This window comes from Streptomyces sp. NPDC001750, assembly GCF_042892615.1.
In the GTDB taxonomy this organism is placed as follows: Bacteria; Actinomycetota; Actinomycetes; order Streptomycetales; family Streptomycetaceae; genus Streptomyces.
Genome location: NZ_JBIAUE010000023.1, coordinates 57,672 through 114,817 on the forward strand (window position 1 = coordinate 57,672; position 57,146 = coordinate 114,817).

Sequence of the window (57,146 nt, forward strand, 5' to 3'; positions counted from 1 at the left end):
GCGATGTGCCGCAACCCGTCGCTGAGGCGTTCGTCGACGCGGCGGCGCGGGCCGGGGAGACGGTGGGGCTGACTCTGCTGCCCGAGGTCGGCCACTTCCCGCTGATCGACCCGGCGAGCGACGCGTGCGCGGTGGTGGCGGAGGAACTCGCGCAACTGGCCTGGTGATCCGAGGCGGATACGTTTCCGTGGCGGAGACGTTTCCGCGGTGGAAACGTTCCTGCGACGGAGAAGCACTAGTGCCGTGACCGGCAAGGTTTGCCCGGAAGGAGCGTCGTCCGGTGCTTCGTGGGGTCTCGGCCAACGCCGAAGGGGGTCCCCCCTGGCCCTTGAGGCCTTGGGGGAGTGCGTGCCGGACGGTGCGACGGGGCAAACGTTGCCGGTCACGGCACTAGGCACCACCTTCCGCCACGCGCCACCGGCCGGTCCCGGACGACCAAGACGGTTCCGTACGACCGGCCGGTCCGTACGACCGGCTGGTCCAGCGCCACCAGCCGGTGCCGTGCTGTCGGCCGGTGCCGCACCCGCTCGCGCGCGCATCGCCCGGGAACGGGTTCCGTAGTCGATTCTCTCGGCGATGAACGGGCTCCATGACACCGCTCCGTAGTACTTGCGATGGACGGCGCAGGATCCGCATCACTGCTGACGTCCCGGGCCGTACCGGCGCCTACCGTGGAAGCGTGACCGAGACCAAAACCAGAAGCCCCGAGTTCAGGCTGGCCGCCAGGGCGTTGGGCGGACTGCGACAGGATCTCTTCAGCGACGCCTTCGCCTATCGTCCGCTGGAACGGATGCGGACGGACGGGCTGCTGACCGGCAGGCTGCCGGGCCGGATGCGTGCGCGGGCCGCCTGGACGCCTCACGCCCTGGTCGGTGTGACCGCGTTCTTCGTGGCAGTCATGGGCCTGGCCTCGGGGGATTCCTCGGGTCTGCGTTTCCTGGTCGGGGGCGTCGTGACCGTGCTCCTTCCCGCGGCCACGGTGCTGATGACGCTGGTCCGGCCGGTCGGTGCGTTCTGGGCGTCGCTGGCACTCGCCCCGTTCGCGGCGATCTTCGGCAGCGACGGCTGGCCGTGGACGCCGAGCACGCTCCTCTCGCACCTGGTGGTGCTGGTGGTGGTCGCGGCCCGGACCCGGCCCCGTACCGCCGCCTGGATGTGGGGGATCACCGCGCTGTACGGCGCCCTGTTGGAAAGCCTCGGAGGCTGGCACTCCACGGGGACCAACGGGCCCCTCGCCTTCGCCTCCGCGTTCGCACTGCTGCTGGTCGCCGTGGTGCAGATCCGTCGCGACGCGGAGCGCGAGGTCACGGTGCAGCGCACGGTGACCGCCGTCGAACGCGACCGGCGCACCCTGCTGGAGGAGCGCACCACCATCGCCCGGGAACTGCACGACGTGGTCGCCCACCACATGTCGGTCGTCGCGATCCAGGCCGAGGCCGCTCCGTACCGGGTGGAGAACCCGCCGCCCGAGCTGGAGCAGGCGTTCGTCACGATCCGCGAGAACGCGGTCTCCGCCCTCACCGAGCTGCGTCGGGTCCTCGGCGTCGTACGGGCCGACGACCAGCAGGTGCCGGACGCTCCCCAGCCCACCCTCGCCCAGCTCGACGGGCTCCTCGCCAATGTGCGCGAGGCGGGGCTGGAGACCGAGAAGACGGTCACCGGCGCGATACGTGAACTGCCGCAGGGCGTCGAACTCTCGGCGTACCGGATCATTCAGGAGGCACTCAGCAACACGCTGCGGCACGCACCGGGCGCGACCGCCAAGGTGGAGATCGGTTACGTGCTCGGCGGGCTGGGGCTGCGTGTCGTGAACGGGCCGCCGACCGCCCCGGTGAAGCCCTCGCCGGGCGCCGGCCACGGGATCACGGGGATGCGGGAGCGGGTCACGATGCTGAATGGCACGATGACGGCCGGGGAAACAGAGGAGGGCGGCTACGAGATCGCCGCGTTCATCCCCGTGGCACTCGACCCCGAACCGAGCACGGCGCGCGACATGAACGAGACCACCCTGGTGATGCCGGTGAAGCAGGGGACGGCGGCTACCGAAGCGACCCGCGAGACGCGGGCGAAGCGAACGGCGGAGGGGAACGAGGTGGACCGGGTGAAGGCTGTGAGCGCTGTGGACGCGGCACACCGGGACGAAGAGGGCAAGCAGGGTGAGCGGGCCGAACGGGCGGAACAGGCGGGCCGGGTGGGACAGGCATGACCTCGGCCTTCGCTTCCGCCTCTCCTTCCGGCTCCGGCTCGCTCCCCGGCGACCCGCCCATCAGGGTGCTGATCGTGGACGACCAGATGATGGTCCGCGAGGGATTCTCGGTCCTGCTCAACGCCATGCCGGGAATCGAGGTCGTCGGCGAGGCGGTCGACGGTCGCCAGGCCATCGCGAAGGTCGCGGCGCTGCGCCCCGACGTGGTGCTGATGGACATCCGGATGCCGGAACTCAACGGCATCGAGGCCACCCGCGAGATCGTCGCCGCCGACGCGGACGCCAAGGTGTTGGTGCTGACCACGTTCGACCTGGACGAGTACGTCTACCAGGCACTGCGAGCCGGGGCGTCCGGCTTCCTCCTCAAGGACGCCTCCGCCCGACAACTGGCCGACGGCGTACGGGTGGTGGCCGCCGGTGAGGCCCTGCTCGCCCCGACCGTCACCAAGCGGCTGATCAACGAGTTCGCCAAGCTCGCCGAGGCCCCGCGTCCGCCCGCGCTCGCCCGGGTCGGGGACCTCACGGAACGCGAGACGGAGGTGCTCGTCCTCATCGCCCAGGGCAGGTCGAACGCGGAGATCGCCTCGCACCTGGTCGTCGCCGAGTCCACCATCAAGACCCATGTCAGCCGCATCCTGGTGAAGCTGGGGCTGCGCGACCGTACACAGGCCGCCGTCTTCGCGTACGAGGCCAGGCTGGTCACGCCGTCCTGAGCCGGCCCCCGGCCACGGCCGGGGGCCGAGAGGCCCGGCCGGGCACGGGACTGGTCGGCGGCGGCCTGGCCGGATAGCGTCCCTGTATGAGCCCGTCTTCCCGTTCCGCGGCCGATGTTCCCTTCAGATCGTCCGAGCCCTCCGGCTCCCACGCGTCCTTCGACCCGTGGTCACCGGCGTTCGTCGCCGATCCGTACCCGGCCTATACCGCGCTGCGGGCGGCCGGACGGGTGCACTACTTCGAGCCAAGCGACCAGTGGCTCGTCCCACACCACGCCGATGTGTCCGCGCTGCTGCGCGATCGCCGCCTGGGCCGGACGTACCTGCACCGCTTCACCCACGAGGAGTTCGGCCGGACCCCGCCGCCTGCCGAGCACGAGCCCTTCCATACCCTCAACGGGCAGGGCCTCCTCGACCTGGAGGCGCCCGACCACACCCGGATCCGGCGCCTGGTCTCCAAGGCGTTCACCCCGCGCACGGTCGAGCGGCTCGTCCCGACGGTACGGCGGCTCGCCGCCGAGCTGGTCGACTCGTTCGTCGAGGCGGGCGGCGGCGATCTGCTCACGGCGGTCGCCGAACCGCTGCCCGTGGCGGTCATAGCCGAGATGCTCGGCATCCCGGAGTCCGACCGCGGCCCGTTGCGCCCCTGGTCGGCGGCGATCTGCGGGATGTTCGAGCTGAACCCGTCCGAGGAGACCGCCCGTGCCGCCGTGCGCGCCTCGCTCGACTTCTCCGCGTACCTGCGCGAGCTGATCGCGGAGCGGCGCAAGAACCCGGGTACGGATCTGATCTCCGCGCTCATCGCCGCCCACGACGAGGGGGAGCGGCTGAGCGAACAGGAGATGATCTCCACCTGCGTACTGCTTCTCAACGCCGGACACGAGGCGACCGTCAACACCACGGTGAACGGCTGGTGGACGCTGCTGCGCCACCCCGAACAGCTTGCAGCCCTGCGTGCCGACCACGGGCTGCTGCCGACGGCGATCGAGGAGCTGATGCGGTACGACACTCCGCTCCAGATGTTCGAGCGCTGGGTACTCGACGACATCGAGATCGACGGCACGGTCGTCCCGCGCGGCTCCGAGGTGGCCCTGCTCTTCGGCTCCGCCAACCGTGATCCCGCCCGCTTCGAGGCTCCGGACGCCCTGGACCTGAGCCGACGCGAGAATCCGCATGTCACCTTCGGCGCGGGCATCCACTTCTGTCTGGGCGCCCCGCTTGCCCGGGTCGAACTCGCCGCTTCCTTCGGCGAGTTGCTGCGCCGCGCCCCGGGCCTCCGGCTGGTGGCCGAGCCGGAATGGAACCCGGGTTACGTGATCAGGGGACTGAAGGAACTCCGCGTCGAGCTGTGACCGGAGCGAAGGGCGACAGGGTACACGCGCCGGTCCCGGGAACCCGGTCCCGGCTCCCTGGCCCCTGTGCCCTGGTCCCGGCTCCCGGCTCCCGGCTCCCGGCCCCTGTGCCCTGGTCCCGGCTCCCTGGCCCCTGTGCCCAGGTCTCGGCTCCCTGGCCCCTGTGCCCGGCCCGGTTTCCCGGATCCTGTCTCACGGCACGGATACGCGGGCCTGAATTCCTCGGTCCGGATTCGCCGGTCCGGATTCCGTGGCCCGGTTTCCCGGCCTCGCCAGTCGGATCGACACCCGGCCCTGAGATCAACGGCCCTGAGGCCGGCGGTCTGGGTTGGTGGAGATCGGACACGGCGGCTCCGGCTCTGTCAGCTTCTGGTCAGCATCCGGGTCCGCAGAGCGGTGGGCCGGCCAGCACGTCGAAGGCCAGCCCGAAGGCCGCGAGTCCCGCGAGGAGCGCCGCCGCCCCGAGGGCCGACCGCCACTCTCCCCGCAGGAGGGCGAAGAGAGCGATCCCGGCCGTGATGCCGCCGAGCACCATGACGGGGAGCCCGAGCCAGAGCACGTTCCATTCCGACTCCCCCTCGAAGCCGCCGAAGATGCCGTGTCGGCCGTACGGGGCCCAGGCAAGCAGGCCGACCACTCCACCGACGGTGGCTGCGAGGCAGCCGACGATTCCGCGCACGGCTTCGCCCCGGTTCTCCATGACCGGAGTGACGCGGGCGGGCCGTAGGACGGTTGCACCCGGGCCCCACCCACATCACCGTGCCACTGCGTCACCGCTTCTCTCTTTGCTCCTCGTCTCTTCGCCTCCACACCTCACTGCCTCTTCATCCTTGCCGCGCCATCAGGTCAGGACGTCGCGTCGTCGCAGCGCCACCGCCCCGGCGCCCACCAGCGCCACCGCTATCGCCGTTAGCGCGAGCACGGGGCCCCACTCCATCCCGGTGCCTCCCGGCAGCTTCGGCAGGTGAGTGAACGGCGACAGGTCCATCATCGGGCGGGGCAGATCCAGCGCGGGCCCGATCCACCCGAGCGCCAGGCATGTTCCGGCCACGCCCCAGGAGGCCACCGCGGCCTTCGGGAGCGCCCCGTACAGCAGGACCGTGACGCCGCCCAGCAGCCAGATCGCGGGCAACTGGACCAGTGACGCCCCCAGCACGGCCGGGAGGCCGTGGCCGTACCCGGCGGCCAGGCCGACTCCGCCCACCACCATGATCAGGGCCGCCCCGCCGAACGCGACCACCAGATGCCCCGCCGCCCATCGCAGTCGGCCCACCCCGCACGCCAGCACCGGTTCGGCGCGCCCGGCCGTCTCCTCGCCGTGCAGCCGCAGCACCGACGCCACGATGTACAGCGCGGCGACCATGCCGAGCATGGAGACCATCGCCGCGAGGAAGGCGTCGGTCAGACCGGACTGACCGCCCATCCGCTCGAAGATCTCCCGCGTCTTCGGGTTGTCGCCGACCAGGTCCGCCGCCCCGTCGGTCAGCCCACCGAAAACGACCCCGACCGCGGCGAACGACAGCGTCCAGCCGATCAGCGCTCCCCGCTGGAGCCGCAGCGCGAGCCCGGAGGCGGACGATATCCGCCCCCGCGCCGGCCCGGGCCGGGTCGCCAGGAAGCTCATGCCGACGTCGCGCCGCCCAGCCAGGGCGTAGGCCAGAACGGCCTGGACCGTGATCGCGGCCGCCATGACGAGCAGCACCCACCAGCGTGTCCCTGCGTATGCCCGCACGTTCTCTGCCCAGCCGAGGGGGGAGAGCCAGGTCAGGACCGACGAACCGTCGCCCGTCGCCGCATCGCCCGCCGCCTTCAGGACGAACGCGGCACCGATCACCGCTGCCGTGAGCCCCTTGGCGAGCCGCGCGCTCTCGGTGAACTGAGCTGCCATCGCCGCCGTGCAGGCGAACAGCGCGCCCGTCCCGGCGACCGCCGCGGCGAGCGCCACCGCGCCGGACCCGCCCGCCCCGGAGCCGGCCATGCCGACCGCGACGACCAGCGCCAGCGCGGCGTTGGCGATCAACGCGGTGAGCAGCGCGGCTGTCAGTGGGGCGCGGCGCCCCACCATCGCGGAGGACAGCATTTCCTGACGCCCGGTCTCCTCTTCCTCACGGGTGTGCCGCACGACGACGATCAGGCTCATCACGGCGGCCAGCGCCCCGCCGAAGCAGACCATCCGCCAGCTGACGAGACCGCCGACGGAGTCGGCGAAGACCGGTCCGTACAGAGCCCTGAGGGAACTGTTGCCGTTCATCGATGCGGCAAGCTCGGCCCGATCGGCGGCGGTGTCGTACAGCGAGGCGAAGGAGTTGGCGACGAGGGAGAAGGAGCCGCCGAGCACGAGCACCCAGATCGGCAGCATGATCCGGTCGCGCCGCAACGCGAGCCGCAGCAGCGCCCCGGTGCCCGCGAACTGCCGGGCCACTGAGCCGGTCCGGGGCCCGGCACCGGTCGGCGCGGTCATGGTCACGGCAGTCACCGCACCGTCACCCCCACGCCCTCGCCGCCCTCCGGCCCACCCGCGCCGTCCGGCCCACGCGCACCGTCCGCGACGGTCGGTCCATCTGCGCCGTTCTTCGCCCGGCTCTCCGCCCCGCCGTCCGTTCCGCCCGCCGTATTCGTCGTGTCTGCTGTTTTCGTCGCAGCTGCCGTGTCCGCCAGGTCGGCCGCGCCCGCCGTGTCCGTCGTGTAGTGGCGGAGGAAGAGCTCGTCCAGCGTGGGCGGCGTGCTCGTCAGGGTCCGGATGCCCGATGCGGAGAGCCTCCTGAGCACCGCGTCCAGCTTGTCCGTGTCGACCTGGAGCGTCACGCGAAGGCCCTGCACCCGGAGGTCATGGACGCCGGGAAGGCGTGCGAGCCCGTCGGGTGGGCCGGTCAGCTCGGCGGTGATGTTCGTACGGGTGAGATGTCGCATGCCGGCCAGCGAACCGGTCTCGACCGTCCGGCCCTGACGGATGATGCTGACCCGGTCGCAGAGCGTCTCCACTTCGCTGAGGATGTGGCTGGACAGCAGGATCGTGCGCCCGCGCGCGCGTTCCTCGGCGACACAGTCCTGAAAGACCTCCTCCATCAGCGGATCGAGGCCACTGGTCGGCTCGTCGAGGATCAACAGATCCACGTCGGAGGCGAAGGCGGCGACGAGGGCGACCTTCTGCCGGTTGCCCTTGGAATACGTGCGCCCCTTCTTCGTCGGGTCGAGTTCGAAGCGCTCGACCAGCTCGGCGCGTCTGGTCCGGTCGAGGCCGCCGCGCAGCCGCCCGTAGAGATCGATCACCTCGCCGCCCGACAGATTGCGCCACAGCGTGACGTCGCCCGGGACGTACGCCACCCTCCGGTGGAGCTCGACCGCGTCGCCCCATGGATCGCGGCCGAGCAGCCGAGCGGTGCCGGAGTCGGCTCGCAACAGTCCGAGCAGTACCCGGATGGTGGTGGACTTCCCGGAGCCGTTGGGCCCGAGGAAGCCGTGAACCTCACCGGCCTCGACCGCGAGGTCGAGGCCGTCCAGCGCGCGCGTCCGGCCGAACGACTTGCACAGCCCGGCCACCCTGATTGCCTGCTTCATGTTCTGAACGTACGCTATTTTCACAAATTTGTGAAGTTAAGGAAGCGTATAAAGTTGGAGTCACGGCGAGGCCGGAGAAGCGGTGGGGGCCGAGGAAACAGGGGAGACGATCGGGCGATGACCAGCGAAACCGAACAGGGCGCGCGGACCGAGCGGGACGCGGATGCCGTCTCGCGGTTCGTGGAGCGGTTCGCGTCAGACATGACGGAGGCGGGGATGCAGCGGATGGCGTCCCGCGTCTTCGCCGCGCTCCTCGCGGACGACGACGGGTCGATGACGTCCGCCGAGCTCGCCCTGGCACTGCAGATCAGCCCCGCTGCGGTGTCCGGCGCGATCAACTACCTCACGCAGGTCAGCATGGTCGGCCGCGAGCGCGAGCCGGGCTCGCGGCGGGATCGCTACCGCCTCCACGACGAGCTCTGGTACACCACCTTCGCCAACCGTGACCGGGTGCTCACCCGCTGGGAGAACACCCTGAAGGAAGGTGCCCGCACCCTGGGGGAGCACACCCCTGCCGGGGCCAGGCTCGCCGAGACGGCGGCGTTCTTCGAGTTCGTGCAGGCGGAGGTGGCCGGGATGATGGACCGCTGGCGCCAGCACCGCAAGACGCTCGACCTGCCGACCGCCGACGAGAGCCGGGGCTCTGGCCACCGGGGCGCCTGACGGCCGGGCGCCCGACGACCGGGAGCTTCGGCCTTCGCTCCCGGCGCCCGGGCGCCGGGAGCACTGCCTCCCCGGGGGCTATCCCCCGGCCGACGCCCCTGCCTCGGCCGGCAGCATCAGTCCCCAGGCCCCTGCCCGCACCGTCCACGTACGCGTCCGGACCGGGCCGCCGACCTGGGTGTCCGCGCGGTAGCGGAAGTCCGCGCCCGAGACCGTGACCGCCTTCGCCTCCGCCGTGACCGGGTCCGCCTCCGAAGGACGTATCACCACCTCGGCGAGGCCGTCGTCGCCGCCGCACGAGGTCACCGTCACGGACTCGACCGGGCGGTCCAGGTCGTTCAGCAGTACGCCGTCCGCCTCGACCCGCAGCCGGTGCGTGCGGGGCGGGTCCGGGGGCTTCGACGGGGTCGGGCGCACGAGGGCGCGGACCAGTGAGCGGCAGGTGTCCCACACGGCCGTGGCCCCGGTGGGGGCGGTCGCCGCGTCCGGCGGCGCCCCACGGCCCGTGGCATGGCCCGGGGCCCGGTCCGGGGTGCGATCCAGCAGGTGGGCCTGGTGGGCCTGGTGGGTCTGATGGGCCTGATGAGCGGGGTGGGTCGGGTGGGTCGGGTGGGCCGGGATGTGCAGAGCACCCAGCACCAGGCCGTCGCTGTCGTCGATCAGCAGGTCGAGCCTGCGCACGGCCCCGTCCAGGGCGGTGCGCGCCGCCGCCACCGCACCCCGCGGCACGCCGAGCGAGTGTGCGAGTTCCAGCGCGTCGGCGGAGCCGACGGGGATCAGCGCGAGCGACTTGTCGGCCGGGTCCCGTTCCCGGTGCAACAGGGCCACCGCCCGCCGCAGCGCGAGGTCGTCGCCGACCACCACCGGGCGTCGAACACCCCTGCGGGACAAGGCCCGTGCGAATTCCTCGGGCCCTTCGGGCAGGCAGATCTTGGCATGCGAACCGGCGCTGAGCACGTCCTTCGCGATGCGAACGGACTCGCCGTCGGTCCGGCGGGCCACCGGATCGATGACCACCAGCAGCTGGTGCGCACCGTCGCCGGGGGGCTGGGCAGCCGACACCTCGGTCCTTCCTCGGGTAGCATCTTGGTGCAAGAGCCCCTTTCGCTATTGCGCCAGGGGCTTCGTCTATTCCGGGGCACCCGGTTCGACGGTTCAGGCCGTGCCGTACATCGTCGTACGGCGTGTACGACGTTCATGTACGCCCCCTGACCTTGGACATGCCCCGCCCGGAAGGGGTGTACGCCTGTGCCCGCACTTGTGCTGCTCGGTGCTCAGTGGGGTGACGAGGGCAAGGGAAAGGCCACCGACCTGCTCGGTGGGTCCGTTGACTACGTGGTGCGTTATCAGGGCGGCAACAACGCCGGCCACACGGTGGTCGTCGGTGACCAGAAATACGCACTCCATCTCCTCCCCTCCGGAATCCTTTCGCCGGGGTGCACCCCGGTCATCGGGAACGGTGTCGTCGTCGATCCGGCGGTCCTGCTTTCCGAGCTGAGTGGGCTGAACGAGCGCGGCGTGGACACGTCCAAGCTCCTGATCAGCGGCAATGCCCATTTGATCACCCCGTACAACGTCACGATCGACAAGGTGACGGAACGGTTCCTCGGCAAGCGCCGGATCGGCACGACCGGACGCGGTATCGGCCCGACGTACGCCGACAAGATCAACCGGGTGGGCATCCGCGTCCAGGACCTCTACGACGAGTCGATCCTGGAGCAGAAGGTCGAGGCGGCCCTGGAGCAGAAGAACCAGCTCCTCGCCAAGGTCTTCAACCGGCGCGCCATCGAGTCCGGCAAGATCGTCGAGGAGATGCTCCAGTACGCGGAGCAGATCAAGCCGTACATCGCGGACACGACGCTGGTCCTGAACAACGCCATCGACGAGGGCAAGGTCGTCCTGTTCGAGGGCGGTCAGGGCACGCTGCTCGATGTCGACCACGGCACGTACCCCTTCGTCACCTCGTCGAACCCGACGGCGGGCGGTGCCTGCACCGGTGCGGGCGTGGGCCCGACGAAGATCAGCCGGGTCATCGGCATCCTCAAGGCGTACACCACGCGCGTCGGCGCGGGCCCGTTCCCGACGGAGCTGTTCGACGAGGACGGCGAGGCGCTGCGCCGGATCGGCGGCGAGCGCGGCGTCACCACCGGCCGCGACCGTCGCTGCGGCTGGTTCGACGCCGTGATCGCGCGGTACGCGACCCGGGTCAACGGCCTCACCGACTTCTTCCTCACCAAGCTGGACGTGCTGACCGGCTGGGAGCAGATCCCGGTGTGTGTCGCGTACGAGATCGACGGCAAGCGCGTCGAGGAGCTTCCGTACAGCCAGACCGACTTCCACCACGCGAAGCCGGTCTACGAGATGCTGCCGGGCTGGTCGGAGGACATCACGAAGGCCAAGACCTTCTCCGACCTGCCGAAGAACGCGCAGGCGTACGTGAAGGCGCTGGAGGACATGTCCGGCGCACCGATCTCCGCGATCGGCGTCGGCCCCGGCCGCACCGAGACGATCGAGATCAACCCCTTCCTGTAGCCCCCGGCGCGGGAAGCCCTGCCACAGGGATTTCCGAGGGAAGCCACGGGCGCGGCGAGGGCCGGAACGGTTCGTTCCGGCCCTCGCGCGCGCCTTCGGGCCCGTTCCGGGGCCGAGGTCGTTCCGGACCGTCCGGGGCCGGGGCCGGGGTCGTTCCGGACCGTCCGGGGCCTGTCTTCGGGCCCGGCCGGCCCGGCGCGTCGGTGCTGTCAGCGGCCGTTCAGTCCTCGCCGCAGATGAGCAGCCCCTTCGGGGTCGCGCACGGCAGGTGTCCGTGGGTGCGGATCACGTCCTGGCCGTTGCCCCGGCCCATGTAGTTCAGGAAGCTGGACGCCAGGGAGTCGGCGGGCGGTTGGCCGTAGGTGTAGGCGTACTCGATCTCCCGGAACGGGTACGTGCCCGTACCGCCTGTTCTCGCGGAGCTGCGGGAGCCGTCCGGTTTGGGGCCGTCGGAGAGGACGACCAGCGCCGGCGAGCCGGAGGCTTTGCTCTTCGCGCCGCGATCGGCCAGTTCCCGTACGCCCGCGGCGGTGCGGGTCCGGTGTGCGGTGTCTCCGATCGGTCGCTTCCGGTCCGGGGCGTCCGGTGCGGACAGGTGCGCCAGCCGGTTCATGCGTACCTGTGTGCGGCGCCGGAATCACCGTACGAGCGCCGGACGGTGGGTGAGAGGGATGGGACGGGCTCGTCGACCGACGTTCGTCCGCTGTTTCCTGGCTGGACCGTGCCCTGATGCGTAGAGGTCGTCGTCTTGATGCGTACGGGTCGATGTCCTGATGCGTACGAGGCGACCGGGGCCGCGGACTGCTTGTGCCGTGGCGGATCCGGCCCTCGCGCATCGGGCCTTTTGGTCTAGACCTTGACAGGTTCAGGGCGGCAGGACTTGAGTGGCGGGGACGTGCAGACGGTTCGCCGACGCGTTCGGCGCGCCCCGCCGAAGGAGTGTGAAGCGCTGAACCGCATCAAGAGCCTTCTGGCCGTACTGGGCGTCGCCGCCGCGACGGCGGTGCTCCTCCCCACGACCGCATCGGCATCTGCGAACGCACCCGCACCCGTTGCCGAGTTCGTGCCCGCACCCACGTCGGGATCCGCGGCCGCATCCGTTGCCGAGGCTGCCTGCGCGCCGGTGTGGAGTTCTGCGACCTCGTACGCGGTGGGTGGCGTCGTTTCGCACCACGGGCGCAACTGGACGGCCAAGTGGTGGACCCGGAACGAGAATCCGGGCTCCACCACTGTCTGGGCCGATCAGGGTGCCTGCACGGGCGGGGTCTCCGACTTCGTCGTCAGCGAGGAGCAGTTCGACCGGATCTTCCCGGACCGGAATCCCTTCTACACGTACCAGGGTCTGATCGACGCCCTGCACGCCTACCCGCGCTTCGCGAACACCGGAACGCCCGTCACACGTGCCCGGGAGGCCGCGGCGTTCCTGACCCACGCCGACTTCGAGTCGGTCGGGCTGCGGTACGTGAAGGAGATCAACGAGGCCAACTACTGGCGCAAGTGCGACTACAGCCTGCCTTACGGCTGCCCGGCCGGTCGGACCGCGTACTACGGCCGCGGCCCGATCATGTTCAGCTGGAACTTCAACTACAAGACCGCGGGCGACGCACTCGGCGTCGACCTGCTCCACAACCCCTGGCTGGTCGAGCAGGATCCGGCCGTCGCCTGGCTGACCGCTCTGTGGTACTGGAACACCCAGAACGGCCCAGGCACCATGACCTCGCACGACGCCATGGTCGGCGGTGCGGGCTTCGGTGAGACGATCCGCTCGTTGAACGGAGCCCTGGAGTGCGGCGGTGGCAACCCCGAATCGGTGGCGGCGCGGGTCGCCGCGTACGAGCGGATCACCGGGATCCTCGGTACGGCGCCGGGCTCCGGACTGTCCTGCTGATGACGGCCGCGTTCTGCGCGTGAGGCGGCTACGGTCGCGTGGGGTATGGCGGTCCGCGTGGGGTATGGCGGTGCGCGCGGGGCGTGATGGGCGCGTGAGGTGTGACGGTCGTGCCTTTCGCGAAACCGGGGCCGGGCGTTCCGTATTTGGACGGAAGTGGAGCCTCCGTCATGCCTTTCCGGCCATGGACCCCGATCAAGTCCCGCTGGTCTTTCCCCTGTTGAGGGCGGTGCGGCCGTGCCGGTGGCCCGTGAACCAGGTCCGGAGGAGGGTGTTCGGAAGTATTTCCGAGGCTGGTCCAGACCTTGACAGGTCTGGACCAGCGGCGCTTGAGTGGCCGTCACCCCCCCATGGCGGCGCACCGTCCAGCTTCGGTGCGCCGCACCGAAGGAGTGATCACGTGATCAGACGCGTCATGGGCCTGCTTGCCGCGCTGGGCGCGGTCGCCGCCATGGTCGTGGCCCTCCCGGCCACCACCGCCGCCGCGGCGGCGGACTGCGCGGCACCCTGGAACTCCTCGTCCGTCTACACCGGTGGCGGAACGGTCTCCCACAACGGGCACAACTGGACCGCCAAGTGGTGGACCCAGAACGAAACTCCCGGCAGCTCCGACGTCTGGGCCGACCAAGGCAGTTGCGGCGGAGGCGGCGGGACCGACCCGGGCAATCCGTCGGGCTTCGTCGTGAGCGAGGCGCAGTTCAACCAGATGTTCCCGAACCGGAACCCCTTCTACACGTACAACGGGCTCACCGCCGCGCTGAGCGCCTACCCGGCCTTCGCGAACACCGGCAGCGACACCGTCAAGCGTCAGGAGGCGGCGGCGTTCCTCGCCAACGTCAGCCACGAGACGGGCGGCCTGGTGTATGTGGTCGAGCAGAACACGTCGAACTACCCCCACTACTGCGACAGCAGCCAGCCCTACGGCTGCCCGGCCGGTCAGGCCGCGTACTACGGGCGGGGCCCGATCCAGCTCAGCTGGAACTTCAACTACAAGGCCGCCGGTGATGCCCTCGGCATCGACCTGCTGCGCAACCCGTACCTGGTCGAGCAGGACGCCTCGGTCGCCTGGAAGACCGGCCTCTGGTACTGGAACACCCAGAACGGGCCCGGGACCATGACCGCCCATCAGGCCATGGTGAACGGTGCCGGATTCGGTGAGACCATCCGTTCCATCAATGGATCCCTGGAGTGCAACGGAGGCAACCCGGCCCAGGTCCAGAGCCGTATCGACCGCTACAAGGCGTTCACGCAGATCCTCGGCACCACCCCGGGCAACAACCTGAGTTGCTGACCTGCTGACCTGCTGAGCTGTCGGCCTGCTGATCTGCGGACCGGCGACATCGGCATCACGTCGGGGGCGTGTCCGGTTCGACCGGGCACGCCCCCGACGTGTGCCCGGGAACGGCACGCGCGCTCAGAAGGGCTCGCCGGGTTCTTCCGCGATCTCCAGGGCACGGAAGGCCAGCCACAGGTCGTAACGGGCGCTCGGTGCCTGGAGCAACGAGCGCTGGAGTACTGATTCGAGGCGCGTGAGGCGCTTGCGCGCACCCGGTACCGATATGCCCAACTCGGCAGCAGTGCCCGCAAGCTGGGCCTCGCAGTCCAGCCAGACGCGGAGGGTGGTGCGCGGATCGGAGGTGCTCCGGGAGATGCCCGCCTCGGCGAGCGGACGCAACTGGTGCACAGCCCATTCCCGGACGGCCGGTCCGCTCAGGAGGTTGTCCAGGGCATCCAGTCGGCGCGCGAGGGGTGCTTGGGGTGTCTGAGGTGTCCGGGGTGTGGTGGGCGTTCGGGGCGGGGCGGGTGTGCGGGGCGCCGTGGGCGTGGCGCGGATGCGCAGGGCGAGGTCGAGGGCGGCCTGGTCGGCGAGCCGGTTCAGGTCGAGGTCGAGCAGTTCGCCGATCAGCCGCAGTCGCGCCGCGAGGGTGTTGCGGTGGATCTTCAGATGCTGGGTGGCGTGCGAGGAGAAGGCGAGCCAGGAGGAGAGCGTCGCCGTCAGTTCCTGACTGCCCGGGTCGTGGCTGCGCCTCGGCACATGGGTGAGCAGCGGGTTCAGGAGCGCATCCGCCCACTGCGCACCGGCCGCACCGACGACCAGGGCCGCCTCCGGCGCGGAACCGAACCGAGCGTGCCGGGTGGGCAGTCCGCGGGCCACGGCCAGGGCGTGGAACGCCTGGCGGTATCCGGTCGCCGTGTCGGACAGCGGTACGTCCTCGCTCGCCCCGACGACGCACTCGTCCACCACGTCGGCGACGCGGCGTCCGACCGGCGGGTCGGCCGCGTCCGGACCGGCCGGTACGACCAGGATCAGATGACGCGCGTACACCGGGCACCGCACGATCCAGGACCTGCCGCCGGAGATCTCCGCGCAGACCCTGGCCACCTCGTCCCGACGGCCCACGGGGCATTCCACGACGCAGACCAGTACCGGGTCGGGCAGTTCGGGCTTCAGCGCCCCCGCGACCTGATGCGCGATGGACAGCTGGCCGGTCATGAGCAGGTGCAGTACCGCTTCCCGATTGCGCGACTCCGCCAGATCGACGCGGCGGCGCGTGCGCTCCACGGTCTCCGCCGCCCAGCACATGGCGAGCGGTACGGCGACGTCGGAGACCAGCGTGGCCAGCCCTTCCGGCAGCGGGCGCGGGGCGACGACGGCCAGGAGCGGGGCGGCGGTGTCGGGCGGGCCGTCCAGGGGGAACAGCAGCACCGTGTGCGGCCCCCTGTCGAAGGAGAAGGAGCGCGCGCCGAGCGACGCCAGCTCCTTGGCACCGTCGGCAGCCAGGGCGGCGGCCTCGACGGCCCATGCGGCGCTCCCGGTGGTGGGGGTTCCGGTGGCCGCGCCGGCCCGTATGGCGGCGTCGGCGTCCGCGGTGCCGGTGCCCGTTGCCGTCCGGGCCGCCGACGCCGTTCGTGTTCCTGTCCCCGTGCCTGTTCCCGTTCCGTTCCGGGCTCCTGGCCCCGTTCCCGTCTCGCTCCGGGCTCCTGTACCGGTTCCTGTTCCCGTGCCGTGTCGGACGGATGTCCCCGCGTCGGCGCCGACCGTGGCCCTGGTCGCGCCGTGCAGGATGCCGCCGTCCGCGTCGAGCAGCCCGGCCCAGCCCTCGGCCCGGCCGGACACCCAGCGCAGGAGTTCGCGCGAGCCACCGGTCCGGGCCAGCCGGTACATCCTCAGTACGTCGTCGGCCCGTTGCCGCCCGTGCACCTTTCCTCCGCTCATCGCGCCGCCGCGCTCCCGTGCTTCTGCGCCTCCGCGTCCACGCGCCCTTGCGCTTCGCGCTTCTCTGTCTCCGCGCGTCTGCGCCCGCCAAAACCGGAGCGCAGCGTACCGGTTTCACTGTGCGAACTGATACCTCGGGCGGCCCACGCAGTGCGAACTGAATCTTTCTGTCGTCTATCCGACGCCATAGAGTCCGAACACGGTTGCGGCGCCCTTCGGGGGAGGGGCACGGGGGCGACGGCAGCGGCTCACGGGGGTGGCCGCTGTCGTCGGCCGCGACCGTTCCTCCATTTCCGGCCGGTTCGGGCCGCTTCCAGCCCCTTGCGGTCTTTTCCAGCCCGCTGCCCGTGGCGGGTTCTTCGGCAGCCGCTTCTTCGGCAGTCGCTGCATCGCTCCGTTGTCAGTGGTGGTTTCTAGGCTCTGCTCACGACCAGCAATGCGAGCAGGGCCGACCGGGAGAGACCATCGCCATGGAATTCCGTATCGAGTGCAGAGCGCTGACCGACGCCGTGATCTGGGCGGCCCGGGTGCTGCCGAACCGGTCGACCGTTCCGCTGCTGGGCGGGCTGCTGCTGGAGGCGGAGGGCGGCCGACTGCGCATATCGGGCCTCGACTACGAGGCGTCCGCGTGCATCGAGGTGGACGCGGAGATCGTGCGCCCCGGAAAGGCGCTGGTCATGGGGCGGCGGCTGGTCGACGTGGGCCGGGTGCTGCCCGACGGCGTGGTGGAGTGCGTGGTCGAGGGGTCACGGTTCTCCATGATTGGTGGCAGCGCTCGGTTCGGGCTCTCGATGCTGCCGCTCGACGACTATCCGACATTGCCGGACCTGCCCCCGGTGCTCGGAGAGGTGGACGCGGAGGAGCTCGCCGACGCGGTCGCCCAGGTCTCGGTGGCGGCGGGCTGGGACGACTCGCTGCCGACGCTGACCGGTGTACGACTGGCGCTCGACGGCGACCGGATGACGCTCGCCGCGACGGACCGCTACCGGTTCGCGGTACGCACACTCACATGGAAGCCGGTCACGGAGGACGTCTCGGCAGATGTGCTGGTGTCCGCCCGAAGGTTGTCCGAGATCACCCGTTCCTTCGACCGGTCCGGGGCGTGCCGACTTGCCCTGGACGGCGGTTCTGTCGGCTTCGAGCAGGGTGGCGCGCAGTCCACGGTGCGACTGCTCGACGGCCGACTGCCGTGCCACGACAGGCTGTTCGCGATGACGGACCCGGTCAGTGTGGTCGCGGACTGGGAGGAGCTGGCCGGATCGGTCGCTCGGGTCGCCGTGGTCGCTGAGGGAGGCAGCCCCTTGCAGCTGACGTTCTCGGACGGCTCGCTGCTGCTCCAGGCGGGGTACGAGGACGATGTGGCCTCCCAGCGCCTGGGCGTCGAGTTGGTCGGCGCCGACGAAATGACGGTGGCGTTCGACCCGGTGTACTTGTCGAACGCGCTGTCCTCGTTCCATGCACCGGTGGTCAGACTCGACCTGATGGGGCCGGGGCAGCGCGCGCTGATCACCGGCTGGCCGTCCCGGGAGGACGCGCTCGGGCAGGCGACGCCCCCTGTCCACCAGCATCTTCTGATGTCGGTGAAGCCGCTGGCCTAGTGCTGTGGCCGGAAAGGTTTGCCGGGAAGCTCGCGGCGTGGGTGCGGTGCGTCGCGAGGCGGACGATCGTCCTCGTACGGGACGTACCCGGGTGATGCGACAACGCGCCAGTGCGGCGTCGGTCGCGTCGCTCGCGCTCCAGATCGCGGTACGCGGCGTCTACCACGGCCTGCTCGGCGACGGCTCCGTCGAAGTCCGCGTCACGTTCGCCGTACAGCTTGGGCAGCGGGTCACCGTCGACGATCCAGTTGCGCCAGTCCCGTTCCACCTCGGCGAGGTGCCGGACCAGGCCGAGCAGCGACATCGTCGACGGCGGAACCGATCGACGGCTTGTCCGTGAGCTCTTCCCGTCCAGGAACGTCGTCTCCTCGCCGACGAGGGGCAATGCCTGCCGGGTGTTCCTCGGTCGGTGATTAGCCGCTCCTGGCCACGACTGCCTGCTACAACGCCCGTGCCCTACACATCAGTCGGCCCGCGTGTATGTCAACCGACCACTGCCGTCCGTGTTCTCGCGGTGCAGCGAACCGTCCGGGAGCAGCGTGAGTACGGTCGGCTTGCCCGCCGCGCAGGACGACATCGGCTCACCGGCGACCACCGTGGACGCGTCGACCTCCATCGGACCGGACGGGGCCGGCTCGGCGGTCAGGGCGGCCTCGAAGACGCAGTGGTACGAGCCGCCGCCGTCGAGCGGCCCGTCCGCGGTGAGGGTGAGCACGGTCTGCCCGACCGCGCCCTGCCGGATGACGAGTTCTCGGGTCGAACGGCCCGAGGGGTTGTCGATGGAACCCGACCAACTGCCCAGAAAACCGGAGGGTATGGGGCCGTTGCCGCTCCGCCGGTCGTCGGAGGACGAATCGTCCGGATCGGAGGATGCCCGGCCGTCGCCGCCGTTCGCACCCGAGGACGTCCCGGCGGGTGGCGGTGACACGGTCGGGGAAGGAACGGGCTTCTGCCCCTTGTCGTTCATCAGCGCGTAGACGGACCCGCCGGCGCCGATCGCGACGAGAACGGCCACCGCGACGAGCGCGATCGTCGCCCCCTTGCCTCGCCGCACGGGTTCCGGGGCGGGCTGTGGGGCGGATGTGCAGAGCGGGCCGTACGGAGGAGTCGAGCCGAATCCGGGCTGCTGGTACGGGTGTTGCTGCGGGTATCCGTACCCGGTACCGCTCTGCTGCGTACCGAACCCCATCTGTCCGGGGTGCGGCTGCGCGTGCTGCTGCGGTGGGTAGCCGTACGCGTGGGAGTGCGGTGCGGGGGGTGACAGGGGCCCGGGGGTGCCGGCCACGGCGGGCATCGAGTGCATGACACCGGGCGGTGTCGGGCCGGGCCCGTCGACCGGCGAGCCCGACGCGACGGATGCGACGGATCCGGTGGGGGTGGTGGGGGCGGAAGGAACGGGGGAGGCGGGGGATGTGGCGGATGCGGAAGCGGTCGGAGGGGCGCCTGGCGCGGGAGTTGCTGGAGGGGTGCCGGGCGTGGAAGTGGCTGGAGAGGTGCCGGGCGCGGAAGTGGCCGGAGGGGCGGTGGGCGCGCCGGGTGTGGTGGGCGCCGTGGCCGACGGGTCGGTGGGTGGTCGCTGCTCGGGCCTCTCCTCCGGGTCCTCGGAGTCCAGCAGCTCCACGGCGTGGCGCCCGAGCTGGGCGAGGAGCGCGCCCGGGAGCCACGGCTCCGTCACGTCGTCGTCCGCCAGACGCTCCAGGAGCGCGTCCGTCGAGGGACGGGCGGCCGGGTCCTTGCGCAGGCAGTCCCGGACCAGCTCGACGAGGTCCACCGGGACGCCGGCCAGATCCGGTTCCTCCTGGGCGATCCGGTACATCTGCGCGTGCGCACCGCTGTCGGACGTCCCGAACGGAAGCCGGCCGGTCGACGCGTACGCCAGTACCGAGCCGAGGCAGAACACGTCGCATGCCGGGGTCACCCGTTCGCCGCGCACTTGCTCCGGCGACATGAAGCCGGGCGAACCGACCAGGGCCCCGGTGCGGGTGAGGCCGCCATCGGTGACGGTGTCGAGCGCCCGGGCGATGCCGAAGTCGATGACGCGCGGACCATCGATCGTCAGCAGGACGTTGGAGGGCTTCAGATCACGGTGGATGAGCCCGGCGGAGTGGATGGCCTGGAGCGCGTGGGCGAGCCCGGCCCCCAGGATGTGGACCGAGCGCTCGGGCAGCGGGCCGTATACGCCCGCCCCCGGTGTCGATCGCGAGGCGACACCGGGGGCGGGCGGGGTTCCAGGGCGGCCGGAGACCGTGGCCTGGAGGGAAGGCCCGGCGACGTAGCCGGTCGCCACCCAGGGCACGGCGGCCTCGGTGTCGGCGTCCAGCACCGGGGCCGTCCAGGCCGAGCCGACCTGGCGCGCCGCTCGCACCTCCTGACGGAACCGGTCGCGGAATTCCTGTTGTGCGGCGAGCTCACCGCGTACCAGCTTGATCGCGACGGTTCGGCCGCGGTCGGAACGGGCCAGATAGACCTGGCCCATCCCTCCGGCGCCGAGCCGGCCCAGTAGTCGGTAGCCGCCGATGCGTTGCGGGTCGGTGGGCCCGAGCTTGTCCATGGTGTGTCCTCCCCCTGCGGCGAATACGCCGGAACGCGTTGAGGATAGCGGCGCGCCATGCCGCTCCGAAGGAGCAGGATCCGGGCCCCTCCGCGGGCAACTCCTCACCCCTGTCGCGGCTTTACTTCCTCGTCCTCGTTTCGTGCCCCTCGCCCGGCTCCGAGCTCCGGTCCCCGTTCCGCCCCCGTTCTGGTGCCGCTTGAGACCGCGACCGGACACGAGGAGTGGTGCGGTGGTCACGACGAGTGGGGCGGTGGTCACGAGGTGCGGCCGGCGGGGCCCGGCCGCGGCACGGAATAGCGCGGCGTACATATGGGGAAGGGGCCGCGCGGCACGGGGCACGCGGGGAGTGGCGTGGGAGAGACGGAACGGTGCGGCATGGCCGCTCACGCCGCCACCGGTGACCGGCAGCACGTTGCCGCCGGTCACCGGTGGCGGAGTGTGCGGAGCCTCGACGCGACACCGAGTGGACGGAGCCGCGACGCGACACCCTGCCCACCAAAGCGCCGCACGCCATACAAGGTGGCCATGTCGGCCCGCCCCCGGCGCATCTACGCTCGCCGCATGACCCCTCATGCCTCGCATGCCCCGCATGTCGACCCCGCCGCCGGCGCGGCCGTGAAGGCCGCAGACCGTGCGCACGTCTTCCACTCCTGGTCAGCCCAGGGCCTCATCGACCCGCTCGCCGTCGCCGGCGCCGAGGGGGCGTACTTCTGGGACTACGACGGCAACCGCTACCTGGACTTCACCAGCGGGCTCGTCTACACCAACATCGGCTACCAGCACCCCACCGTCGTCGCCGCGATCCAGGAGCAGGCGGGCAAGCTCGCCACCTTCGCCCCCGCGTTCGCGATCGAGGCGCGTTCCGAGGCCGCACGCCTCATCGCCGAGCGCACCCCCGGCGACCTGGACAAGATCTTCTTCACCAACGGCGGTGCGGAGGCCGTGGAGAACGCCATCCGGATGGCGCGGCTGCACACCGGGCGCACGAAGGTGCTCTCCGCGTACCGCTCGTACCACGGTGCCACCTCCACCGCGATCAACCTGACCGGCGACCCGCGCCGCTGGCCGTCCGACAGCGCCTCGGCGGGCGTCGTCCACTTCTGGACCCCGTTCCTCTACCGCTCGCCGTTCCACTCCGAGACGGAGGAGCAGGAGTGCGCCCGTGCGCTCCAGCACCTGGAGGACACCCTCGCCTTCGAGGGCCCCGGGACCGTCGCGGCGATCATCCTGGAGACGGTCCCCGGGACCGCGGGCATCATGACGCCGCCGCCCGGCTACCTGGCGGGCGTCCGCGAGATCTGCGACCGCTACGGCATCGTCTTCGTCCTCGACGAGGTGATGGCCGGCTTCGGGCGTACCGGCAAGTGGTTCGCCGCCGACCACTTCGACGTCGTGCCGGACCTGATGACCTTCGCCAAGGGCGTCAACTCCGGTTACGTACCGCTCGGCGGGGTCGCGATCTCCGCCGAGATCGCCGCCACCTTCGAGACCCGCCCCTACCCGGGCGGACTGACCTACTCCGGTCACCCGCTGGCGTGCGCGGCGGCCGTCGCCACCATCCACGTGATGGAGGACGAGAAGGTCGTCGAGAACGCCGCCCGCCTCGGCGAGACGGTACTCGGCCCCGGCCTGCGCGACCTCGCCGAGCGCCATCCGTCGGTGGGCGAGGTCCGCGGTCTCGGCGCGTTCTGGGCGCTGGAGCTGGTCCGCGACAAGGAGACCCGCGAGCCGCTGGTCCCGTACAACCCGAGCCCCGAGGCCAACGCGCCGATGGCGGCCTTCGGCGCGGCGGCGAAGAAGAACGGCCTCTGGCCCTTCATCAACATGAACCGCACCCATGCCGTTCCCGCCTGCAACATCACGGATGAGGAGGCCAAGGCGGGCCTCGCCGCCCTCGACGCGGCGCTGTCGGTCGCGGACGAGTACACCGCGCAGTAGGTGCGCAGCAGGCACGCGGCCGGCGAGGTACGCGGTGTGACAAGTACGCCGTGCAACGAGTACACCGTGTAACGAGCCCGTCGTCGTACGGCGAGTGCGCGAGCGTGCCGCAGGGTGAACGCACCGGGGCCCTGGGCGCGTGCACCGGCGCGGCCCGCTTTCCCGGCCACCGACCCCTTACGGGGCCGGTGGCCGGAATCGTTCGCCCGCTCGCCCTTCCGGCGTCTCCCCTTCTGCCCGGATCCGGGCAGGTCGACCCCTGCCTTAAGGTTGCCGGAGGCGGAGAGCAGGGGAGGGGCGCCATGCGCGCGAGCGGAGCTGTGACCCGCAGCACGCTGCGGCAGCAGATCGCGGACGCGCTGCGCGACGAGGTGCTTGCCGGACGACTGGAGCCGGGACGGGAATTCACGGTCAAGCAGATCGCGGAACAGTACGGCGTTTCGGCGACGCCGGTGCGTGAGGCGCTTTTCGACCTCTCGGCGCAGGGGCTGCTCGAATCCGATCAACACCGCGGTTTCCGGGTACGCGAGTTCACCGTCGCCGATTACCGGTCGATGGTCGAGGCCCGCACTCTGGTCATCGACGGGCTCATCCGGGACGTCTTCCAGGGGTACGGCCCGGGGTGGACGGCCGCGCGGGCGGTGGTGTACCAGGACGGTCTGGTCTCCGTGCGCCGCAGGGCGCAGGAGGCCTCGCGGGCGGCGCAGGGCGGCGACCTCGACATCCTCATCGGCTACGACCTCCGCTTCTGGCGGGAGTTGGGCGCGCTCGTCGAGAACGCGTACATCAACGATTTCCTGCACCGGCTGCGCGTCCAGGCGTGGGTGTTCGCCGTGCCGTACCTGCGCCACGACGCGAGAGCCCGGGACTGGCTCTGGCACGGCCACCCGGAACTCGTCGCGGCGATCACGCTCTGCGACCACGACGCGGTGCGCGCGGTGATGGACGACTACAACGCGCACGCGCTGAGCTGGGCGGACCGTCTCGCGGCCGGAAAGCTCACGCGCCCCGGCGCGTCCGCCCCTGTCGCTCCGGGTTCCGTCGACGCTCTCGCTCCCGCCCCTGTCACTCCGGGCTCCGTCGACCCCGTCGACGCCGGCGCTCCCGGCCTCGCCTGCTCCGAAGATTCGGAACCGGGCTTTCCGGGGGCCTGACGGCCCGTACGGCAACTGTCACACAGTCAAGTAGGCTCCGTGGCGATGAGCCTGTTGTCGGATCAGGTGTGCCCCGCGCGTCATCGGACTGACGGGCACCATCGGACTGCCCGGTGCCATCGAACCGGCCGGTTGCCGACAGGTCCGTCGATGCGTCAGACCTGCCGTGGCGTCAGGTCTGACGTCCCGCCAGGACCGCGCGACCGGATCCCGTCACCGCTCCCGGAGAACGTCCCGGCGGGCACCCTGGTGGATGTCCGGGTGCTCGCCCGGCTCCTTCTGCGGGCCACCTGGCACTGTGCGCGACGTGCTGCCCGCATTACGCTGTTGCGACTGTTGTGAATATTTCGATGCGCACCCGCGGGAGAGCGAGACTTCGTGGCCTGTGACCTGTGGCTGGTCCCCCTCGTCGATGTGCTGTGCCACAGCCCCGACAATCCGTTCGCCGAAGAGATCGCCGCCTACGACAAGGTGCTGGGCGGGGCCGGACTGCCGCCCGTTCCGGTGTACGCGTACATGCCCGGCCTGACCGGTGACGTGGCCCCGGTCGCGGGCTTCGACTACGACGCCCTGCACTTCCTGCGCCGCGCCTACCTGCTTCAGCTCAGCGGCCTCGCCGTCACGCCCGTCGACGAACTGGGCGGTGACTACGAGCAGTTGCTGGAGATGTTCGAGGCGACGGCCCGGCAGTCCCATCTGGTCTGGCACTACGATCACGCGGGGGCGTACGTTCCGCTGGACTTCGCCGCCCCGCTCTCCGACGACGACCTGCTCGCGGGCGGCGGCCCCCTCGGCTCCAGCCACGGGCTGCTGAGGGAGTTGGAGTTCGTCGCCCCGTCCCTCGGCATCGACCCGGCGAACCCGCCGGCCGCCCCACTGCCGCCAGTGGCGCCGACCGAGCTGGAGGAACCGGCGGGCCCGATCCCGTACGACGACAGTCCGTTCGCCCGTGAGCGGCACGTCTGGCTGGGCCTGCACGCGGCTGCCACCCGCAGCCTCGCCCAGGGCTCGATGATCGTCTTCAGCTGACCCGTTCACCGCCCCGGAGCGGCATCCGGACCGGCGTCGGGCCGTTCACGGACCGGTATCCCACCCCGGCACCCGCTCCGGCACCCCGCCCCGGCATCCCCCGGCATCCGAACCGGCATCCGGACAGCACGGCTGAGGGGCGGTACTGCCGGGCCCGTCAGTGCCGGGGCGGTGGTGTCACCGCGGGGACTCCGGGGGCCGCTGCCGCGGCATGTTCGGCCGGGCGATCGTCTGCATCGGGAACCGCCCCGGCTGCGTGCCGTGGTCCGTGCGCCCGCCGCCCCCGCCACCGGACGACAGAGCCTGGAGGCCCATCGGCGCCGGCCCGGCCCGGAACTCCACCATCCAGTCCGCGGTCTCGGTCCGGACGAGTTCTGTGACGTCCTCCGAGAACCGCCGCAGCACCCCGAGACAGCGCTCGGCCGCCTCGCTGGCCGTCCCCTCGGTCGGACCCAGCACCTCCCGTACGGACTCCGAGGCCCAGTCGAACTGGAGCACCTGGAGGCGACGCTGCACGGCCTGGGCAGTGGCGAGATTCCTTATCCAGCCAGATGTGAGGCCGAAGTACCGGTCGCACGCCATGCACGCGGCCCCCAGCAACAGCGACAGATAGCCCCACCCGGCCGCCCCGGCAAGCGTCCCGGTGAGGTCGAGCAGGGGCAGGGCGGCCCCCGCGACCGCCCCGGCGGCCGTACCGATCCGCAGCGTCCTGGCCGCGCGCCGCTTCCGGATCCGGTCGTTCAGATACCAGTCGGCGGTGCGCAGTGCCTCGGTCTCGACCCAGCGGTACAGCTCGTCGAGACGCTCGGCGGGTTCACCCCAGTCGCCGAGCGGGAACGGTGTACCGGTCAAGTCCCCGCCCCGGCCACGTGCGCCGGAGCCCGAACCGGAGGAGCCGGCCGAGCCGGCCGAACCGGGCTCGTTGCGGGGTCCTTCGGGCTGCATCTCCGGCTGACTCACCGGGGTACTCCTCTGCGTTCTGCTTAATGACGCCTGATGTGCGGCGGTGGTTTCGGCGATGGGCTGATCACTGCTCTCCGGTGCGGCCGACTGTCCCGCTTGCGTAACTTTGCGTGACGGGCGGCGCGCCCGTGTGCCCTGACGCGCATGCCCTTCCTACCGCCGAATGGTGGGCCGCGGGGTCGAAATGGCGTTATGCCCGGGCGCGGGGGGCCTGTGATCAGGTATGGGCGTCATGTCGGCGCTGACCCAAACTCACTCGAAAGAGTTGCTCGCCAGTGGGTGGGGCGCACCGTGCGGTGACCACGTAGGCTCGACTTACCGAAACGTGTTGTCGTCGAATTGCCAGGAGTGACCGTGATTCCCGGTGCGGGTCAGCCCAATATGCAGCAGTTGCTGCAGCAAGCGCAGAAGATGCAGCAGGACCTCGCCGCGGCTCAGGAGGAGCTGGCCAGGACCGAGGTCGAGGGCCAGGCGGGTGGCGGCCTGGTGAAGGCGACCGTGACCGGCTCCGGCGAGCTCCGTGCCCTGGTGATCGACCCGAAGGCCGTCGATCCGGAGGACACCGAGACGCTCGCGGACCTCGTCGTCGCCGCGGTCCAGGCGGCGAACGAGAACGCGCAGCAGCTCCAGCAGCAGAAGCTGGGCCCGCTCGCCCAGGGGCTGGGCGGTATGCCCGGCCTCCCCTTCTGACCGACCGCCTCCGGAGCGCCGCTCGGGCCCCGGTGGGGGCCCGTCTCCGGGCCGTCGTCCGGGCACGGCCCGGATGACTTCCAGGGTGTCGGACAGGCACGGCGGACGCTTCCCGGTCGTCGTCCGGGGCGTGGCCAGGACGCCTCCCGGTCGTCGTTCGGCCGCTTGTGGGCCTTCTGACCGGCGGCCCGAACTCGTAAGTTGTATTCATAGCCCATCGCACGCGATGGACCGCCGGTCGTGCGCCGCCCGCGGCGTGCGGCCTTCGGCCCGTTGCCCGCGGCCCACCCGCCCGCGGCCCGTCCGGGGACGGGAACAGGGAGTGGAAGAGGAAGGCGTTTCCGTTGTACGAAGGCGTGGTTCAGGACCTCATCGACGAACTGGGCAGGCTGCCCGGCGTCGGTCCCAAGAGCGCGCAGCGGATCGCTTTTCACATCCTGCAGGCCGAACCGACCGATGTGCGCCGTCTCGCCCATGCCCTCCTGGAGGTCAAGGACAAGGTCCGGTTCTGTTCGGTCTGCGGAAATGTCGCCCAGCAGGAACAGTGCAACATCTGCCGGGACGCCCGCCGCGACCAGGCGGTCATCTGTGTGGTGGAGGAGCCGAAGGATGTCGTCGCGATCGAGCGGACCCGCGAGTTCCGGGGCAGGTACCACGTGCTCGGCGGCGCGATCAGCCCGATCGAGGGCGTCGGCCCCGACGATCTGCGCATCCGTGAACTGCTCGCCCGGCTCGCCGACGGCACGGTCACGGAGCTGATCCTGGCGACCGACCCCAATCTGGAGGGCGAGGCCACCGCGACGTACCTGGCCCGGATGGTCAAGCCGATGGGCCTGCGGGTCACGAGACTGGCCAGCGGTCTGCCGGTGGGCGGCGATCTGGAGTACGCGGACGAGGTCACCCTGGGCCGCGCCTTCGAGGGGAGGCGTCTGCTCGATGTGTGACGCTTTCATGTCACCTGATGTACCGATGGTGACCGTCGTCGCGACGCGCGGTGTTTCTACGTTCAGCGACGCTATGTTCTACTCACCGCTCGCGACCGTGCCCACGGGAGGTCCCCTCGATGTCTGACGCCACGCTGAACTCCGTCACGCAGGACCCGGGCGATTTCGCCGTCCAGATCGCCGACCAGATCAAGACGTTCATCGTCGCGGTCACCGAGGTGTCGAAGGTCGAGGAGCCCGAGGAGGCCGTTCCCCTCCTGCTGCTCCAGATCTCCCAGCTGCTGCTGGCGGGCGGACGGCTCGGCGCGTACGAGGACATCGTCCCCGAGGAGCGCTACGAGCCGGACCTGGGCGCGGAGCCGGACGCCGACGGGCTGCGCGAGCGGTTCGCCGTCCTGCTGGAGCCGATCGACGTCTACTCCGAGGTCTTCGACCCGTACGAGCCCCGAAAGGCGCCGGTCCCTGCCCGCATCTCGGACGACCTGGCGGACCTCGTCACCGATCTGCGCCACGGCCTGGCCCACTACGAGGAGAACCGCGTCACCGAGGCCCTGTGGTGGTGGCAGTTCTCGTACTTCTCCAACTGGGGTTCCACCGCGTCCGCCGCCCTGCGCGCCCTCCAGTCCCTGATCGCCCACATTCGCCTGAACCAGCCCCTCCAGGAGCTGAACGGCCTGGACACGGACTCGGAGACCGCCGACGAGGAGCTCGCCGAGGAGGCGGGCCGGGTGATGGCGGAGGAGATCGCGGGTCCGCTGGGTCTGCGCCCGGTGCAGTAGATACGTCTAGTGCTGTGGCCGGAAAGGTTTGCCGGCCACAGCACTAGTGCCGGGAGCGGCGTTAGCGCGCCCCTTGTCGAACCGTGCTGCGGCGCGAGCATCCTGTCGCGCCCGGTCGTCCTACCGCGCCGCGGGTGAGGTGTCCCCTCGCGTTCCCTGCCGTGCCTCGCTGCGAGGTGAGACGGCCCGTCCGGCGAGTGGACGGACGCTGCACCGCGACCGGCCCGGCGTGTGACGCCGCGTGCCGCAGCTCGCAGCCGCGGCGACGTGCGGCGATGCGGCGACGTGCGGCGATGCATGCCCACGTGCGGCAATGCGCGCCCATACGTGGGAGTGCGGGATTGCGGAATGCGTGGCAATCACGGCACGCGTCCCGCCGACGGGAGCCTTCAACGGGCGGACGGTGAGGTTCCGGTCCAGGCTGGAGGGGGCACCTCACAGGGCGCGGTCCGGCCCGCCGTGCGTGTGGGGTGGGCCACACCCGGGAATGCGGCTCCGATCGGCGGGCAACAGCCCGTACGAGCGGCTTGGAGTGACACACCGGTGATCACGTGCTGAGCAGGACATCTCACCATGTGGTAAAGACGGGGCGATTTCGGGCCGCTCGTTAAACTGAGTCGACCGAGTAACGGACTGAGCGAGGAGCGCACGTGGGCCTTGTCGTGCAGAAGTACGGAGGCTCCTCCGTAGCCGATGCCGAGGGCATCAAGCGCGTCGCCAAGCGAATCGTCGATGCCAAGAAGAGCGGCAACCAGGTGGTTGTCGTGGTGTCCGCGATGGGCGACACGACGGACGAGTTGATCGATCTCGCCGCGCAGGTATCCCCGATACCCGCGGGGCGCGAGTTCGACATGCTGCTGACCGCGGGAGAGCGGATCTCCATGGCCCTGCTGGCGATGGCGATCAAAAACCTGGGCCACGAGGCCCAGTCGTTCACGGGCAGTCAGGCGGGTGTCATCACCGACTCGGTCCACAACAAGGCGCGCATCATCGATGTGACGCCGGGCCGCATCCGTACGGCGCTGGACGAGGGGAACATCGCGATCGTCGCGGGGTTCCAGGGCGTGTCCCAGGACAAGAAGGACATCACCACCCTCGGCCGGGGCGGATCCGACACCACCGCGGTGGCGCTCGCTGCCGCGCTGGACGCCGAGGTCTGCGAGATCTACACCGACGTGGACGGGGTCTTCACCGCCGACCCGAGGGTCGTGAAGAAGGCCCGGAAGATCGACTGGATCTCCTTCGAGGACATGCTGGAGCTGGCCGCGTCCGGTTCCAAGGTGCTGCTGCACCGGTGCGTGGAGTACGCACGCCGCTACAACATCCCGATCCACGTCCGCTCGTCCTTCTCCGGGCTGCGCGGGACCTGGGTCAGCAACGAGCCGCAAGGGGACCAGAAGGTGGAGCACGCGATCATCTCCGGAGTCGCCCATGACGTCTCCGAGGCCAAGATCACCGTCGTCGGCGTGCCCGACAAGCCGGGCGAGGCCGCCGCGATCTTCCGCACGATCGCGAACGCGGAGATCAACATCGACATGGTGGTGCAGAACGTCTCGGCCGCGTCGACCGGTCTGACCGACATCTCGTTCACGCTGCCGAAGGCCGAGGGCCGCAAGGCCATCGACGCCCTGGAGCGCAACCGCGGCACCATCGGTTTCGAGTCGCTGCGCTACGACGACCAGATCGCGAAGATCTCCCTGGTCGGTGCCGGTATGAAGACCAACCCCGGAGTCACGGCCGGCTTCTTCGAGGCGCTGTCGGACGCCGGTGTGAACATCGAGCTCATCTCGACATCCGAGATTCGCATCTCGGTCGTCACCCGTGCCGATGATGTCAACGAGGCCGTGCGCGCCGTGCACACCGCCTTCGGCCTCGACAGCGACTCCGACGAGGCCGTCGTCTACGGGGGCACCGGCCGATGACCGCCCGCCGCCCCTCGCTCGCGGTCGTCGGAGCGACCGGGGCGATCGGCGGCGTCATGCTCCAGATCCTCTCGCAGCACGCGGACGTGTGGGGCGAGGTGAGACTGATCGCCTCGCCGCGTTCGGCCGGCCGGAAGCTGGTCGTGCGCGGCGAGGAGAGCGAGGTCCTTCCGCTCACCGAGGACGTCTTCGACGGCATCGACGTGGCGCTGTTCCTGGTGCCCGACGACGTGTCCGCGCAGTGGGCGCCCGTCGCCGCGGCCAAGGGCGCGGTCGTCGTCGACGACTCCGCCGCGTTCCGCCTGGACGCGGACGTGCCGCTGGTCGTGCCCGAGATCAACCCGCACGCCGTGCGGATCAGGCCGCGCGGCATCGTCGCGAGCCCGAACTGCACCACGCTCTCGCTGATCGTCGCGGTCGGCGCGCTGCACGCCGAGTTCGGGGTACGGGAACTGGTCGTCTCCTCGTACCAGGCGGTGAGCGGTGCGGGCCGCGAAGGGGTGGCCGCGCTGCGCGAACAGTTGTCGCTGGTGGCCGGCACCGAACTGGGCACGAAGCCGGGTGACGTGCGCCGGGCCGTGGGGGACGCGGAGGGCGGGCCCTTCGCCGCACCGGTGGCGCTCAACGTGGTGCCCTGGGCCGGGACCGAGGCCGGCGACGGCTGGTCGTCGGAGGAACTCGCGATCCGCGGGGAGTGCCGCAAGATCCTGGACCTGCCGGACCTGCGGGTGGCGGCGACCTGCGTGTACGTACCGGTCGTCGCGACGCACTCGATGTCCGTGCACGCACGGTTCGAGAACGAGGTCGCGGTCGACCGGGCCCACGAGATCCTGGCGACGGCGCCGGGCGTGGTGCTGTACGACAGCCCGGGGGAGGGGGACTTCCCGACGCCCTCCGACGTCGTCGGCACAGACCCGACGTGGGTCGGGCGCGTACGCCGCTCCCTGGACGATCCCTGCGCCCTGGAGCTGTTCGTCTGCGGCGACAACCTCCGCAAGGGGGCCGCGCTGAACGTGGCACAGATCGCCGAAGCGGTGGCCGCCGAATTTCCCCGCGCCTGATCACGTCCTTCCTCGCGTCCGTGCCTGACCGAGGTGTCCGTCAGAGGTGTTCGATCAGGGTGTCCGGTTGAGGCGTTCGATCGAGGTGTTCGATCAGGGTGTCTGATCAAGCCTGGTCGAACCTGATTTGTACGATCCGTGAACGCCCTGTGAGCAAGTTGAAAGTCTGAATCTCTTGAGCTGGGGTGTCGGGGTATCCGACGATGACCTTTCGGCCTGCTGCAACCGTCGGCCGGAACGTGCACGTCTATGCGATGACTTCTTGCACGACGGGGCGCATATTCGGGGCATTTGGGGAAGAGCGGGTACGTATGAGGGCATGTCGCACCGCGTCGAACGCGGTGTCGCGCGCGTACAACCCTGACGGGGGGAAACGTGTCCAACTGGCGTGGCAGAGGTTCTCGACATCACAGTGGTGGGCCCCCTGCGCGGCGCTTCGGTGCGACCGCTCAGGCGGCCCCGCAGGCCCGGCGGCATGCCGGTGATCGCGCCCATGCCTGCCGCGCGTCCCACGACACAGCTGCCGTCGCAGCGCGAGGGCGCTGAGGAGAGCGTGGCAGCCGGAACCACCGTCGACCACCTCACCGAGACCTACCGCGCCCACTACCGTTCGCTGCTGGGCCTCGCGGCGCTGCTCCTCGACGACACCGCGTCCTGCGAGGACGTGGTGCAGGAGGCGTTCATCCGCGTGCACTCGGCGCGCAACCGGGTGCGGGACCCCGAGAAGACCCTGGCGTATCTGCGTCAGACCGTCGTCAATCTGTCGCGTTCCGCGCTGCGCCGCCGCATCCTCGGGCTGAAGCTGCTCTCCAAGCCCATGCCGGACATGGCGAGCGCGGAGGAGGGCGCGTACGACCAACTGGAGCGGGACGCCCTGATCAAGGCGATGCGCGGGCTGCAACGACGCCAGCGGGAGGTGCTGGTGCTGCGCTACTTCGCGGACATGACGGAGGCTCAGGTGGCCGAGACGCTGGGCATATCCCTGGGATCGGTCAAGGCCTACGGGTCGCGCGGGATCGCGGCGCTGCGCGTCGTGATGGAGGCACAGGGATGAGCCTGCGCGACAGCACGAACGGCAACGGCGATGACAACGGCGATGGCTATGGCGACGGTGAGGGCTGTGGCGTCGGTGGCGATGGCGGTGACGACATGAGCCGCGACGGCGGTGTCGGCGACGTGGGCCGCGCGAGTGGCGAGGTGGCCCCGGAGAACGGGCGCGAGGGCGGCCGAGAGAGCGGGAGCGGGCAGCGGCCCGGGACCGACCGGACTGGAAACGCAATGGTGAACGACGGGCGGGAAGGCGCCGATGCCCCGGACGGGGCATCGGACGCGGCCCCCGGCATGGATGCACGGGCGACGGCGGACGGGGACGGCGACGCGGCCCCCGAGGCACGGATACACGAGGACGCGGGCCCTGGGGGCGCGGGTTCCGGGAACACGGCCCCCGAGGCGCGGGGTCACGACGGTGTGGGCCCCGAGGCGCAGGCTCATGCGCGGGCGGACGTGAGCCCGGGGGCGGAGGCGGACCCGGGCCGTGGCGTGGATGCGGGCATGCACGTGAGTGTGGGCGATGGCGACGATACGCGCACGGGTTCCGTGACGGTCGTGGGCTTCGGCTCCCGGCGCGGTGACGGCGGCACGGAGGCGCCGGACTTCCTGGACGAGGTCGCGCTGCGCCGCATGCTGCACGGTGCGGTCCAGCACATCGAGCCCGGCCATGGCGTCCTCGGCCACCTGCAGCGGGCGGTGCCCGCCCGTCGCGCCAGGCGGCGGCAGGCCGTCGTCGGAATGGCGGCGGCGGCGCTGCTCATCGGCACCGCGATCCCCGCGTTCGTCCACGTCGCGAACTCCGACGGTTCGAACACCGCCAACCCTGCGATAGCCGGGCACGGCGAACAGGCACAGGGCGGCAACGGTACGGAGAACGGCTCGGGAAGCAACGGGAAGGACCCCGGCGGCGGAGCCGACGGCCAGGACGACCGGGATCCGGACCATCCCATGAGCACGAGCAGCCCGTCCGGCAGCGGTGGGCGGGGCGCTGAAGGCGACCTGGCCGGGGGAGTCTCCGATCCGGCCGCATCCCTGGCGTCCGCCCCGCCGGCCTGTGACGCGGGACAACTGGGTGTCGCCTCGGCCCAGACGGGCTCGGCGGGCGCCGACGGCACTGTGTACGGCACGTTCCGGATCGCCAACGTCTCCGACACGGAGTGTTCGGTGAGCGGCGGCGGAAGCGTGGGCTTCCAGGCGCTGGGGGCGGCGGACCCGGCCAAGATCACAGTCGTCCGGCACGCGGCCGGCGACGCGGCGGCCGGACTGCCCGACCCCTCGCAGGAACAGGACGCCGTGGCGCTGAAGCCGTCCATGACGTACGAGGTGAGGTTCGCCTGGGTGCCGAGGGACACCTGTCCGACTGTCGGGGGTTCGCCGAGCCCGACGCCGACGGAGGGCGCGGGCGGCGCCGGCGGAGGTACTGCGGCCGGCGCGGGTCCGGGCACGGGTACGGGTTCCGGCGACGGGGCGGCGGCGACGGTCGCGCAGCTCGGCGGGGAGGACGGCGGGTTGCAGGACGGCAGCGTTGCCGTCACGCACACCCCGGAGGCGGGAGCACCGGTCGCGGAGACGAAGATCGCCAACGCCTGTGCCGGCACGATCTACCGGACCGGAGTGCTGGCTCCCACGATGTGACACGGGGGCACGCGCCGAGCCTGCGCGTGCCCCCACGTTCACCAGGTGCCCACGCGCGTGTTGTTGCCCGGCCTCCGGTGCTCCGGGCGTCGGCCTGCAAGCCCCGGGCCTGCAAGCCCCGGGCCCCGGGCCCCGGGCACAAGCGGACGGTTCAGGCGCCGCCGGCCTTCGCGTCGGAACCGGGCGGAACGCCGTGGTCGGTGGGCCCGGCAACAGCGGCACCCGCACCCACGCCCGAACTCAAGCTCTCGGCCGCATCCGCGTTCCTACCTGCATCTGTATCCGCATCCGCGTCGGTGCTCGCAGCCGTGCTCCCGCCCGTGCCGGTGCCCGTGCCTGCTTCTGCGACGATTCCCAGCTTCAGGTCGCGCGCGGCTTCGGCCTCGCGGCGGATCAGCCGGAACCACATGAAGAGCACGAACCCGGCGAAGACGAACCACTCACCGGTGTAGCCGAGGTTCTGGAACGCCTTCAGGTCCAGTCCCGTGCCCTGCGGCACGGTGGCCGGTACGGGACGCAGAGCACCGGCGCCGCTGCCACTGGTGTCCTGGAGCGTCACCCACGCGTCATAGACGTCGTACGGGACGAGGTTGACGAGGGACGCTGCGCCGATGATGCCGAGCTGGCCGTCCGGGAGCCCGCCCGTGGCATGGGCTCCCGCGGTGCCGGCGTTCTCAGACGCCTGGAGGTCGCCGGTGACCGTGACCGTGCCGGTCGGCGCGGCCGGAACGGCGGTGCGGCCGGGCTTGCCCGGCAACCAGCCGCGCACGACCGGCAGCGCCTTGCCGTTGTCCGTACGCAGCATGTTCAGGACGTAGAAGCCGTCCTTGCCGTCCAACTCCCTTCCGGGCACCAGGAACTGGTCGGCGTACCGACCGGTGGCGGTGGCAGGACGGCCGGAGGTCGCCGTGTCGACGGGCAGCAGGTCGTCGATCGGCTTCGCGGCCCTGGTACCCGGGGCGGGCTGCTTCTCGGCGGCGTTGTGCGTCTGCACACGGTCCTCGAAGCGGCCGAGCTGCCAGGTGCCCATGAAGACGCAGAAGGGGATGGCCAGCACGACGAACAGGTTGATCCCCCACCATCGCGGGGTGAGCAGGAACCGGTACACCCCTCCACGGTACGGTCCCTCGCTCCGGTCCCCCGGCGCGGGGTCCCGCCCACGCTCCCTCCGCCCCGCGACCCGCCACCCACGTCCAGCCCACTCGCGCACACGGTCCGCCCCCGTCGGGCGCGGTCCGGCGCGGTCCCGCCGGACGGGGGCCGACACGCTCCGAGTCCCGCATGCGCTTACCGTCCCCGAGCCCCCCGCACGGGCGCGTCGTCCCCACCACCCGGCGCGGCTTCTGTCCCCGTTTTCCGTCCTGCGCCTTCCGCCTCCCGTCCCCGCTTTCCGTCCTGCGCTATCCGCCCCCCGCCTTCCGTCTCCCGTCCCCTGTCTGCCGTTCTTCAGGCTTCCCGGCCGCCGTGCCTCTTTCAGCCGCCGGACGTGGGCGCGGAGGCACCGCCGGACGTGGGAGTGTCAGCAGGGGCAGGGGCAGGGGCAGGGGCAGGGGCAGGGGCAGGGGCAGGGGCAGGGGCAGGGGCGTCCGTTGCCAGGTGGCGTCGGGCGAAGTCGAGCTCCAGGCGGATCTGCTTGATCCGCTCCTCCACGACCAACGAGCCGTGCCCCGCGTCGTACCGATAGACCTCGTGCACGGCGTCGCGCCCCTTCAACCGGTCCACGTAGTTCTCGATCTGGCGGATCGGGCAGCGAGGGTCGTTGACCCCCGCCGAGATGTGGACCGGCGCCCGGACGGCGTCGACGTATGTCAGCGGGGACGAGGCCGCGAAGCGCTCGGGGACCTCCTCCGGCGTGCCGCCCAGCAGGGTGCGGTCCAGCGCCTTCAGGTCCTCCATCTCGTCGTGGTACGCCGTGACGTAGTCGGCGACCGGCACGGCCGCCAGGCCCACCGCCCAGGCTTCCGGCTGGGTGCCGAGGCCCAGCAGGGTCAGATAGCCGCCCCAGGAGCCACCGGCCAGAACGAGCTTCGCCGGGTCGGCGAGCCCCGAAGCCACCGCCCACTCCCGCACCGCGGCGATGTCCTCCAGCTCGATCAGGCCGACCCGGTGCTTGAGCGCGTCCGTCCAGGCTCGGCCATACCCGGTGGAACCCCGGTAATTGACGCGAACGACCGCGTAGCCGTGGTCCACCCACGCGGCGGGCCCGGACGCGAAGGCGTCGCTGTCGTGCCAGGTCGGCCCTCCGTGGATCTCGAACACCGTGGGGAACGGCCCCTCGGCCGGGGCGGCGGGCCGCTGCACGAGTGCGTGGACCCGGCCCCCGGGCCCGTCGACCCATACGTCCTCCACCGGCACGGACGCCGGGGCCTTCCGGCCGGGCGGATCGAGCACCACGGCGCCCGAGGTCGACCGGATGACGGGCGGCTGCGCGGCCGACGACCACAGGTACTCCACCGTGCCGTCCGGCCGGGCCGTGGCACCCGAGACCGAGCCCGCCGGGGTCTCCACCCGGACGGGAGGCGCGCCCGCCCCCGGCTCGTACCGCCACAGATCGCTGCGGGCCTCGAACCCGTGCACGACCAGGAGCGCGGAGGCATCCGGATACCACTCGGCGCCCACATCGCCCGGCAGATCCATCCCGAGGTCCGTCTCCGTGCCCGTCACCGGATCCCAGATCATCGGCTCCCAGCGCCCGCGACGCTGATGTCCGACCAGCAGCCTGTTGTCACCGGCGACGGGCGCGAAGCCGAGGACGGACAGCCCCAGTTCCTTCGTGCCTCCCTCGGTGTCGTCCAGCTCCGCGACCGTGGACCCGTCGGGTCGCACCACGCGCAGCGCGGAGTGCATCGCGTCGCCGTGCTCGGTGTGCTCCAGAGCGATCAGCGTCCCGTCATGACTGAGATCGCCGACGCTCGCCGACTCGCGATGGCGATAGATCTCGACCGGGGCGGCCCCGGGGCGCACGACATGGATCGTCGTCCCGTCCTCGTCGGTCGAGCGGCCGATCACCGCCGTACCGTCCCGCCCGATCGCGAGCCCCGCCGGGTACGAGGGGTCGAGACCGGGCGCCGCCGGTTCGTCCGCGGGCCTCTCGCCATCGGCGCCGTGGAACGGCTGACGCATCCACACCCCGAACTCGTCGCCGTCGGTGTCGTCGAACCACCAGATCGACTCGCCGTCCGGCGTCAGCACGCCCTCCGTCGTCCCGTTCGGCCGGTCGGTGACCTGGCGCTGCTCACCGGTGACGCGGTTCCACGCGTACAACTCGTACGTCCCTGTCGCGTTGGAGACGAACAGCGCGCGGTCCGGCGCGTCCTCGGCCCAGTCGGGCAGCGACACCCTGGGCGCGCGGAAGCGCTGCTCCCACACCGGCACGGACGCGCCCGCCGCCTCCTCGCCCTCGTCACCGACCGCATGCGCTCCGGCCGCGTCGCCGACCGGCGCTGCTCCGACTCCATCGGCGACCGCCCCCGCTCCGTCCCCGTCGGCGACCGGGCTCTCGGTCCCCGCCACGGGCGCATCGGTCGCGGACGCACGCCCCGGCACAGCCAGGGACGTCGGCCCGTGCTCGGACACGGACGCCTGTCCGGACCCGGCCGGGGACGCCTGTCCGGACTCGGTCGTGGGCGCGGGGGCGGTCGCGCGCGAGATGGGAGCCGTCGAGCCAGTGATCTCAGTCATGGTCCCCATTCTGCGCCGGAACGCCGACAATTCGTTCGCATCCTCCTCAGCCTGTGGATAACCTCCGCGGCATGCACGCAGAGACCCCCGCCGACTGGCGCCAGGCCAACCGCGCACGCTGGGACGAACGGGTCCCCATCCACACCGCGAGCGATTTCTACGAACTCGACTCCTTCCGCGCGGGCAAGGACGCCCTGCGCGACTTCGAGCGTGCGGAGGTCGGTGACGTCACGGGCAAGTCGCTGCTGCATCTGCAGTGCCATATCGGAGTGGACACCCTCTCCTGGGCCCGGCACGGCGCGGCGCGCGTCGTCGGGCTGGACTTCTCGGAACCGGCTGTCGAGACGGCGCGCCGCCTGGCCCGCGAGATCGGACTTCCCGAAGGACGGGCGGCGTTCGTCACCGCCGACGTCCACGACGCGGCCGAGGCCGTCCCGGACTCCTCGTACGACATCGTCTACACCGGTATCGGCGCACTGAACTGGCTTCCCGACACGCGACGTTGGGCCGAGGTCGCCGCGTCGCTCGTCGCGCCGGGCGGTTTCCTCTACCTCGCGGAGTTCCATCCGATCACCGACTGCCTCGACGACTCGACCGGCAGGGAGGTCGTCCACGACTACTTCTGTCGCGACGCGTGGGTGGAAGAAACCCCGGGCACGTACACGGACTTCGACGCGCCGACCGTCCACAACCGCAGTGTCGAATGGCAGCACCCGATCGGTGATGTGGTGTCGGCGCTGGCCGCGACGGGCCTGCGGATCGAGTTCCTGCACGAGCACGACGTCTCGCTCTTCGCCCGGTTCTCGGCGCTGGAGCGGCAGGGCGACGGCTTCTACCGCTTCCCCGCCGACCGCCCGCGGATCCCGCTGATGTACTCGATCAAGGCGTCGCGCCCGTCCGAGTCCTGACGGCCGATCACGCCCTGGCTCTCTCCCCCTGCCCACCCGTTTCCCACCCGTTTCCCACCCGTTTACGGGCCGGTTCCGGCCGGGACCGCCGAGCGTACGGGCGCGGACCTGTAAGAGGCAGAGGTCGAAGGCCGTGGTCGGCCGGCCGGAGGCTCATGCTTCCGGCCGGCCCGCCCGCCGTACCCAGGCGCACGCGCTGTCCGCGCACGACTTTTCGACTTCTCGCCCTTCGCTGTCCGGCCTTTGGCCTTCGCTGTCCGGCTTTCGCTCTTCGCCTGCCAGCTTTGGGCCTTCGGCTCTCCGAATTCGGCCCTCGGCTCTTGGGCTTCGCCGCTGGCCGCCTACTGCGCCGCCGAGCGGAAGGCCGGAAGGTAGCCGCCCGACTGCCCGGCCGCCTTGGGGTGGTACGAGTTGTAGACCGGGATCGACACACTGTGGAGCCAGGCGTCGCCGGAGCACAGCTCGTGCCCGGTGAACTCGTCCACCACGCTGGAGTACGTGAACCCGGCGTTGGCGGCCTGCTTGGCGATGACCCCGTTCAGGACGTCGGACGCGTCATTGATGGCCGCGCGCTTCTTCTCGGAGAGCCCGGCGACGCAGCTGCCGCTCAGCTTGTAGAAGCGCGGGTACCCCAACACCACCACATGAGCCTTCGGAGCACGGGACTTGATGGAGCCGTAGAGCGAACTCAGCCGTGACGGCAGGGAGTTCTGCACCCGGGACACGGCCGAGCCGACACTGCTCAGGCAGGTGGCCTCGCTGGACAGCACGCAGTCCTGCATGACGTCGGCGAAGCCCACGTCGTTGCCGCCCGCGGTGACGCTGACCAGACCGGTGGACGAGTCGAGAGCACCCAGCTGGGTGCTCGCCACGGAGCTCGTCGTGGCGCCCGAACAGGCGACGAAGGTGAACGAGGAGGGCGAGTTGGCGGCGGCCCAGAGGTAGGGGTAGGCATTGGTGCTGCGACGGCAGTCGCCGCTGTCGGAAAGGTAGCTTCCCGCGCCGACGCCGGAGGAATACGAGTCGCCGAGAGCGACGTAGCCACCAGTTGCTGCGGAGTTCGCCGAGGCCGGCTGGGCGACGCCCAGAGCAGCCGCGGCGGCGAGGATCAGAGTCGAAGCGGACGCCCAGAAACGCCGTACTGACATGGCTGTCAGCCCTCCGAAGTGTGGGGAATGGGTGGGGGGTTGATGGGGCGCCATGTTTCTAGCAGCTTGGAGTACTGGCCGGTAATAGCTGAGCAAGAACTGGTCTGATATGCCCGAATGATCGTTCGGGTGTGCGAGCTCCGCGCGTAGATAAACCTCTGGTCGCACCTGAGAAAGGTGTTTTTCGGCTCACTTGCCGACCTCGCCCAGCCGTCCGTCGAGCCACCGCTAGGGGTCTGCCGGGCGTCGAGGCCGGTCGTCAAGGCCGGAACCGGCCTTGGATGGCAGGCCCCCGAGGCAGTAGGACCGCGAGGTGACAGTCCCCGACGCGGCAGGGCCCGACGCGGCAGGATCCCCGAGCTGCGGGGGTCCAAGTGACGGGAGGGGTAGGGCGTCGGCGGAGCCGGGCGGCAGGGGGGTGGGCGGGGGAATGCCCGAGTGGAGGGAGGCCCGGGCGGCAGAAGCTCCAATCATCGGGGCCCGGTCGCCGGGTGCGGGCATCAAAAAACCGCCCTCCGTGGTGGCACCCCTGCGCGGGGTGCCGCCACGGAGGGCGGCGGGTCTGGATCTACGGGTTCAGTTGTCGCGGCCTGCGGAGATCAATTGTGGCCAAACCTCCGCTGCTTCCGGTGGGAGACCTGCTCCGAGATCGAACGCACCGTGTCCTCGGTGGGGGTCGGCTGCGTCTTCTCCTTCGTGTCCGGAGCGGTACTGCGTTCGTGGCCACCGGCGCGGGCGCCGCGATTCCGCCGACTCTGCTTCTTGCCCACGATCGTGCCTCCTGTAGCGGATCTCGGACGATGGGCCAGTCCCAGATTCGCATATACGTACGAAATGTGCATGTCGGGCATGAGTCGCAGAGTGTGCTTCCTCACGGGCGACGGGCGCCGGAGCGGCGCCCTGGGAGCCGATCTCGACAAGTGGCGCGACGGGCGTCGCGACGGGGCCGCGACAGGTGGTGCGACGGTCAGTGGGGCAGAGGCAGGATCAGGACGGGGTGCGACGGCTCGCCATCCGCGATCCGCCGCCCCCGCCGATATTCGAATGCGGTTCGCCCCCGTCGGGCATATGGTCGATGGCTGTGGAACCGCTCAGTGAGAAACAGATCCGTTCATCCTTCGTGAACTGCACCAAGGGGGACGCGGCCCGGCTCCGGCTGCCACTCGATTTCGCCGAACTCCCCTGGCAGGACCTGGACTTCCTAGGATGGGTGGATCCCGGAGCGCCGCTGAAGGCCCACCTGGTGCTGCCCCGTGCGGAGGGCCCGGTGGGGATCTCGCTGCGGGTTCCTTCGGCGCGGCGCACCAGCGTCGTGAAGTCCAGCCTCTGCCAGATCTGCCTGACCGGCCACGCCTCCTCCGGCGTCACTCTGCTCGCCGCTCCGCTGGCGGGCCCTCGCGGCCGCGAGGGCAACACGATCGGCATCTACATCTGCGCGGACCTCGCCTGCCCCCTGTACGTGCGTGGCAAGCGGCAACCGAAACTGCGCGCCGGACGATACGAGGAGAGCCTCGGCCTGGACGAGCGCCTGGCCCGTATGTCGGAGAACCTGGACGCCTTCGCGGCCAAGGTCACCGCAGGGTGAACCGGGCGGACGCGACGATTGCCCGCTGACGCCGCCCGCCCACGTCCCGAGCAGGGCGCGAGGAGACGGCACAGGCTCCGGCTTCAGCCGCTCACCACATCCCGAACCGCAGCGAGGAAGTCCTCCGTCAGTGGATGCGTGGGGTGGATGGGGCGGGCGAGGTAGACCGTGGCGGCGGGGGCGTCGGAGACCGGGATGAAGCGGACGCCCGGGTGGCCGTGACTCTCCGCCGTGCCGGCCGCGCCGAGGCCGAAGGCACCGCCGGTGGCGATGAGGTTCAGCCACTCGTCCACGTTGCCCACCTCGACCGTTCGGGCCGGGCGGTGCTGTGGCGGCCACAGGTCCGGTGAAGCGGTACCGGTGTCGGGCCACAGGGCCAGCGGAAGGTCCGGGTGAGCGGTGAGTTCGGCCAGCAGCACCTGGTCCCGGTCTCCCAGCGGGTGGTCGTCGGGGAGTGCGGCGACCCGGTCCTCCGTGTAGAGGGCCTCGGTGCGGATGCGCGGCTCGGCGGGGACGGTGCGGAGTATCGCCACGTCGGCGTCCCCGGTGGTGAGGCCCGCGGTGCTGTTGTCCCGCCGGACCACGTCGAGCGGGATGTTCGGGTGTGCGCGGCGCCAGGAACGGAGCAGCGGGACGGTCTGCCGCCCGAGCACCGCGCAGGTGTAGCCGATCCGCAGAGGGCGGGGCACCGTACGGGTTTCGGCGAGGGCCGCGTCCAGGTGGGCGAGGATCGCGCGCCCGTGCCCGAGCAGGGTCGTTCCGGCCGGGGTGAGGGCCAGGTGCCGGGAGGAGCGGTCGACGAGCCGGACCCCCACACGCGCCTCCAGCTGGGCGAGCGTGCGGGAGAGGGCGGGCTGCGTCATGTGCAGCCGCGTCGCTGCGGCTGTAATGGTTCCCGCTGCGGCCACCGCATCCAGCGCTCTGAGATGGCGCAGCTCCACATTGTCCATGCCTATGGAGCATAGTACCTGCCCAAACGGCATTTCCGGGCCCGGAACGTGGTCCGTAGCGTCGGGGATGCCCGGGTGGATCACCCGGGTTCGTTCTCCGATGCGTGATGGATGGTGGGCTGTGAGGATTCTTCTGGTGGGCGCGGGCGGCACGCTGGGCGGCGCGGTGCGCCGGGCACTCGCGGCACGCGGGCACGAGGTGATCGGTGTGGGCCGCTCGGCCGGCGACCTGGTGGCCGATGTCACCGACCCGGAGGCAGTGGCCCGGCTGTACACGGAGGCCGGCCCGCTGGACGCGGTGGCGATCACGGCGGGCGACGCCGTGTTCCGGCCGCTGGGCGAACTTGCCGCCGACGACTTCGTGACGACCTTCCGCGGCAAGGCGCTGAGTCAGCTGGAGCTGGTGCGCCAGGGTGCCCGGCATGTGGCCCCGACCGGCTCGTTCACCCTGGTCAGCGGAATCATCGCCGAGCAGCCGGTGGTGGCCGGAGCGGCGGCGTCCGCCGCGAACGGCGCGGTGGAGGCGTTCGTGCGGACCGCCGCGATCGAGCTCCCGCCCCAGCGCATCAACGCGGTGAGCCCGACGGTGGCCGAGGAGTCCCTGCCCGCCTACGGACCCTTCTTCGCCGGCGTGGAGGCGGTCCCGGCGGCCCGGGTGGCGACGGCGTATGTCCGCTCGATCGAGGGTGCGCAGACAGGGCAGGTCTACCGGATCTGGTAGGCCCGGACGACGAGTTCGTCGCCGTTGTCCTCGGGGCCACCCCGGAATGCACTGCGGCGAAATCGCGGGCGGGGAAACGGAGTTCGTTCGTCCGGTGCGGTTCGTATTGAGTGGCAGCGGTACGAGTTGGAGACCGGCGAGTTGGTGCGCCGTTCGCTCAATACTCCAGTCTGGTTTCGTGATCTTGCGGTGGGCCCGGCCGGGAATGGGTACGGCCACCGCGTGATCATCGGGGTTGTGTGGACTCCTGAAGATTGTGCGGTGGCCGCAGGCCATAGCGTAGACCCTGTCCGCTGGCGGGCGATGTTCGACCAGGTCATGGCCCGGATCGCGGGACAGTTCGGCAGAGTTGAGCCGAGGGCGAGTGCCCGCGCCTATCTGCTCGGGCTGCTGTCGAGGGCGGAACGGAAGAACTGCTGGCAGCTGGCCGAGCAGGCTGGTCACGACCGGGCCGGGCCGATGCAGCGCCTGCTGCGCTACGCCCGCTGGGACGCTGATGCTGTCCGCGACGACCTGCGCGCCTACGCCGCCGAACACCTCGGCGCCGACGGCGCCGTTCTCGTTGTCGACGAGACCGGTTTCGTGAAGAAGGGCCGGTACTCGGCAGGAGTGCAGCGGCAGTACACCGGCACTGCAGGCCGCGTCGAGAACTCCCAGGTCGGCGTGTTCCTCGCCTACGCCACCAGCCGGGGACGGGCTTTGATCGACCGACGGCTCTACCTCCCCGAACACTCCTGGTCCAACAATCCCGAACGCCGCACCGCGGCAGGGATACCCGAGACGGTGCGGTTCGCGACCAAGCCCCGCCTGGCCGGGGAGATGATCGCCGCCGCGCTGGAAGCCGGGATCACCGCTTCCTGGGTGACCGGCGACGAAGCCTACGGCCAGGACCCTCAGCTCCGTGCCGCCCTCAAGGCGCGCGGCATCGGCTACGTCCTGGCCGTCGCCTGCTCGACACGGGTGAGGATCAACCGCGGCCGCACCCTCATGCGCGCCGACGCCGTCGCCGGCCACCTGCCCGCCACCGCCTGGCACCGTCAGAGCGCCGGGAACGGCGCGAAAGGCCCACGCCACTACGACTGGGCCTGGATCCACATCGGCACGGACGAACACCGCCACCTGCTCATCCGCCGCAACCGCAGCGCCAGGGAACTCGCCTTCTACCTATGCTGGTCACCCACCGCAGTGCCTCTGTCCGAACTGGTCCGCGTCGCCGGCGCCCGCTGGAGCGTCGAGGAGTGCTTCCAGGCCGCCAAGAGCCAGGTCGGACTCGACCACTACCAGGTCAGGCACTGGACCTCATGGCACCGGCACATCACGCTCGCCATGCTCGCCCTGGCCTTCCTGACCGCCCTCGCCGCCGACGCGGCCCCCGAACCGCCCGCAGACACCCACCACCACGGCCGCAGCAACGACCCGATCACATTGACCGTCCCGGAAATCCGCCACCTACTCGTCACCGCCTTCAACCCACCAGCCGTGACCGCAACCAGGCTGCTGCACTGGTCCAACTGGCGCAGACACCACCAGGCAACAGCCCGACGCAGCCACTACCGACGACGAACCTGCTGGATAGATCACGAAACCGCACTGGAGTACTAATGCCTCGGACGTGAGCTGGCGCTGATGAGCGTGGCAGGCGCGACGCGCACGACATGGCCCGGGGGCTGCGCTCCTGGGTGCTCTGATGGTCCAGTGCTTGGGGCGGCGCCCGGAAGACTGCGCTTTCCAGCTCCTCGACCCGCCGGAGGATTCCGCCCCAGGGATGGAGTCCGCTGCTTGACCGCAGACAGGCTCTGCCAGGCATCCGCCCCGTAGGCGTCTCGTCGAGATTCTGCTCGGCAGGCTCATCGGCGGCTCCCTGGGAGCCGCGTTCCGAGGTCGGCTCCCAAACGGTTCCCAAGACGGCCCCATGAACGAGTCAGGGGTCTGATCCACTTAGTGAATCAGACCCCTGACCTGGTCTTACAGCTGTCGGGGTGGCGGGATTTGAACCCACGACCTCTTCGTCCCGAACGAAGCGCGCTGCCAAGCTGCGCTACACCCCGATCGTCGCCGGTCTCCCGGCGACATCGATTACTTTAGCCCACCCGAGCCCGCAGACGAAATCCGGTTTATGTCCTGCTCACGGGGCCGGGCCCGGCGGCGGCCGTCGATGCCGGGCGTGGGGCACGGGATCAGTCGCGGGGCGTCAGGGTCAGGAGGGTCGCCTCCGGGGGGCAGGCGAAGCGGACCGGGGTGTAGCGGTTGGTGCCGCAGCCCGCGGAGACGTGGAGGTAGGACCGGTGGCCACCGGCGGCATGGGAGGAGAGGCCCTTGACCCGGTCGGTGTCCAGGTCGCAGTTGGTGACCAGGGCCCCGTAGAAGGGGACGCAGAGCTGGCCCCCGTGAGTGTGACCGGCCAGGATCAGCGGGTAACCGTCCTGGGTGAAGGCGTCCAGGGAGCGCAGATAGGGGGCGTGGACGACGCCGATGGAGAGGTCGGCGCCCGTTTCGGGGCCGCCCGACACCTCGGCGTACCGGTCGCGCTTGATGTGCGGGTCGTCGAGGCCGGTGAAGGCGATGCCCAGTCCGTCGATCTTGAGGTGACCGCGAGTGTTGGACAGGCCGAGCCACCCCGCCTCGTCGAAGGCGTCGCGCATGGGCTCCCATGGGTTGTGGACGGCGCCGACCACGGGGGCGTTCCCGTTGAGGCCGTGCCTGCCCTGGATCTTCTCGACGAGGTAGCGGGCGGGATTGCGGAGCTTGGGGCCGTAGTAGTCGTTGGAGCCGAAGACGTACACGCCAGGGAACCCCATCAGCGGGCCGAGCGCGTCGAGCAGCTCGGGCACGGCTTCGGGGTCGGAGAGGTTGTCGCCGGTGTTCACGACGAAGTCGGGGCGCAGACCGGCCAGCGACTGCAGCCAGGCGCGCTTCTTGTGCTGGCCGCTCACCATGTGGATGTCGGAGATCTGCAGTACGCGCAACGGGCGCGCCCCCTGCGGAAGGACGGGGACGGCCACCCGCCGGAGGCGGAACGAGCGGGCCTCGAATCCGGCGGCGTAGGCGAGGCCGGCCGCCCCGATCGCCGCGCCGACTGCCGTGATTTTCAGGGGGAGTCCGTAGCGTGCGCGCATGTGTCCATCGTCGCAGACGAGGTGCCGAGCCCGAAAAGGCGGTGCGGCCGGAGACCGGCGCGGCGGGGCCAGAGCACGAGAGCGGCGGGGCCGGGGACACGAGAGCGGTGGGACCGGGAGATGGGAGCGGTCGGAGCGTAACGGGAGTGCGGCGGCTCGGGGGAAGCCGCGGGGACCCGGGAGAAACCTGCGGGCGGTGGAGGCCGTGTACCTGCCACAATCAGCACATGACCACGCTCAAGTCCAAGCTGCAGGAAGACCTCACCACGGCCATCAAGGCGCGTGACGAGCTGACCTCGTCGACGCTCCGGCTGACCCTCACCGCCATCGCGAAGGAGGAGGTCAGCGGCACGTCGGCGCGCGAGCTCTCCGACGACGAGGTGCAGAAGGTGATCGCCAAGGAGGCGAAGAAGCGCCGTGAGGCGGCCGAGGCGTTCGCCCAGGGCGGCCGGACCGAGCAGGCCGAGCGGGAGAAGGCGGAGGGCGAGATCCTCGACGCCTACCTGCCGAAGCAGCTGAACGACGACGAGCTGGCCGCGATCGTGGCATCCGGCGTCGCGGAGGCGAAGGCCGCCGGGGCCGAGGGGCCGCGGGCCATGGGTGCCGTCATGAAGATCGTGACCCCCAAGGTCGCGGGGCGGGCGGACGGCGGCCGTGTGGCGGCCGCCGTGAAGAAGCTCCTGGCGGGCTGAGACCGCCGCCGCGCCGAGCACACATGGCATGCCGAGCACATGCGGGGCAGGTGCGGATGCGCAGGGCATCCGGATGGACGCGGATGCGCGCGCATGGCGGATGCGAGCGGCAGGTATGGCGCGACGAACGTCCGGTACGAGACGGTGAACATCCAGTACGTGCGAGAAAGGCGCAGCACGTACGACCGGCGCGAAGCACGTACGCCCTCCGCGCGGCACGTACGACGAAGGTGGGGCTCCCGGACCGGTCGCGGTCCGGGAGCCCCACCTTCGTCGTATGCCCTGTACGGATACGGGTCAGGGCCCCTGCGTTCCGCCGTTGTCCTGGCCGCGAGGGTTTCCGTTGTTCCCGCCGATCAGGTCCGGCGAGATGGTGATGCCGGGGAACGGGTTCCCGCCTCCGGGCTGCCCGCCCGGCCCCTGACCGGGTCGACCGGGGCGACCCGGTCGGTCGGCTCCGTCGCCGGGCCGGCCCGTGCCGGGGTCAGGCTCCTGGTTCCTCGCCGGGTCCGGGATGTTGATGGCGTTGAAGGAGGGGGCGGGCAGCCCGTTGAGGGCGCCCGTCATCGCGTCACGCCAGATCGGTCCGGGAACCTGCCCGCCGTACACCTTGGCCTGGTACACGCCGCCGATGTTGATGTTCACCATCTCGACGTCCTGGGACGGGCTGCCGACCCATACAGCGCCGGACATGTTCGGCGTGTAACCGACGAACCAGGCGTTCTTGCGGGCGTCGGTCGTACCGGTCTTGCCCGCGTTGTCGCGGCTGCCGAGCCCCGCCTGCTGACCCGTACCGGAGTCGACCACCCCGCGCAGCAGGGAGTTGACGGTGTCGGCCGTCGTCTGGGACATGGCCGTCGAGCACTTGCTCTTCGGCACGGGGAGTGAACGTCCGTCCGCCGTCCTGGCCGACTCGATGGCGATCGGCGTGCAGTACGTGCCGCGGTTGGCGAAGGCGGCGTACGCGCTGGCCATCGTCAGCGGGGACAGGCCGTCGGAGCCGAGGGTCAGCGTGGACGGGTTCTGCGGCAGCTTGCTGCCGTCGCCCTGCACCACACCCAGCTTGTCGGTCATCTGGGAGACCGGGCACATGCCGATGTCCTCGAGCATCTGCACGAAGTAGGTGTTGACGGACTTCTCCATCGCCTCCTTCAGCGCGTACGGGCCCCGCTCGGACTCGTTCTCGTTCTCCAGGTGATACTTCGGCACGCGGTCGTTGACCCACGGCTTCCCGCAGGTCCGTACCGTGTCCGGGTAGTCCATCTCGTACGGGGACGAGTAGACCTGGGTCGCCGGCTTGCCGCCCTCCAGGGCCGCCGCGGCGAGGAACGGCTTGAACGTCGAGCCGGTCGGGAAGCCGAAGTTCGAGCCGCCCATGTCCTTGTCGACCGAGTAGTTGTACTGGGTCTCGTTGGGCCCGAAGCCGTACGGCCTGGACTGGCCCATCGCCATGATCTTGCCCGTGCCGGGCTGGACCAGCGTCACGGCCGTCGCGACCTTGTCAGCCTTGTAGACGTGGCTCTTGATCGAGTTCTGCGTCGACTGCTGGGACTGCGGGTCGAGCGTCGTGCGGATCGTCAGGCCGCCCTGGTTCCAGATCTTGGCCCGGTCCTCCTTGGTCTTGCCGAAGGCGGGGTCGGTGAGGAAGACGTTGCGTACGTAGTCGCAGAAGAACCCGGCGCCGCTGACCGCCGTAATACAGCCGTTCTTCGGCCTCTTGACCTTCAGCTTGATCGGGTTCGCCTTCGCCTTGTCGGCCTCGGCCTGTGTGATGGAGCCGACGTCGGCCATCCGCTGGAGCACGATGTTGCGGCGCTTGGTCGCCTCCTTCGGGTCGTTGACCGGGTCGAAGCGGCTCGGCGACTGCACGACCCCGGCCAGCAGCGCGGACTCCTCCAGCGTCAGGTCCTTCGCCGACTTGGAAAAGTAACGCTGGGAGGCGGCCTCGACGCCGTACGCCTGCTGACCGAAGAAGGTGATGTTGAGGTAGTTCGCCAGGATCCGCTTCTTGCCGAGCTTCTCCTCGACCTGGATCGCGTACTTCAGCTCCTGGATCTTGCGGCCCATGGTCTGCTGCGTGGCCTGCGCGACCTTGTCCGGGTCGTCACCGGCCTCCTCGACGAACACGTTCTTCACGTACTGCTGGGTGAGCGTCGAGGCGCCCTGCGCGGTTCCGCCGGCCTGCACGTTGCGGTTCAGCGCGCGCAGGATGCCCTTGAGGTCGATCGCGCCGTGCTCGTAGAAACGGGCATCCTCGATCGCGACGATCGCCTGCTGCATGTACGGCGAGATGTCCTTCAGTTTCACCACCGTGCGGTCACGCGAATACACGGAGGCGATGAGTCCGCCCTTGCTGTCGAGGATCGTGGTGCGCTGACTCAGCGGCGGAGTCTGGAGGTTGGCCGGGATCTCGTCGAATCCCTCGACCGTTCCCTTGGTGGCGAGCCCCAGGGCTCCGGCGGCCGGCAGCGCGATGCCCGCGAGCACGACTCCGGAGAGCGCGGCGACACCGAGGAACTTGGCGGCCTGCTGGGTCGTCGAGAGACCCCCGCCCGAGCGCTTCTTTGGCATGGGGGCAGCCTACGTTCTCATTCGCCGGACACACGTATATGCCTTGGCCTAAGCTGCACTCAACTGTCACGGCAGTCCGGTTCCACACCAACCCCCGTGCGAGATCCGGCCAGGAGTCAGGGCGCTTCCGAATTCGCCACGAGTGTCATTGAAAGTCCGTTGCGATCTGGGAGAACTGTCCTGATTCTTAGGGGATATTGGCGTATGTCCTCACCTCACTCCCCTGGGTGATCTGCCGCATACGCATAGTCCGTTCGGGCCATTCAAGATTGGGCCCGAAGGGGGTGTTGTGCTGTCGCCGCCTTCCGTAACGTCCTCAACTGGCAGCGGTGAATATGCCGCTACCGCCGTGGGGGAGCCTCGATTCGGGAGAGGACGGCGCCGTGATGGGCTGGGTAACCGACTGGAGTGCGCAGGCAGCCTGCCGCACTACCGATCCGGATGAACTGTTCGTACAAGGAGCAGCGCAGAACAGGGCCAAGGCGGTGTGCACCGGATGCCCGGTGCGGACCGAGTGCCTGGCCGACGCTCTGGACAACCGCGTCGAATTCGGCGTGTGGGGTGGAATGACGGAACGGGAGCGCCGCGCGTTGCTGCGCAGGCGGCCCACCGTCACGTCCTGGCGCCGGCTGCTGGAGACCGCTCGCAGTGAGTACGAGCAGTCCACGGGAGGCATCCTGCCCGTGGCGATCGGGCTGGACGACGACGAGCTGCACGAGAGGTACGCCGCTGTGGGATGAGGCGGGCGCGGGCGGTTACGCGGATGCGCCCTCGGGCTGATGTCCGGCGTGCCCCGCCCTTATTGACCAGGCGGGCTGTGCCGGGCCGGTCACGCGGCCCCGCCGTCGGGCCCGGACGGTCACGTGGCCCGGCCGTCGATCGATCCGGCCGCGAGCCGGTCACCGATGGACCTGAGGCCCGCGAGGTCGTGCACGTCACCGGGCAGCGCGGCCACTTCGGTCACGGCCACCTCGGGGTGCAGTGCGGTGAAGCTGTCGCGTGTGCGCTGCTCGCGCGCGACCACCTGCATGCGCTCCGCGTGCAGTCGCAGGAGGGCCGCCGTCAACTGCTCGACGGAGGCGGAGGCGTACGTCTCCTGGTTCGTGAGTATGCCCGGCGCTGCGGAGGCCGATGAGTTCGTGGGTTCGGGATCCGGTGCCGGATCCGAGCCGTCCGCATCCGCAGCTTCCGGATTCGTACCATCAGGATCCAAGTGGGCCGCATCGGCGCCATCCGGACCCGCGCCATCCGGACCCGCGCCATCCGGATCTGCGGTCGATGGAGCCGGGGTTTTCGGCGAAATCAGGGTTTTCGGGGACGTTTCCGGTCCGCGGTCCTCGTCCGAATTCTGGGGGCCTCGTGAGTCCCGGGGGTTCCGTGAACCCTGTGGTGGCTGTGAATCCTGGTCTTCTGTTTCCTCGTGCTCCCCGTGCTCTTCGTGTTCCGCGCGCTTCCGGTCTTTCCGGCGTTCCTGATGGTCCTGGTGTTCCCCGTGCTCGACGGGGGCGGCCGTGGGGGCGTTATCGGGAGAGGCGACCGGCCCATCGGCCGGGTCACAAAGTGCAGCCTTCCCTTCCTCCTGATCCACAATGCCGATCGCGTCGAGGTTTTCCGCAGCCGCCAGGGCGTGTTCGGCGGAAAGCCGTGCGGCATCGCTGCCGTGGACGCGATTGAGCACCAGACCGGCCAGCGGCATGTCCTCCGAGGCGAGCCGTTCCACGAAGTACGCCGCCTCGCGCAGCGCGTCCCGCTCCGGCGTCGCGACGACGAGGAACGCCGTACCGGGTGCCTGCAGCAGCTTGTACGTGGCGTCGGCCCGAGTGCGGAAGCCGCCGAACATGGTGTCCATCGCCGCGACGAAGGTCTGTACGTCGCGCAGGAACTGGCCGCCGAGCAGTTTGCCGAGGGTGCCGGTCATCATCGACATGCCGACGTTGAGGAACTTCATCCCCGCCCGGCCGCCCACCTTCGCCGGGGCCATCAGCAGCTTGATGAACTTTCCGTCCAGGAACGAGCCGAGCCGCTTCGGCGCGTCCAGGAAGTCCAGCGCGGAGCGGGACGGCGGGGTGTCGACGATGATCAGGTCCCACTCGTCGCGTGCGCGTAGCTGGCCGAGCTTCTCCATGGCCATGTACTCCTGCGTGCCCGCGAATCCGGCCGACAGGGACTGGTAGAAGGGGTTCTCCAGAATCGCGCGGGCCCGTTCGGCGTCGGCGTGGGCCTCCACGATCTCGTCGAAGGTTCGCTTCATGTCGAGCATCATGGCGTGCAGTTCGCCGGCGCCCTCGCCGTCGATGCCGGGGACCCGGCGCGGGACGTTGTCCAGCGAGTCGATGCCCATGGACTGGGCGAGCCTGCGGGCCGGATCGATGGTGAGGACGACGACCTTGCGGCCGTGTTCGGCCGCGCGTACGCCCAGGGCGGCGGCGGTGGTCGTCTTGCCGACCCCGCCCGAACCGCAGCACACGATGATCCGGATGCCGGGGTCGTCGAGCAGCGCGTCGGTGTCCAGCGCGGGGGCCGTGTCCGCACCCGTGCCCGTGCCCTGTCTCATGCGCCCGCCCCTTGTCCGGCCCTGCGTCCGGTTCCGTTGCCCAGCCCTTCGGCACCGGGTGCGTCGCGCCCCGGTCCTTCGGCCGCCTCGTCCCCCACGCCCTGCTTGCGCAGCTCGGTCGCCAGGTCGTAGAGCCCCGCCGGGTCCATTCCCTCGCCGATCAGTGGGAGTTCGTAACCCGGGAGCCCGAGCCCCGCGAGCACCGCACGCTGTTCGCGTTCCAGCTCGACCCGCTGGGCGTGCTCGGCGGCCTGCTCGACCAGGGGGCGTACGAGCCCGATGGAACCCGTGACGCCCGCGCGGGTCAGCGCCTTGGCGATCTCCTTGCGGCGTCCCTCCGCGGCCGTGCGCAACGCGTCCTCGTCCAGCAGATGCGGTCGCACCATGTTCACGATGACCCGGCCGGCCGGAAGCTCGGCGGCCCGGAGCTCGGCGATGCCGTCCGCGGTCTCCTGGACCGGCATCTCCTCCAGCAGCGTCACCAGATGGACCGCGGTCTCGGGGGACTTCAGCACCCGCATGACGGCCTGTGCCTGGTTGTGTATCGGGCCGATCCGGGCCAGCCCGGCCACCTCGTCGTTCACGTTGAGGAAGCGGGTGACGCGCCCCGTGGGAGGGGCGTCCATGATCACGTAGTCGTAGACGTACCGGTTCTGCTTGTCCTTGCGGCGCACGGCCTCGCACGCCTTGCCGGTCAGCAGCACGTCGCGCACGCCCGGCGCGATCGTGGTGGCGAAGTCGATCGCGCCGAGCTTCTTGAGCGCGCGGCCGGCGCTGCCGAGCTTGTAGAACATCTGAAGGTAGTCGAGCAGGGCGCGCTCCGCGTCGATCGCCAGCGCATAGACCTCGCCGCCGCCCGGGGCGACGGCGATCTTGCGCTCCTCGTACGGGAGCGACTCCGTCTCGAAGAGCTGGGCGATGCCCTGCCTGCCCTCGACCTCCACGAGGAGGGTGCGCTTGCCCTCGGTCGCGAGGGCGAGCGCGAGGGCGGCGGCGACCGTGGTCTTACCGGTACCACCCTTGCCGCTGACGACCTGGAACCTGCTCACGTATTCGAGCCTAACCAGTCGGGCCGCAGGCTACGCACGAGGCTGCGCGTGCCCGGGATTACACAGGCATTACAGTCGGGCCATGACCAAGTGGGAATACGCGACCGTGCCTCTGCTCGTGCACGCGACCAAGCAGATTCTGGACACCTGGGGCGAGGACGGCTGGGAGCTGGTCCAGGTCGTTCCCGGCCCGAACAACCCCGAGCAGCTCGTGGCCTACCTGAAGCGGGAGAAGGCGTAGTGGCGGGCGTCGTCGAGTCGAAGCTCGCCGAGCTCGGGCTGACCCTGCCGGACGTCGTGCCGCCGTTGGCCTCGTACCAGCCGGCCGTGCGGTCGGGGGTGTACGTGTACACGTCCGGCCAGCTGCCGATGGTGGACGGCAAGCTCGCGGTCACCGGCAAGGTCGGTGCCGAGGTCACGCCCGACGAGGCCAAGGAGCTGGCGAAGACCTGCGCGCTCAACGCGCTGGCCGCCGTGAAGTCCCTCGCCGGTGATCTGGACCGGATCGTCCGGGTCGTGAAGGTCGTGGGCTTCGTCGCCTCGGCGTCCGACTTCACCGGGCAGCCCGCCGTGATCAACGGGGCCAGCGAACTGCTGGGCGCGGTCCTCGGCGACAAGGGTGTGCACGCGCGCAGCGCGGTGGGCGTCGCGGTGCTGCCGCTGGACGCTCCTGTGGAGGTCGAGATCCAGGTCGAGCTGGCCGATTCCTAATGGAGTTGTCAAGCGCGGGCCCGTGAGCGTGCGGCGTACGGAAGCCCCGTCGCCGCCGTTCCCGCCCTCTCCACACCGCCGGAACCCCTGATCCCGCCCGGTCGGCACGGCCGGGCGGGATCGTGTGCACAGGGGCGTACGTGCGCACGTACGTGGCTGGCGCGGTACGCGCACGGTGGATGTGCAGCGGGCGCGTTCCGGCATGCATGGGCGCGTGAACAGCGGCAGGGATGCGGGCCTGTATGCAGGTGTGCGGGCGTGTATGTACGGGGCATGTACGGATCAGCTCACCTCTCGAACATCGGCGCGGTTCCGGATAGCCTCCGGCCATGTCGAATGGTCAGTGGTACCCACCGGAATGGCCCGACCGGATCCGGGCACTCGCCGCAGGTGAGCTGACGCCCGGGACGCCGCGGCGAGCCGCCACCGTGATGCTGCTCCGGGACCCCGCCGTCGGCACCCAGGACGGGATCGCCGTCCACATGCTGCGCCGCCGGACCTCCATGGCCTTCGCCGGTGGTGCGTACGCCTACCCGGGCGGCGGCGTCGACCCGCGCGACGACGACCGGCTCGTGGGCTGGGCAGGGCCCCCGCTGGAGAGCTGGGCCGGACGGCTCGGCGTCGGGACCCCGGTCGAGGCCCAGGCCATCGTGTGCGCGGCGGTCCGTGAGACGTACGAGGAGGCGGGCGTCCTTCTCGCCGGCCCGACCGCCGACAGTGTCGTCAGTGACACCACCGGCGCCGACTGGGAGGCCGATCGCGCGGCGCTGGTCGCCCGCGAACTGTCCTTCGCGGAGTTCCTGGACCGGCGCGGACTGGTGCTGCGGTCCGATCTGCTGGGCGCCTGGGCGCGTTGGATCACCCCCGAGTTCGAGCCGCGCCGTTACGACACCTGGTTCTTCGTCGCCGCGCTCCCCGAGGGGCAGCGCACCCGAAACGTCTCGACGGAGGCCGACCGCGCGGTGTGGATCCGCCCCGGCGAGGCGGCCGACGGGTACGACAAGGGGGAACTGCTGATGATGCCCCCGACCGTGTCCACGCTGCGGGCGCTCAGGCCGTACGGCACGGCGGCCGACGCACTGAAGGCCGCGGATTCCCAGAACCTCGCGCCCGTCCTCGCGCGGGCGAGGCTGGAGGGCGACGAGCTGGTGCTGAGCTGGCCGGGGCACGACGAGTTCACGAAGCACATCCCGAACGCGACGGCCGCCGCGTTCGGGATCGAAGGCGGCACGCGGGGCGAAGGCGGCGTGGCGAGCCGTGTGCAGGGTGGAGAAGAGGGTGGCGCGGGCCACGGTACGGGAGGTGAGCCGGTATGAGCGACGCGGCAGCGCTGCCCGGACAGCCACGCGGCGGAGTCGTCTCCGGGCCCGCGACCCCCCGCACCGTCAACGTCCTCGCCCCCAACGCCTCGCCCATGACGCTGGACGGCACCAACACCTGGATCGTCGCGGAGCCCGACTCCGATATCGCGGTCGTCATCGACCCGGGGCCGCAGGACGACGCGCACCTGCGGGCGGTCGTCGACACCGCCGAACGGGCCGGCCGCCGCATCGCGCTCACATTGCTCACCCACGGGCACCCCGATCACGCGGAGGGCGCGGCGCGCTTCGCCGAGCTGACCCGTACCAAGGTGCGGGCCCTGGATCTGGCGCTCCGCCTCGGCGACGAGGGGCTGACCGCCGGAGACGTGATCACCACCGGGGGACTGGAACTGCGCGTCGTGCCGACCCCCGGCCACACGGCGGACTCACTCTCCTTCCACCTGCCCGCCGACCGGGCGGTGCTGACCGGGGACACGGTTCTCGGGCGTGGCACCACGGTCGTCGCGCACCCGGACGGAAGGCTGGGCGACTACCTCGACTCACTGCGCAGACTGCGCTCGCTGACCGTCGACGACGGCGTGCACACCGTGCTGCCGGGGCACGGCCCGGTGCTGGAGGACGCGCAGGGCGCGGTCGACTTCTACCTCGCGCACCGTGCGCACCGGCTGGCTCAGGTGGAGACGGCGATCGAGGCCGGGCACCGGACGCCGGCCGAGTTGGTGGCCCACGTGTACGCGGACGTGGACCGGTCGTTGTGGCCCGCGGCGGAGCTCTCCGTACGGGCGCAGCTGGAGTACCTGAGCGAGCACGGGCTGGTGTAGCGGGCACGGCCTGGTGCGGTGCTCCGGTCCGGGGCCGGGGCCTGATCGGATCGGGCCGAGCCTCGAATCCGACCGGATCAGCCCGATCAGGAGCGCACCGGATCGGGTCGGCCCTGGTCGCACTGCCCCGGCCCTGGTCGGAGCGGATCGGAACCAGCCGCACTGGATCGGGACCCGGTCGCACTGGGGCAAATCCGGTCGCACCGGATCGCCGCGCGGGGCTCGGGGGCGCCCCGTGCGGTCGGCGGGAGCGCTCCGGTCAGCGGGAGCGCTTCGCCAGACGCTCCACGTCGAGCAGGATCACGGCGCGCGCCTCCAGGCGCAGCCAGCCACGTCCCGCGAAGTCCGCGAGCGCCTTGTTGACCGTCTCGCGGGAGGCGCCGACCAGCTGGGCCAGCTCTTCCTGCGTCAGGTCGTGGACCACGTGGATGCCTTCCTCGGACTGGACGCCGAAGCGCCGCGAGAGGTCCAGGAGGGCGCGGGCGACCCGGCCGGGCACGTCCGAGAAGACCAGGTCGGACATCTGGTCGTTGGTCTTGCGGAGGCGGCGCGCGACGGCGCGCAGCAGGGCCGAGGCCACCTCGGGGCGGGCGTTCAGCCAGGGCTGGAGGTCGCCGTGTCCGAGGCCGAGGAGCTTGACCTCGGTCAGCGCGGTCGCGGTTGCGGTGCGCGGGCCCGGGTCGAAGAGCGAGAGCTCGCCGATGAGCTCTCCGGGACCGAGGACGGCCAGCATGTTCTCGCGGCCGTCGGGGGAGGTGCGGTGGAGCTTCACCTTGCCCTCGGTCACCACGTAGAGGCGGTCGCCCGGGTCGCCCTCATGGAAGAGAGCGTCGCCGCGTGCGAGGGTCACCTCACTCATCGAGGCGCGGAGCTCCGCGGCCTGCTCGTCATCGAGCGCCGCGAAAAGCGGGGCGCGCCGCAGAACGTCGTCCACGAGTTCTCTCCTTGTCGGCCTGTTCAGGAAACCGTGGTCCCCATCATGCCGGACGGTAAAACAGTGCGATCAATCACAAACCAGTTTGACGCACGGACGTGCCGAACCGTGCGTCAGGGGGCCGATCGAGGGTGTGTACGCGGTGACCGGGGCGGATGGCGACGTGTGGCTCTAGGCTGGCCGGGTGTCCAAATCGCCGGTGAGAACGCAGGCCAAGGGGGCTGGTGGGGTGTCGGAGGGCCGTGATTCCGCTATGGGCGAACAGGCTGTGAGTCGTCCGAAAAAGGCGACAAATCGCCCTGTGGTCGCGCAGTCCGCGAGCGCTGGAACGAAGGCCGTGGAGGCCCCGAAGGCAGGGAAGGCTGCGAAAGCCGCGAAGACCGTGCAGGCCAAGAGGGCTGTCAAGGCGACCAAGGCGGCAGAGGTGCCCGAAGGAGCAGAGGCACCCAAGGGGACCAGCGGGGCCCAGGCGAACAGAGTGGCGAGGGCCGTGAAGCCGGAATCGCATCTGGCGATGGTCCGTCGCGCCCGCAGGATCAACCGCGAACTCGCCGAGCTCTACCCGTACGCCCACCCCGAGCTGGACTTCAGGAACCCGTTCGAGCTTCTCGTCGCCACGGTCCTCTCCGCCCAGACCACCGACCTGAGGGTCAACCAGACCACCCCCGCGGTCTTCGCCGCCTATCCCACGCCCGAGGACATGGCCGCGGCCGTTCCGGAGGAGTTGGAGGAGATCGTCCGGCCGACCGGCTTCTTCCGGGCCAAGGCCAAGTCGCTCATAGGGCTTTCCGCGGCGATCAGGGACGACTTCGGCGGCGAGGTGCCGGGCCGTCTGTCCGACCTGGTCAAGCTGCCGGGGGTCGGTCGCAAGACCGCCAATGTCGTCCTCGGCAATGCCTTCGGCGTACCGGGCATCACCGTCGACACGCACTTCGGC

The 57,146-nt window shown here is 70.6% G+C and carries 47 protein-coding genes, 1 tRNA gene and 2 pseudogenes (2 of these 50 cut by a window edge); 30 read left to right on the forward strand and 20 right to left on the reverse strand.

Annotated elements, in window-relative coordinates; all coding sequences use genetic code 11:
- The 4 genes from ACFYY6_RS29230 to ACFYY6_RS29245 form a co-directional block, all read left to right on the forward strand.
- A protein-coding gene (locus tag ACFYY6_RS29230; protein WP_351632478.1) for an alpha/beta hydrolase crosses the window boundary here: on the forward strand, window positions 1–167 show its 3' portion. The gene continues 709 nt to the left of window position 1, outside the view; 167 of the gene's 876 nt are visible here — the last part of the coding sequence; the start codon falls outside the window, past its left edge; its stop codon occupies window positions 165–167.
- A 512-nt stretch (window positions 168–679) separates the two neighbouring features.
- The gene (locus tag ACFYY6_RS29235) at window positions 680–2,206 is read left to right on the forward strand and encodes a histidine kinase (RefSeq protein ID WP_351521174.1); all 1,527 of its coding nucleotides are present in this window, start codon (window positions 680–682) and stop codon (window positions 2,204–2,206) included.
- A complete protein-coding gene (locus ACFYY6_RS29240; protein WP_351521172.1) occupies window positions 2,203–2,919 on the forward strand; it encodes a response regulator transcription factor in 717 nt (238 codons plus the stop codon). The genes ACFYY6_RS29235 and ACFYY6_RS29240 overlap by 4 nt, the downstream gene beginning before the upstream one ends.
- An 86-nt stretch (window positions 2,920–3,005) precedes the next feature.
- Window positions 3,006–4,271, forward strand: coding sequence for a cytochrome P450 (locus ACFYY6_RS29245; protein WP_351521170.1), 1,266 nt, complete (start codon window positions 3,006–3,008; stop codon window positions 4,269–4,271).
- Between the two features lie 373 nt (window positions 4,272–4,644).
- On the opposite strand, the gene ACFYY6_RS29250 is transcribed toward ACFYY6_RS29245, so the two are convergent.
- The 3 genes from ACFYY6_RS29250 to ACFYY6_RS29260 all read right to left on the reverse strand — a co-directional run bounded on the left by ACFYY6_RS29250 (window position 4,645) and on the right by ACFYY6_RS29260 (window position 7,829).
- A complete protein-coding gene (locus ACFYY6_RS29250; RefSeq protein WP_386609501.1) occupies window positions 4,645–4,971 on the reverse strand; it encodes a hypothetical protein in 327 nt (108 codons plus the stop codon).
- A 141-nt stretch (window positions 4,972–5,112) separates the two neighbouring features.
- Window positions 5,113–6,732, reverse strand: coding sequence for an ABC transporter permease (locus ACFYY6_RS29255; protein ID WP_351521204.1), 1,620 nt, complete (start codon window positions 6,730–6,732; stop codon window positions 5,113–5,115).
- Window positions 6,733–6,743: 11 nt separating this feature from the next.
- Window positions 6,744–7,829, reverse strand: coding sequence for an ABC transporter ATP-binding protein (locus ACFYY6_RS29260; protein WP_351521166.1), 1,086 nt, complete (start codon window positions 7,827–7,829; stop codon window positions 6,744–6,746).
- Between the two features lie 117 nt (window positions 7,830–7,946).
- Here ACFYY6_RS29260 and ACFYY6_RS29265 point away from each other — a divergent pair, with 117 nt between their 5' ends.
- Window positions 7,947–8,492 (forward strand): MarR family transcriptional regulator, encoded by a 546-nt coding sequence (locus tag ACFYY6_RS29265; protein WP_351521165.1) that lies wholly within the window; start codon window positions 7,947–7,949, stop codon window positions 8,490–8,492.
- Between the two features lie 78 nt (window positions 8,493–8,570).
- Here the strand turns inward: ACFYY6_RS29265 and ACFYY6_RS29270 are convergent, their stop codons facing one another.
- Entirely contained in the window at window positions 8,571–9,554 is a 984-nt protein-coding gene (locus ACFYY6_RS29270) for a diacylglycerol kinase family protein (protein ID WP_351521164.1), read from the reverse strand.
- Between the two features lie 186 nt (window positions 9,555–9,740).
- On the opposite strand from ACFYY6_RS29270, the gene ACFYY6_RS29275 reads away from it, so the two are divergent.
- On the forward strand, window positions 9,741–11,024 hold the full coding sequence (locus ACFYY6_RS29275) for an adenylosuccinate synthase (protein ID WP_351521163.1): 1,284 nt from the start codon (window positions 9,741–9,743) through the stop codon (window positions 11,022–11,024).
- Between the two features lie 220 nt (window positions 11,025–11,244).
- Here the strand turns inward: ACFYY6_RS29275 and ACFYY6_RS29280 are convergent.
- Window positions 11,245–11,430: pseudogene (locus ACFYY6_RS29280) on the reverse strand (phosphate ABC transporter substrate-binding protein); the annotation flags it as partial.
- Between the two features lie 543 nt (window positions 11,431–11,973).
- Here ACFYY6_RS29280 and ACFYY6_RS29285 point away from each other — a divergent pair.
- On the forward strand, window positions 11,974–12,912 hold the full coding sequence (locus tag ACFYY6_RS29285) for a glycoside hydrolase family 19 protein (protein ID WP_389196488.1): 939 nt from the start codon (window positions 11,974–11,976) through the stop codon (window positions 12,910–12,912).
- A 400-nt stretch (window positions 12,913–13,312) separates the two neighbouring features.
- Window positions 13,313–14,203: a glycoside hydrolase family 19 protein gene (locus ACFYY6_RS29290; RefSeq protein ID WP_351521161.1), complete on the forward strand. Its 891-nt coding sequence runs from the start codon at window positions 13,313–13,315 to the stop codon at window positions 14,201–14,203.
- A 123-nt stretch (window positions 14,204–14,326) separates the two neighbouring features.
- Here ACFYY6_RS29290 and ACFYY6_RS29295 read toward each other — a convergent pair whose 3' ends face one another.
- Entirely contained in the window at window positions 14,327–16,129 is a 1,803-nt protein-coding gene (locus tag ACFYY6_RS29295) for a helix-turn-helix domain-containing protein (protein ID WP_389196459.1), read from the reverse strand.
- A 470-nt stretch (window positions 16,130–16,599) separates the two neighbouring features.
- On the opposite strand from ACFYY6_RS29295, the gene dnaN reads away from it, so the two are divergent.
- Window positions 16,600–17,727, forward strand: a complete 1,128-nt coding sequence (gene dnaN, locus ACFYY6_RS29300) for a DNA polymerase III subunit beta (protein WP_389196461.1) — start codon at window positions 16,600–16,602, stop codon at window positions 17,725–17,727.
- A 105-nt stretch (window positions 17,728–17,832) separates the two neighbouring features.
- Here dnaN and ACFYY6_RS29305 read toward each other — a convergent pair.
- Window positions 17,833–18,058, reverse strand: a pseudogene (locus tag ACFYY6_RS29305) (DUF664 domain-containing protein); the annotation flags it as partial.
- Between the two features lie 132 nt (window positions 18,059–18,190).
- Window positions 18,191–20,278, reverse strand: a complete 2,088-nt coding sequence (locus ACFYY6_RS29310) for a protein kinase (RefSeq protein ID WP_389196463.1) — start codon at window positions 20,276–20,278, stop codon at window positions 18,191–18,193.
- Window positions 20,279–20,842: 564 nt separating this feature from the next.
- Between ACFYY6_RS29310 and ACFYY6_RS29315 the strand changes: the two genes are divergently transcribed.
- From ACFYY6_RS29315 to ACFYY6_RS29325, 3 genes are all read left to right on the forward strand, one after another.
- Window positions 20,843–22,219: an aspartate aminotransferase family protein gene (locus tag ACFYY6_RS29315; RefSeq protein WP_351521155.1), complete on the forward strand. Its 1,377-nt coding sequence runs from the start codon at window positions 20,843–20,845 to the stop codon at window positions 22,217–22,219.
- Window positions 22,220–22,521: 302 nt separating this feature from the next.
- Entirely contained in the window at window positions 22,522–23,373 is an 852-nt protein-coding gene (locus ACFYY6_RS29320) for a GntR family transcriptional regulator (protein WP_351632504.1), read from the forward strand.
- Window positions 23,374–23,751: 378 nt separating this feature from the next.
- Window positions 23,752–24,402, forward strand: a complete 651-nt coding sequence (locus ACFYY6_RS29325) for a hypothetical protein (protein WP_351521152.1) — start codon at window positions 23,752–23,754, stop codon at window positions 24,400–24,402.
- 177 nt (window positions 24,403–24,579) lie between these two features.
- Here ACFYY6_RS29325 and ACFYY6_RS29330 read toward each other — a convergent pair whose 3' ends face one another.
- Window positions 24,580–25,362, reverse strand: coding sequence for an SLATT domain-containing protein (locus tag ACFYY6_RS29330; protein WP_351521151.1), 783 nt, complete (start codon window positions 25,360–25,362; stop codon window positions 24,580–24,582).
- Between the two features lie 357 nt (window positions 25,363–25,719).
- On the opposite strand from ACFYY6_RS29330, the gene ACFYY6_RS29335 reads away from it, so the two are divergent.
- The 7 genes from ACFYY6_RS29335 to ACFYY6_RS29365 all read left to right on the forward strand — a co-directional run bounded on the left by ACFYY6_RS29335 (window position 25,720) and on the right by ACFYY6_RS29365 (window position 33,446).
- Window positions 25,720–26,055 carry a YbaB/EbfC family nucleoid-associated protein gene (locus ACFYY6_RS29335; protein WP_073788244.1) on the forward strand — a complete coding sequence of 112 codons (336 nt, stop codon included), beginning with the start codon at window positions 25,720–25,722 and terminating at the stop codon, window positions 26,053–26,055.
- Between the two features lie 344 nt (window positions 26,056–26,399).
- Window positions 26,400–26,999, forward strand: coding sequence for a recombination mediator RecR (gene recR / locus ACFYY6_RS29340; RefSeq protein ID WP_073788246.1), 600 nt, complete (start codon window positions 26,400–26,402; stop codon window positions 26,997–26,999).
- A 119-nt stretch (window positions 27,000–27,118) separates the two neighbouring features.
- Window positions 27,119–27,778, forward strand: coding sequence for a DUF5063 domain-containing protein (locus tag ACFYY6_RS29345; RefSeq protein WP_351521150.1), 660 nt, complete (start codon window positions 27,119–27,121; stop codon window positions 27,776–27,778).
- Between the two features lie 650 nt (window positions 27,779–28,428).
- Window positions 28,429–29,700 carry an aspartate kinase gene (locus ACFYY6_RS29350; protein WP_351525212.1) on the forward strand — a complete coding sequence of 424 codons (1,272 nt, stop codon included), beginning with the start codon at window positions 28,429–28,431 and terminating at the stop codon, window positions 29,698–29,700.
- Window positions 29,697–30,761: an aspartate-semialdehyde dehydrogenase gene (locus tag ACFYY6_RS29355; RefSeq protein ID WP_351525211.1), complete on the forward strand. Its 1,065-nt coding sequence runs from the start codon at window positions 29,697–29,699 to the stop codon at window positions 30,759–30,761. The genes ACFYY6_RS29350 and ACFYY6_RS29355 overlap by 4 nt, the downstream gene beginning before the upstream one ends.
- Before the next feature lie 475 nt (window positions 30,762–31,236).
- Window positions 31,237–31,815: a SigE family RNA polymerase sigma factor gene (locus ACFYY6_RS29360; protein WP_073788253.1), complete on the forward strand. Its 579-nt coding sequence runs from the start codon at window positions 31,237–31,239 to the stop codon at window positions 31,813–31,815.
- Window positions 31,812–33,446, forward strand: a complete 1,635-nt coding sequence (locus ACFYY6_RS29365) for a hypothetical protein (protein WP_389196466.1) — start codon at window positions 31,812–31,814, stop codon at window positions 33,444–33,446. Before ACFYY6_RS29360 ends, ACFYY6_RS29365 begins: the two co-directional genes overlap by 4 nt.
- A 151-nt stretch (window positions 33,447–33,597) precedes the next feature.
- Here ACFYY6_RS29365 and ACFYY6_RS29370 read toward each other — a convergent pair whose 3' ends face one another.
- Window positions 33,598–34,554: an SURF1 family protein gene (locus tag ACFYY6_RS29370; RefSeq protein WP_389196468.1), complete on the reverse strand. Its 957-nt coding sequence runs from the start codon at window positions 34,552–34,554 to the stop codon at window positions 33,598–33,600.
- 365 nt (window positions 34,555–34,919) lie between these two features.
- Entirely contained in the window at window positions 34,920–36,821 is a 1,902-nt protein-coding gene (locus tag ACFYY6_RS29375) for a S9 family peptidase (RefSeq protein WP_389196490.1), read from the reverse strand.
- 377 nt (window positions 36,822–37,198) lie between these two features.
- Here ACFYY6_RS29375 and ACFYY6_RS29380 point away from each other — a divergent pair, with 377 nt between their 5' ends.
- Window positions 37,199–38,035: a methyltransferase domain-containing protein gene (locus ACFYY6_RS29380; protein WP_351525208.1), complete on the forward strand. Its 837-nt coding sequence runs from the start codon at window positions 37,199–37,201 to the stop codon at window positions 38,033–38,035.
- 341 nt (window positions 38,036–38,376) lie between these two features.
- Here ACFYY6_RS29380 and ACFYY6_RS29385 read toward each other — a convergent pair whose 3' ends face one another.
- Window positions 38,377–39,183, reverse strand: a complete 807-nt coding sequence (locus ACFYY6_RS29385) for an SGNH/GDSL hydrolase family protein (protein WP_389196470.1) — start codon at window positions 39,181–39,183, stop codon at window positions 38,377–38,379.
- 599 nt (window positions 39,184–39,782) lie between these two features.
- Window positions 39,783–39,953: a hypothetical protein gene (locus tag ACFYY6_RS29390; protein ID WP_351526093.1), complete on the reverse strand. Its 171-nt coding sequence runs from the start codon at window positions 39,951–39,953 to the stop codon at window positions 39,783–39,785.
- A 311-nt stretch (window positions 39,954–40,264) separates the two neighbouring features.
- On the opposite strand from ACFYY6_RS29390, the gene ACFYY6_RS29395 reads away from it, so the two are divergent.
- A complete protein-coding gene (locus ACFYY6_RS29395) occupies window positions 40,265–40,768 on the forward strand; it encodes an FBP domain-containing protein (RefSeq protein ID WP_351526095.1) in 504 nt (167 codons plus the stop codon).
- Between the two features lie 83 nt (window positions 40,769–40,851).
- Here ACFYY6_RS29395 and ACFYY6_RS29400 read toward each other — a convergent pair whose 3' ends face one another.
- Window positions 40,852–41,718: a LysR family transcriptional regulator gene (locus ACFYY6_RS29400; protein WP_351632527.1), complete on the reverse strand. Its 867-nt coding sequence runs from the start codon at window positions 41,716–41,718 to the stop codon at window positions 40,852–40,854.
- 121 nt (window positions 41,719–41,839) lie between these two features.
- Between ACFYY6_RS29400 and ACFYY6_RS29405 the strand changes: the two genes are divergently transcribed.
- Both ACFYY6_RS29405 and ACFYY6_RS29410 read left to right on the forward strand, forming a co-directional pair.
- On the forward strand, window positions 41,840–42,439 hold the full coding sequence (locus ACFYY6_RS29405) for a short chain dehydrogenase (RefSeq protein ID WP_389196472.1): 600 nt from the start codon (window positions 41,840–41,842) through the stop codon (window positions 42,437–42,439).
- 303 nt (window positions 42,440–42,742) lie between these two features.
- Window positions 42,743–44,041 carry an IS701 family transposase gene (locus tag ACFYY6_RS29410; protein WP_389196474.1) on the forward strand — a complete coding sequence of 433 codons (1,299 nt, stop codon included), beginning with the start codon at window positions 42,743–42,745 and terminating at the stop codon, window positions 44,039–44,041.
- A 372-nt stretch (window positions 44,042–44,413) separates the two neighbouring features.
- Here the strand turns inward: ACFYY6_RS29410 and ACFYY6_RS29415 are convergent.
- Together ACFYY6_RS29415 and ACFYY6_RS29420 are read right to left on the reverse strand one after the other, a co-directional pair.
- Window positions 44,414–44,487, reverse strand: a tRNA-Pro gene (locus ACFYY6_RS29415).
- Window positions 44,488–44,616: 129 nt separating this feature from the next.
- Window positions 44,617–45,555 (reverse strand): metallophosphoesterase, encoded by a 939-nt coding sequence (locus ACFYY6_RS29420; protein ID WP_351630195.1) that lies wholly within the window; start codon window positions 45,553–45,555, stop codon window positions 44,617–44,619.
- A gap of 227 nt (window positions 45,556–45,782) precedes the next feature.
- Between ACFYY6_RS29420 and ACFYY6_RS29425 the strand changes: the two genes are divergently transcribed.
- Window positions 45,783–46,247: a GatB/YqeY domain-containing protein gene (locus ACFYY6_RS29425; RefSeq protein ID WP_351526146.1), complete on the forward strand. Its 465-nt coding sequence runs from the start codon at window positions 45,783–45,785 to the stop codon at window positions 46,245–46,247.
- A gap of 297 nt (window positions 46,248–46,544) precedes the next feature.
- Here ACFYY6_RS29425 and ACFYY6_RS29430 read toward each other — a convergent pair whose 3' ends face one another.
- On the reverse strand, window positions 46,545–48,818 hold the full coding sequence (locus tag ACFYY6_RS29430; protein ID WP_388651447.1) for a transglycosylase domain-containing protein: 2,274 nt from the start codon (window positions 48,816–48,818) through the stop codon (window positions 46,545–46,547).
- 386 nt (window positions 48,819–49,204) lie between these two features.
- Here ACFYY6_RS29430 and ACFYY6_RS29435 point away from each other — a divergent pair, with 386 nt between their 5' ends.
- A complete protein-coding gene (locus ACFYY6_RS29435; protein ID WP_199883305.1) occupies window positions 49,205–49,558 on the forward strand; it encodes a WhiB family transcriptional regulator in 354 nt (117 codons plus the stop codon).
- A 119-nt stretch (window positions 49,559–49,677) separates the two neighbouring features.
- Here ACFYY6_RS29435 and ACFYY6_RS29440 read toward each other — a convergent pair whose 3' ends face one another.
- Both ACFYY6_RS29440 and ACFYY6_RS29445 read right to left on the reverse strand, forming a co-directional pair.
- A complete protein-coding gene (locus ACFYY6_RS29440; protein ID WP_351516869.1) occupies window positions 49,678–51,372 on the reverse strand; it encodes an ArsA-related P-loop ATPase in 1,695 nt (564 codons plus the stop codon).
- Window positions 51,369–52,421 (reverse strand): ArsA-related P-loop ATPase, encoded by a 1,053-nt coding sequence (locus tag ACFYY6_RS29445; protein ID WP_351516871.1) that lies wholly within the window; start codon window positions 52,419–52,421, stop codon window positions 51,369–51,371. The genes ACFYY6_RS29440 and ACFYY6_RS29445 overlap by 4 nt, the downstream gene beginning before the upstream one ends.
- An 82-nt stretch (window positions 52,422–52,503) precedes the next feature.
- Here ACFYY6_RS29445 and ACFYY6_RS29450 point away from each other — a divergent pair, with 82 nt between their 5' ends.
- The 4 genes from ACFYY6_RS29450 to ACFYY6_RS29465 all read left to right on the forward strand — a co-directional run bounded on the left by ACFYY6_RS29450 (window position 52,504) and on the right by ACFYY6_RS29465 (window position 55,275).
- Window positions 52,504–52,662, forward strand: coding sequence for a DUF4177 domain-containing protein (locus ACFYY6_RS29450; RefSeq protein WP_003967454.1), 159 nt, complete (start codon window positions 52,504–52,506; stop codon window positions 52,660–52,662).
- Window positions 52,662–53,132 carry a RidA family protein gene (locus ACFYY6_RS29455; protein ID WP_351630204.1) on the forward strand — a complete coding sequence of 157 codons (471 nt, stop codon included), beginning with the start codon at window positions 52,662–52,664 and terminating at the stop codon, window positions 53,130–53,132. Before ACFYY6_RS29450 ends, ACFYY6_RS29455 begins: the two co-directional genes overlap by 1 nt.
- Before the next feature lie 329 nt (window positions 53,133–53,461).
- Window positions 53,462–54,448, forward strand: a complete 987-nt coding sequence (locus ACFYY6_RS29460) for an NUDIX hydrolase (protein WP_351630207.1) — start codon at window positions 53,462–53,464, stop codon at window positions 54,446–54,448.
- Complete coding sequence (locus ACFYY6_RS29465; RefSeq protein ID WP_389196477.1) at window positions 54,445–55,275, forward strand: MBL fold metallo-hydrolase; 831 nt, start codon at window positions 54,445–54,447, stop codon at window positions 55,273–55,275. Before ACFYY6_RS29460 ends, ACFYY6_RS29465 begins: the two co-directional genes overlap by 4 nt.
- Before the next feature lie 259 nt (window positions 55,276–55,534).
- Here the strand turns inward: ACFYY6_RS29465 and ACFYY6_RS29470 are convergent, their stop codons facing one another.
- On the reverse strand, window positions 55,535–56,209 hold the full coding sequence (locus ACFYY6_RS29470) for a Crp/Fnr family transcriptional regulator (protein ID WP_010473292.1): 675 nt from the start codon (window positions 56,207–56,209) through the stop codon (window positions 55,535–55,537).
- Window positions 56,210–56,462: 253 nt separating this feature from the next.
- Between ACFYY6_RS29470 and nth the strand changes: the two genes are divergently transcribed.
- Window positions 56,463–57,146: the 5' portion of an endonuclease III gene (gene nth / locus ACFYY6_RS29475; RefSeq protein ID WP_389196479.1), read on the forward strand. 324 nt of this gene lie beyond the right edge of the window; only the first 684 of its 1,008 coding nucleotides appear in the window; the start codon lies at window positions 56,463–56,465; its stop codon lies beyond the right edge, outside the window.

What these genes read in the sequence shown, in the direction of transcription:
- ACFYY6_RS29380 (WP_351525208.1), top strand. Translation starts at nt 37,199, where the DNA reads ATGCACGCAGAGACCCCCGCCGACTGGCGCCAGGCCAACCGCGCACGC.
- ACFYY6_RS29360 (WP_073788253.1), top strand. Translation starts at nt 31,237, where the DNA reads ATGCCGGTGATCGCGCCCATGCCTGCCGCGCGTCCCACGACACAGCTG.
- ACFYY6_RS29460 (WP_351630207.1), top strand. Translation starts at nt 53,462, where the DNA reads ATGTCGAATGGTCAGTGGTACCCACCGGAATGGCCCGACCGGATCCGG.
- ACFYY6_RS29320 (WP_351632504.1), top strand. Translation starts at nt 22,522, where the DNA reads ATGCGCGCGAGCGGAGCTGTGACCCGCAGCACGCTGCGGCAGCAGATC.
- ACFYY6_RS29425 (WP_351526146.1), top strand. Translation starts at nt 45,783, where the DNA reads ATGACCACGCTCAAGTCCAAGCTGCAGGAAGACCTCACCACGGCCATC.
- ACFYY6_RS29465 (WP_389196477.1), top strand. Translation starts at nt 54,445, where the DNA reads ATGAGCGACGCGGCAGCGCTGCCCGGACAGCCACGCGGCGGAGTCGTC.
- ACFYY6_RS29345 (WP_351521150.1), top strand. Translation starts at nt 27,119, where the DNA reads ATGTCTGACGCCACGCTGAACTCCGTCACGCAGGACCCGGGCGATTTC.
- ACFYY6_RS29450 (WP_003967454.1), top strand. Translation starts at nt 52,504, where the DNA reads ATGACCAAGTGGGAATACGCGACCGTGCCTCTGCTCGTGCACGCGACC.
- ACFYY6_RS29295 (WP_389196459.1), bottom strand. Translation starts at nt 16,129, where the DNA reads ATGAGCGGAGGAAAGGTGCACGGGCGGCAACGGGCCGACGACGTACTG.
- ACFYY6_RS29260 (WP_351521166.1), bottom strand. Translation starts at nt 7,829, where the DNA reads ATGAAGCAGGCAATCAGGGTGGCCGGGCTGTGCAAGTCGTTCGGCCGG.
- ACFYY6_RS29410 (WP_389196474.1), top strand. Translation starts at nt 42,743, where the DNA reads ATGTTCGACCAGGTCATGGCCCGGATCGCGGGACAGTTCGGCAGAGTT.
- ACFYY6_RS29240 (WP_351521172.1), top strand. Translation starts at nt 2,203, where the DNA reads ATGACCTCGGCCTTCGCTTCCGCCTCTCCTTCCGGCTCCGGCTCGCTC.
- ACFYY6_RS29420 (WP_351630195.1), bottom strand. Translation starts at nt 45,555, where the DNA reads ATGCGCGCACGCTACGGACTCCCCCTGAAAATCACGGCAGTCGGCGCG.
- ACFYY6_RS29435 (WP_199883305.1), top strand. Translation starts at nt 49,205, where the DNA reads ATGGGCTGGGTAACCGACTGGAGTGCGCAGGCAGCCTGCCGCACTACC.
- ACFYY6_RS29265 (WP_351521165.1), top strand. Translation starts at nt 7,947, where the DNA reads ATGACCAGCGAAACCGAACAGGGCGCGCGGACCGAGCGGGACGCGGAT.
- ACFYY6_RS29255 (WP_351521204.1), bottom strand. Translation starts at nt 6,732, where the DNA reads ATGACCGCGCCGACCGGTGCCGGGCCCCGGACCGGCTCAGTGGCCCGG.
- ACFYY6_RS29430 (WP_388651447.1), bottom strand. Translation starts at nt 48,818, where the DNA reads ATGCCAAAGAAGCGCTCGGGCGGGGGTCTCTCGACGACCCAGCAGGCC.
- ACFYY6_RS29365 (WP_389196466.1), top strand. Translation starts at nt 31,812, where the DNA reads ATGAGCCTGCGCGACAGCACGAACGGCAACGGCGATGACAACGGCGAT.
- ACFYY6_RS29245 (WP_351521170.1), top strand. Translation starts at nt 3,006, where the DNA reads ATGAGCCCGTCTTCCCGTTCCGCGGCCGATGTTCCCTTCAGATCGTCC.
- ACFYY6_RS29315 (WP_351521155.1), top strand. Translation starts at nt 20,843, where the DNA reads ATGACCCCTCATGCCTCGCATGCCCCGCATGTCGACCCCGCCGCCGGC.
- ACFYY6_RS29250 (WP_386609501.1), bottom strand. Translation starts at nt 4,971, where the DNA reads ATGGAGAACCGGGGCGAAGCCGTGCGCGGAATCGTCGGCTGCCTCGCA.
- ACFYY6_RS29440 (WP_351516869.1), bottom strand. Translation starts at nt 51,372, where the DNA reads ATGAGACAGGGCACGGGCACGGGTGCGGACACGGCCCCCGCGCTGGAC.
- ACFYY6_RS29355 (WP_351525211.1), top strand. Translation starts at nt 29,697, where the DNA reads ATGACCGCCCGCCGCCCCTCGCTCGCGGTCGTCGGAGCGACCGGGGCG.
- ACFYY6_RS29400 (WP_351632527.1), bottom strand. Translation starts at nt 41,718, where the DNA reads ATGGACAATGTGGAGCTGCGCCATCTCAGAGCGCTGGATGCGGTGGCC.
- ACFYY6_RS29310 (WP_389196463.1), bottom strand. Translation starts at nt 20,278, where the DNA reads ATGGACAAGCTCGGGCCCACCGACCCGCAACGCATCGGCGGCTACCGA.
- ACFYY6_RS29385 (WP_389196470.1), bottom strand. Translation starts at nt 39,183, where the DNA reads ATGTCAGTACGGCGTTTCTGGGCGTCCGCTTCGACTCTGATCCTCGCC.
- dnaN (WP_389196461.1), top strand. Translation starts at nt 16,600, where the DNA reads ATGGAATTCCGTATCGAGTGCAGAGCGCTGACCGACGCCGTGATCTGG.